The 56856-nt window shown below is 59.8% G+C and carries 55 protein-coding genes, 1 tRNA gene and 1 pseudogene (2 of these 57 cut by a window edge); 34 read left to right on the top strand and 23 right to left on the bottom strand.

Going from position 1 to position 56856, the window contains the following annotated elements; all coding sequences use genetic code 11:
• From LQ220_RS17760 to LQ220_RS17695, 14 genes are all read left to right on the top strand, one after another.
• On the top strand, window positions 1-576 hold the 3' portion of the coding sequence (locus tag LQ220_RS17760) for a type-F conjugative transfer system secretin TraK (RefSeq protein WP_230189488.1). It extends 150 nt beyond the left edge of the window; the window shows 576 of its 726 coding nt (coding positions 151-726); the start codon falls outside the window, past its left edge; it ends in the stop codon at window positions 574-576.
• On the top strand, window positions 573-1325 hold the full coding sequence (locus LQ220_RS17755; protein WP_230189466.1) for a hypothetical protein: 753 nt from the start codon (window positions 573-575) through the stop codon (window positions 1323-1325). The genes LQ220_RS17760 and LQ220_RS17755 overlap by 4 nt, the downstream gene beginning before the upstream one ends.
• On the top strand, window positions 1322-1939 hold the full coding sequence (locus LQ220_RS17750; protein WP_230189465.1) for a TraB/VirB10 family protein: 618 nt from the start codon (window positions 1322-1324) through the stop codon (window positions 1937-1939). Before LQ220_RS17755 ends, LQ220_RS17750 begins: the two co-directional genes overlap by 4 nt.
• Window positions 1940-1974: 35 nt before the next feature.
• Window positions 1975-2595, top strand: coding sequence for a TraV family lipoprotein (locus LQ220_RS17745; protein WP_230189464.1), 621 nt, complete (start codon window positions 1975-1977; stop codon window positions 2593-2595).
• Window positions 2592-5117 (top strand): TraC family protein, encoded by a 2526-nt coding sequence (locus tag LQ220_RS17740; RefSeq protein WP_230189463.1) that lies wholly within the window; start codon window positions 2592-2594, stop codon window positions 5115-5117. The genes LQ220_RS17745 and LQ220_RS17740 overlap by 4 nt, the downstream gene beginning before the upstream one ends.
• A complete protein-coding gene (locus tag LQ220_RS17735) occupies window positions 5114-5467 on the top strand; it encodes a hypothetical protein (RefSeq protein WP_230189462.1) in 354 nt (117 codons plus the stop codon). Before LQ220_RS17740 ends, LQ220_RS17735 begins: the two co-directional genes overlap by 4 nt.
• 44 nt (window positions 5468-5511) lie before the next feature.
• On the top strand, window positions 5512-5697 hold the full coding sequence (locus LQ220_RS17730; protein WP_230189461.1) for a hypothetical protein: 186 nt from the start codon (window positions 5512-5514) through the stop codon (window positions 5695-5697).
• Entirely contained in the window at window positions 5690-6313 is a 624-nt protein-coding gene (locus LQ220_RS17725) for a conjugal transfer protein TraW (protein WP_230189460.1), read from the top strand. The genes LQ220_RS17730 and LQ220_RS17725 overlap by 8 nt, the downstream gene beginning before the upstream one ends.
• A gap of 260 nt (window positions 6314-6573) precedes the next feature.
• Window positions 6574-7542: a TraU family protein gene (locus LQ220_RS17720; protein WP_230189459.1), complete on the top strand. Its 969-nt coding sequence runs from the start codon at window positions 6574-6576 to the stop codon at window positions 7540-7542.
• Between the two features lie 313 nt (window positions 7543-7855).
• Window positions 7856-9808, top strand: coding sequence for a hypothetical protein (locus LQ220_RS17715; protein WP_230189458.1), 1953 nt, complete (start codon window positions 7856-7858; stop codon window positions 9806-9808).
• A complete protein-coding gene (traN, locus tag LQ220_RS17710; RefSeq protein ID WP_230189457.1) occupies window positions 9805-10911 on the top strand; it encodes a conjugal transfer protein TraN in 1107 nt (368 codons plus the stop codon). Before LQ220_RS17715 ends, traN begins: the two co-directional genes overlap by 4 nt.
• Entirely contained in the window at window positions 10883-11773 is an 891-nt protein-coding gene (locus LQ220_RS17705; RefSeq protein ID WP_230189456.1) for a type-F conjugative transfer system pilin assembly protein TrbC, read from the top strand. Before traN ends, LQ220_RS17705 begins: the two co-directional genes overlap by 29 nt.
• 103 nt (window positions 11774-11876) lie before the next feature.
• Window positions 11877-12344 (top strand): peptidase, encoded by a 468-nt coding sequence (locus LQ220_RS17700; protein ID WP_354958080.1) that lies wholly within the window; start codon window positions 11877-11879, stop codon window positions 12342-12344.
• Window positions 12341-13228 (top strand): conjugal transfer protein TraF, encoded by an 888-nt coding sequence (locus LQ220_RS17695; RefSeq protein WP_230189454.1) that lies wholly within the window; start codon window positions 12341-12343, stop codon window positions 13226-13228. The genes LQ220_RS17700 and LQ220_RS17695 overlap by 4 nt, the downstream gene beginning before the upstream one ends.
• Window positions 13229-13271: 43 nt before the next feature.
• On the opposite strand, the gene LQ220_RS17690 is transcribed toward LQ220_RS17695, so the two are convergent.
• Complete coding sequence (locus LQ220_RS17690; RefSeq protein ID WP_230189487.1) at window positions 13272-13508, bottom strand: hypothetical protein; 237 nt, start codon at window positions 13506-13508, stop codon at window positions 13272-13274.
• Between LQ220_RS17690 and LQ220_RS17685 the strand changes: the two genes are divergently transcribed.
• Together LQ220_RS17685 and LQ220_RS17680 are read left to right on the top strand one after the other, a co-directional pair.
• Entirely contained in the window at window positions 13422-13601 is a 180-nt protein-coding gene (locus tag LQ220_RS17685; RefSeq protein ID WP_230189491.1) for a hypothetical protein, read from the top strand. The two genes, LQ220_RS17690 and LQ220_RS17685, sit on opposite strands and share 87 nt — an antisense overlap.
• Before the next feature lie 64 nt (window positions 13602-13665).
• A complete protein-coding gene (locus LQ220_RS17680) occupies window positions 13666-14202 on the top strand; it encodes a hypothetical protein (protein WP_230189453.1) in 537 nt (178 codons plus the stop codon).
• Between the two features lie 20 nt (window positions 14203-14222).
• Here LQ220_RS17680 and LQ220_RS17675 read toward each other — a convergent pair whose 3' ends face one another.
• Window positions 14223-15359, bottom strand: coding sequence for an ATP-binding protein (locus tag LQ220_RS17675; RefSeq protein WP_230189452.1), 1137 nt, complete (start codon window positions 15357-15359; stop codon window positions 14223-14225).
• A gap of 180 nt (window positions 15360-15539) precedes the next feature.
• On the opposite strand from LQ220_RS17675, the gene LQ220_RS17670 reads away from it, so the two are divergent.
• The 3 genes from LQ220_RS17670 (at window position 15540) to LQ220_RS17660 (ending at window position 21188) form a co-directional block, all read left to right on the top strand.
• A complete protein-coding gene (locus LQ220_RS17670; RefSeq protein WP_354958092.1) occupies window positions 15540-16919 on the top strand; it encodes a conjugal transfer protein TraH in 1380 nt (459 codons plus the stop codon).
• An 81-nt stretch (window positions 16920-17000) separates the two neighbouring features.
• Window positions 17001-20696 (top strand): conjugal transfer protein TraG N-terminal domain-containing protein, encoded by a 3696-nt coding sequence (locus LQ220_RS17665; RefSeq protein WP_230189486.1) that lies wholly within the window; start codon window positions 17001-17003, stop codon window positions 20694-20696.
• Between the two features lie 210 nt (window positions 20697-20906).
• Entirely contained in the window at window positions 20907-21188 is a 282-nt protein-coding gene (locus tag LQ220_RS17660) for a PilZ domain-containing protein (RefSeq protein ID WP_230189450.1), read from the top strand.
• Window positions 21189-21484: 296 nt separating this feature from the next.
• Here the strand turns inward: LQ220_RS17660 and LQ220_RS17655 are convergent, their stop codons facing one another.
• Together LQ220_RS17655 and LQ220_RS24940 are read right to left on the bottom strand one after the other, a co-directional pair.
• Window positions 21485-22573, bottom strand: a complete 1089-nt coding sequence (locus LQ220_RS17655) for an IS110 family transposase (RefSeq protein ID WP_230189449.1) — start codon at window positions 22571-22573, stop codon at window positions 21485-21487.
• An 814-nt stretch (window positions 22574-23387) separates the two neighbouring features.
• Window positions 23388-23516: a hypothetical protein gene (locus LQ220_RS24940; protein WP_290369059.1), complete on the bottom strand. Its 129-nt coding sequence runs from the start codon at window positions 23514-23516 to the stop codon at window positions 23388-23390.
• 350 nt (window positions 23517-23866) lie between these two features.
• Here LQ220_RS24940 and LQ220_RS17650 point away from each other — a divergent pair, with 350 nt between their 5' ends.
• Window positions 23867-24064, top strand: coding sequence for an AlpA family phage regulatory protein (locus tag LQ220_RS17650; RefSeq protein WP_230189448.1), 198 nt, complete (start codon window positions 23867-23869; stop codon window positions 24062-24064).
• Here the strand turns inward: LQ220_RS17650 and LQ220_RS17645 are convergent.
• Together LQ220_RS17645 and LQ220_RS17640 are read right to left on the bottom strand one after the other, a co-directional pair.
• Window positions 24049-25335, bottom strand: coding sequence for an integrase arm-type DNA-binding domain-containing protein (locus tag LQ220_RS17645; RefSeq protein WP_230189447.1), 1287 nt, complete (start codon window positions 25333-25335; stop codon window positions 24049-24051). The genes LQ220_RS17650 and LQ220_RS17645 overlap by 16 nt on opposite strands.
• Window positions 25336-25531: 196 nt before the next feature.
• A tRNA-Pro gene (locus LQ220_RS17640) sits at window positions 25532-25608 on the bottom strand.
• 417 nt (window positions 25609-26025) lie between these two features.
• Between LQ220_RS17640 and LQ220_RS17635 the strand changes: the two genes are divergently transcribed.
• Both LQ220_RS17635 and LQ220_RS17630 read left to right on the top strand, forming a co-directional pair.
• On the top strand, window positions 26026-27588 hold the full coding sequence (locus tag LQ220_RS17635; protein ID WP_230189446.1) for a DUF389 domain-containing protein: 1563 nt from the start codon (window positions 26026-26028) through the stop codon (window positions 27586-27588).
• Window positions 27585-29375: an SLC13 family permease gene (locus LQ220_RS17630; protein WP_230189445.1), complete on the top strand. Its 1791-nt coding sequence runs from the start codon at window positions 27585-27587 to the stop codon at window positions 29373-29375. The genes LQ220_RS17635 and LQ220_RS17630 overlap by 4 nt, the downstream gene beginning before the upstream one ends.
• An 81-nt stretch (window positions 29376-29456) precedes the next feature.
• Here LQ220_RS17630 and LQ220_RS17625 read toward each other — a convergent pair whose 3' ends face one another.
• From LQ220_RS17625 to LQ220_RS17605, 5 genes and pseudogenes are all read right to left on the bottom strand, one after another.
• Window positions 29457-29996, bottom strand: coding sequence for a hypothetical protein (locus LQ220_RS17625; RefSeq protein ID WP_230189490.1), 540 nt, complete (start codon window positions 29994-29996; stop codon window positions 29457-29459).
• Window positions 29997-30206: 210 nt separating this feature from the next.
• Window positions 30207-30509, bottom strand: a pseudogene (locus LQ220_RS17620) (glycosyltransferase); the annotation flags it as partial.
• Window positions 30510-30516: 7 nt separating this feature from the next.
• Window positions 30517-31917: a glycosyltransferase gene (locus LQ220_RS17615; RefSeq protein WP_230189444.1), complete on the bottom strand. Its 1401-nt coding sequence runs from the start codon at window positions 31915-31917 to the stop codon at window positions 30517-30519.
• Window positions 31918-32086: 169 nt separating this feature from the next.
• Complete coding sequence (locus tag LQ220_RS17610; protein ID WP_230189443.1) at window positions 32087-32782, bottom strand: DUF4163 domain-containing protein; 696 nt, start codon at window positions 32780-32782, stop codon at window positions 32087-32089.
• Window positions 32783-32918: 136 nt separating this feature from the next.
• Window positions 32919-33113, bottom strand: coding sequence for a hypothetical protein (locus tag LQ220_RS17605; RefSeq protein WP_230189442.1), 195 nt, complete (start codon window positions 33111-33113; stop codon window positions 32919-32921).
• Between the two features lie 143 nt (window positions 33114-33256).
• Here LQ220_RS17605 and LQ220_RS17600 point away from each other — a divergent pair, with 143 nt between their 5' ends.
• The 4 genes from LQ220_RS17600 (at window position 33257) to argC (ending at window position 36916) form a co-directional block, all read left to right on the top strand.
• On the top strand, window positions 33257-34654 hold the full coding sequence (locus LQ220_RS17600) for a leucyl aminopeptidase family protein (protein ID WP_230189441.1): 1398 nt from the start codon (window positions 33257-33259) through the stop codon (window positions 34652-34654).
• A 120-nt stretch (window positions 34655-34774) separates the two neighbouring features.
• Entirely contained in the window at window positions 34775-35125 is a 351-nt protein-coding gene (locus LQ220_RS17595) for a MarR family transcriptional regulator (protein ID WP_230189485.1), read from the top strand.
• Window positions 35085-35993: an NlpC/P60 family protein gene (locus LQ220_RS17590; protein ID WP_230189440.1), complete on the top strand. Its 909-nt coding sequence runs from the start codon at window positions 35085-35087 to the stop codon at window positions 35991-35993. The genes LQ220_RS17595 and LQ220_RS17590 overlap by 41 nt, the downstream gene beginning before the upstream one ends.
• On the top strand, window positions 35990-36916 hold the full coding sequence (argC, locus tag LQ220_RS17585; RefSeq protein WP_230189439.1) for an N-acetyl-gamma-glutamyl-phosphate reductase: 927 nt from the start codon (window positions 35990-35992) through the stop codon (window positions 36914-36916). Before LQ220_RS17590 ends, argC begins: the two co-directional genes overlap by 4 nt.
• Before the next feature lie 4 nt (window positions 36917-36920).
• Here argC and LQ220_RS17580 read toward each other — a convergent pair whose 3' ends face one another.
• Complete coding sequence (locus tag LQ220_RS17580) at window positions 36921-37130, bottom strand: hypothetical protein (RefSeq protein WP_230189438.1); 210 nt, start codon at window positions 37128-37130, stop codon at window positions 36921-36923.
• Between the two features lie 199 nt (window positions 37131-37329).
• Between LQ220_RS17580 and LQ220_RS17575 the strand changes: the two genes are divergently transcribed.
• Entirely contained in the window at window positions 37330-37506 is a 177-nt protein-coding gene (locus tag LQ220_RS17575; protein WP_230189437.1) for a hypothetical protein, read from the top strand.
• A gap of 58 nt (window positions 37507-37564) precedes the next feature.
• A complete protein-coding gene (locus LQ220_RS17570; protein ID WP_230189436.1) occupies window positions 37565-38884 on the top strand; it encodes a sorbosone dehydrogenase family protein in 1320 nt (439 codons plus the stop codon).
• On the opposite strand, the gene LQ220_RS17565 is transcribed toward LQ220_RS17570, so the two are convergent.
• On the bottom strand, window positions 38874-39707 hold the full coding sequence (locus tag LQ220_RS17565; protein WP_230189435.1) for an ATP-binding protein: 834 nt from the start codon (window positions 39705-39707) through the stop codon (window positions 38874-38876). The genes LQ220_RS17570 and LQ220_RS17565 overlap by 11 nt on opposite strands.
• Window positions 39708-39805: 98 nt before the next feature.
• Between LQ220_RS17565 and LQ220_RS17560 the strand changes: the two genes are divergently transcribed.
• Entirely contained in the window at window positions 39806-40771 is a 966-nt protein-coding gene (locus LQ220_RS17560) for an L-threonylcarbamoyladenylate synthase (protein ID WP_230189434.1), read from the top strand.
• A 32-nt stretch (window positions 40772-40803) separates the two neighbouring features.
• On the opposite strand, the gene LQ220_RS17555 is transcribed toward LQ220_RS17560, so the two are convergent.
• The 9 genes from LQ220_RS17555 to LQ220_RS17515 form a co-directional block, all read right to left on the bottom strand.
• Entirely contained in the window at window positions 40804-41028 is a 225-nt protein-coding gene (locus LQ220_RS17555; protein WP_230189484.1) for a hypothetical protein, read from the bottom strand.
• Between the two features lie 191 nt (window positions 41029-41219).
• Window positions 41220-42368, bottom strand: a complete 1149-nt coding sequence (locus tag LQ220_RS17550) for a glycosidase (RefSeq protein WP_230189433.1) — start codon at window positions 42366-42368, stop codon at window positions 41220-41222.
• A gap of 198 nt (window positions 42369-42566) precedes the next feature.
• The gene (locus LQ220_RS17545) at window positions 42567-43070 is read right to left on the bottom strand and encodes a DUF892 family protein (RefSeq protein ID WP_230189432.1); all 504 of its coding nucleotides are present in this window, start codon (window positions 43068-43070) and stop codon (window positions 42567-42569) included.
• 143 nt (window positions 43071-43213) lie between these two features.
• Window positions 43214-43747: a peptide-methionine (S)-S-oxide reductase MsrA gene (gene msrA / locus LQ220_RS17540; RefSeq protein WP_230189431.1), complete on the bottom strand. Its 534-nt coding sequence runs from the start codon at window positions 43745-43747 to the stop codon at window positions 43214-43216.
• Window positions 43748-43807: 60 nt separating this feature from the next.
• A complete protein-coding gene (locus LQ220_RS17535) occupies window positions 43808-45511 on the bottom strand; it encodes a long-chain fatty acid--CoA ligase (RefSeq protein WP_230189430.1) in 1704 nt (567 codons plus the stop codon).
• Window positions 45512-45665: 154 nt separating this feature from the next.
• Window positions 45666-46367 carry a DUF1013 domain-containing protein gene (locus LQ220_RS17530; RefSeq protein ID WP_230189483.1) on the bottom strand — a complete coding sequence of 234 codons (702 nt, stop codon included), beginning with the start codon at window positions 46365-46367 and terminating at the stop codon, window positions 45666-45668.
• Window positions 46368-46496: 129 nt separating this feature from the next.
• Window positions 46497-47543, bottom strand: a complete 1047-nt coding sequence (locus LQ220_RS17525) for a glycosyltransferase family 1 protein (RefSeq protein WP_230189429.1) — start codon at window positions 47541-47543, stop codon at window positions 46497-46499.
• Entirely contained in the window at window positions 47540-48427 is an 888-nt protein-coding gene (locus LQ220_RS17520) for a UDP-2,3-diacylglucosamine diphosphatase (protein WP_230189428.1), read from the bottom strand. The genes LQ220_RS17525 and LQ220_RS17520 overlap by 4 nt, the downstream gene beginning before the upstream one ends.
• A 94-nt stretch (window positions 48428-48521) precedes the next feature.
• The gene (locus LQ220_RS17515; protein ID WP_230189427.1) at window positions 48522-49553 is read right to left on the bottom strand and encodes an NAD(P)H-quinone oxidoreductase; all 1032 of its coding nucleotides are present in this window, start codon (window positions 49551-49553) and stop codon (window positions 48522-48524) included.
• A gap of 103 nt (window positions 49554-49656) precedes the next feature.
• Between LQ220_RS17515 and LQ220_RS17510 the strand changes: the two genes are divergently transcribed.
• From LQ220_RS17510 to LQ220_RS17490, 5 genes are all read left to right on the top strand, one after another.
• Entirely contained in the window at window positions 49657-49854 is a 198-nt protein-coding gene (locus tag LQ220_RS17510; RefSeq protein WP_230189426.1) for a DUF1192 domain-containing protein, read from the top strand.
• Window positions 49855-50021: 167 nt separating this feature from the next.
• A complete protein-coding gene (clpA, locus tag LQ220_RS17505; RefSeq protein ID WP_230189425.1) occupies window positions 50022-52337 on the top strand; it encodes an ATP-dependent Clp protease ATP-binding subunit ClpA in 2316 nt (771 codons plus the stop codon).
• Between the two features lie 294 nt (window positions 52338-52631).
• Window positions 52632-53897 carry a hypothetical protein gene (locus LQ220_RS17500; protein ID WP_230189424.1) on the top strand — a complete coding sequence of 422 codons (1266 nt, stop codon included), beginning with the start codon at window positions 52632-52634 and terminating at the stop codon, window positions 53895-53897.
• Between the two features lie 76 nt (window positions 53898-53973).
• Entirely contained in the window at window positions 53974-56022 is a 2049-nt protein-coding gene (locus LQ220_RS17495; protein WP_230189423.1) for a S9 family peptidase, read from the top strand.
• A 54-nt stretch (window positions 56023-56076) separates the two neighbouring features.
• Window positions 56077-56724 (top strand): glutathione S-transferase family protein, encoded by a 648-nt coding sequence (locus LQ220_RS17490; protein WP_230189422.1) that lies wholly within the window; start codon window positions 56077-56079, stop codon window positions 56722-56724.
• A 72-nt stretch (window positions 56725-56796) separates the two neighbouring features.
• On the opposite strand, the gene LQ220_RS17485 is transcribed toward LQ220_RS17490, so the two are convergent.
• A protein-coding gene (locus LQ220_RS17485) for a UrcA family protein (RefSeq protein WP_230189421.1) crosses the window boundary here: on the bottom strand, window positions 56797-56856 show its end. It continues 300 nt past the right edge of the window; 60 of the gene's 360 nt are visible here — the last part of the coding sequence; its start codon lies off the right edge, out of view; it ends in the stop codon at window positions 56797-56799.

Genomic DNA, 56856 nt, shown 5'->3' with positions numbered 1-56856 from the left:
GCGATCGCGGTGGAGCGCGCTGGCGCCGATGCCTGGATCAAGTTCCTCGTCAAGGAAACGGACGATGCAGGGCAAGTGACCCGCAGCTTCGTCACCGCTCCGTCGGAATTCTTCGTCGCCTGCAATGGCGCTATCTACCCGCTCTACGCCGAACCGTCCGATATCCCGGCCCAGACAGTGACGCTCGTACCGGGGACCAAGCACCACGCGCTGGCCAATAGCCAGTTGCTGGGTCCGCTCGTCGAGGAAGAGCGCGCAGTGTCGATCACCTTGTCGCTGCTTGCAGACCGTATCCCGGCGAGCTTTTCGGACGTCGCGCCGCGGAACGGCGCGTTTCTCCTGCCCGGCCTGGACGGTGCAGAGCTTATCGAGCGAAGGGCCGTACAGATCGAAGGCGCGGGCCTCTCGGCCTCGGAATATCTCATCCGGGCAGCACAACCGGTCCATCTCGATGAACGGCTGTTTCTCGACACAGCGCTTGGATCGACGATCTTTGCGGTCACCCTCGACCGGTTCGATCTCAAACCCAATGAGACCGCGCGCCTCATTGTCCTACGCCGGGGAGAACAGCCATGACCGATCGCAAAAAGGCGGCTATTGGCAAAAAGCCCGGCGACGTTCCCTCAATGTCTACGCCAGGCCCCGAAGATCGCGCCGGGCAGCAGGGATATTCACGTCGTTCCAGGGGCGAACCAGCACCTGGCGACGAGCCCTCCGAGCGCCGCGGCCCTGCCCTGCTGGATCTGCAGACACACTGGGCCGCGCTCAACGCAATCCAGAAACTGCGGTGCAAGCAGGCCGGCGTTGCGGTCGGTATCCTGATCCTGGGATACGGTCTCTATACGGCCAGCACCGGATCGAAGGCCCCTACCGATCTTCCGCCCAGCGCGTCCAAGATGGACATGGGCGCGGGCCTGCGTGGCGACAGCCTCGAGGTCAAGATGCGTGGGGACCTGAAGAAGATCCTCGACGGCCAAAAGCTCCTTGGTGACCGTGTCAGCGCCATTGAGGAAGGGAAGATCGGCCCGGTCGGTGAAGCTCTCCTGCCTGGGTCGGACAGCGACTTGCCGCCCGCGTTTCCCGGAAGCGACGTTCCTGCCTATCCGCCTGTTGCCGACCAGGGCGGCATCCCGGGCACAGGCGCCGAAGCCGTGCCACCGCCGCCCATGCCGCCGACAGCCCCGCCCGCGCCACCGCAGGAGAAGGTGATCGGCGCGATCGGCAGCGCTACGAGCGCGTCCCCCATTTCCACAGGCGACGCGCCGGGCGGTCCGAGTGCACCCAAAAAAAAGCCCGGACGATCTATTTACCGCCTGGTTTTATGAAGGCGCGGCTGCTGACCGGGATCGACGCGCTCGCGAGCCGGGATGCGACGAGCAATCCCGAGCCGCTGATCGCCCGGGTCCAGGCGCCCGCCGTGCTCCCCAATGACGTCAAGGCGAACCTGGCAGGCTGTTTCGTGATCGGCAACGCGACGGGCAGTCTCGCCAAGGAGCGGGTCGAGGTCCAATTGGTATCGCTGTCCTGCGTCGATTTCGATGAGCGTTCGGTCGTGGACCAACCGATCAAGGGCTTCTTCGTCGATACAGACGGCAAGAAAGGCCTCTCGGGCAAGGTCGTTACCCGCGCGGGCGCCGCGCTCGCCCGTTCGTTCATCGCCGGGACCATCAGCGGCTTTTCCCAGACGGTTGAATCAAGCCTGGGCGACGTCTCGACGTCAGCGCTCGGCAACGTTCGCAGCCTTGATCCAGGCGAAGCGGCACAGGCCGGCATCGCAGGCGGTCTTTCCAAGTCATCGGACAAGCTCACCGATTTCTACCTCGACCTTGCTCGCCAGGCCGGACCCATTGTGGAGGTCGGCGCCGCCAAGGACGTGGTGGTCGTGATCCAGGAGGGCGTCGCTCTCGACATCAAACCGAGCGCTGGCGCCAAATTCTGATGCCTGCCTGCCCACCTTTTTGGGAGATGACCCTCATGTCAGACCGACCCTGCCGAACAGCCTTCGCGCACTGCCTATGGCTCACGCCCATCCTTGTTGCCGTGCCGGGTTGCGCGAGCCTTGGATCCCTCATGTCACCCTATCCGGAGACTTTCTCCTGCAAAAATAGCGACCACGGACAGTGCATCCACCCAGACAAGGCCTATGCCGATGCCATCGCTGGCCGCGCGTCGCGATCGGACCCGGCCGTCACCCGTGACAAGGCGCTGCTGAAGCCGCCGCAGGTCAGCGTGCAGGACGGGGCGCATGCGGACTCCCTCACAACTCGGACGCAAGCCAAAACGGCAACCCCAAGCGCCTATCAAGGCTATCGGGACAGCGTCTATCGCGCGTTGCAGGGTCTTATAGAAGCGCCGGCAACACCGATGCTCAAACCCTCGCGCACGGTGCGCACGCTGATCATGCCCTATGCCGACCGGGCGCGGCCCGACCGGCTCTATATGCCGCGCTATGTCTATTCGCTGCTGGATCGGCCGCAATGGGTAATCGGCGACTATCTGGTCGATCCTGTTTCGGCTGCCGGCAAGGCGCCGATCCTCGACCAGGTCCGCGAAAAGCCGCTGGACGACGCGGCCGTTGAAGGCGCCCGGCCATGAAGGCCGCAGGCACACGTTCGGGGGGCGGCATGACATTTGCCGGTTTGCGGCGCAGCGTCTCGCGCGACGCCTATTCCGACTATCTGCCGATGGTCGCCTGGGACGAAGACGAAGAAGCCTTCCTCTGCATCGACGATGGCTGGGGCTATGCCTGGGAATTGGTCCCTTCCACCTATCTGTTCGCCCATGTCCACGGTGCACTCCAGGGCCTGCTCAATATTCATTTCCCGCCAGGCACCGTCGTCCAGATTCATGCCTTTGCCGATCCTTTGATCGACGATACGCTCGACGCTTTTCTCGACCTCAAGACGCGGGACGATCCGCTCATCCAGGCATCGGCGCAGCAGACCTACGCCTATCTGCGTGCAGGCCGTCATGGGCTCGACGCGTTGCACGGCATTCCGATCCGCGACTTCCGCAGCTTCCTGTCGGTCAAGACGCGGACGCAGATCGGCAGCGACATGCGGCGCCAGATCGAGGAGCAGCTGGCCAAGCTTGGCATTCGCCGTATGCCGCCGCAAGCGCTGGTCGCCTTCTATCGCCGGATATTCAATGGGGTGTTCACCCGCGCGCCCGGGGTGTTTGCGCAAGGCGGCGATGGCCATCCCGCCCGTCCTGTACGCAAGCAGATCATCGATGCGGGGCCAGACCTGCTTTTCGAAGGCCCTGAGGTCTTCCTTGGCAACCAGGTCGCGCGCTGCCTGACGCCAAAGTCGCCCGCGCGGCGGGTGACGGCCGAACGCGCCAACCGGTTGACCGGCGGTATGCGGGGTTCGTCCGAGGACAGCGACCAGATTGGCGGCCCCTTCCTCTACACCTTGAACATCCTGTTCGATCACAGCGCATTCGAGATCCACAAGCGCGCGCAGATCCTGTCGGCCCAGAAGGCAGCAGGGTCGTTCGCGGTCGAGGTCGGCAAGCAGATCGAGGAGATCGGTTGGGTTCTCGATGAAGCGGGCAACAGCAAATTCGTGTCGGTCATCCCAACGGTCTGGCTGTTCGGCCAGACGCGCGCCCAGGCCCGTGAGATGGCGGCGCGCGCCAAGCGCCTTTGGGAAAGCGAACCCCTGCCCTTCATGATGCAGGAGGAAAGCTATCTCAATCCTGTCCTGCTGGCGATGAGCCTGCCATTCGGTCTCTATCCCGAAGGCCGCACTATCAAATTGTTAGAGCGCGATCTTCGTATGCCCGTGAAGGCTGCAGTGCTGATGGCACCGATCCAGACCGACTTTCGCGGGGGCGGACGCCCTGCCCTTTTGTATACCGGGCGCAAGGGCCAGCTTGTCACGCTCGATCTCTTCGACGCGCGGATCAACAACTATAACTTCATTGTCTCGGCCGAGTCCGGCGCAGGCAAGAGCTTCCTGCTCAATAACCTGTGCCAGCAATATTACGCCAATGGCGCGCTCATCCGGATCATAGACATCGGCGGCAGCTACAGGAAGCTCTGCACGCTGTGCTCAGGCCGCTATATCGACATCGGGCAGGAGCATCTGGTCCTCAACCCGTTCGACATGGGGCTTGCCATCGACGGCGACGATCGCCAGTCGGCCATTGCCATGGCGGTGGCGATCGTCGCGGAAATGGCCAATGCCGCGACCCGCAAGGGGGTTTCAACATCACAGTGGAACCTTTTGAAATCGGCTGTTCAGTGGGCAATCGAGACGGGCCGGGCCGCTGACGGCATTGATGCGGTCCGGACATGGCTCGGTGCCTATCCGGCAAATATCGCAAGCGATCTCGACCGGGTCGATCATCTGGTCCCGGTGGCGCGCGAACTTGCTTTCAATCTGCGCGATTTTGCGCGCGACGGCGCCTATGGCCATTATTTCAACGGCCCGTCGACGCTCGACATCTCGAGCGACGAGTTCGTCGTGCTCGAACTCGAGCGCCTCAAGGCCATGCCCGATCTGTTCAACGTCATCGTCATGGTGGTGGTGAACGCGGTTACGCAGGAACTCTATCTTTCAGGCCGCGACCGACCTCGGTTTGTGCTGTGCGACGAGGCGGCGCAGTTCATGAGCAAGAGCGATGGGCAGGACCTGTCGCGGCTCGCCGAAGCCTTCGGGCAAGGCTACAGGCGTGCGCGCAAATATCAGGGCAGCTTCGGTATCGTCCTCCAGTCGATGAACGACCTCCTGCTCTTCGGCGGCACGGGCCAGGTGATCCTGGAGAATGCCGCGACCCGCTTCCTGCTGCAAGGGTCGACCTACGACAAAGCCGTCGAGAACAAGATTCTCGATTATTCCGGCTTCGTCCTCGATCTTCTAAAGTCGGTCCGGAACAACAAGCCCAATTATAGCGAGGTCTTCATCGACTCGCCTCTGGGTTTGGGCATCGCGCGGCTCGTCGTCGACCCCTTCTCCTACTGGATCAACACTTCCGCCCCGCAGGAGGTGGCGGCTTTCGAGCGGCTCCTGGCAGGTGGCGCCACACCGCTCGAGGCGGTGTGTTCGCTGGCCCGCGTCGATCCCGCGCAGCTTCTGGGCAGGCCCGCTTTGCCTGGAAAGGTACCGTCATGAAGCGCGATGCGGTGAATGGCGCCCAGTTCACGCTTGGGCTCGATCGACAAGCAATGCTCGACCAACAGGCCGCCCTCGAGCAGGAGATCGAAGCCCGGGTGGCCGAGCGGGCGAAAGCGGACGCTTGGGCTTGGCGGTTTCGTCTGATCACGGTCGAGACGATCATGATGGCGGCTCTGATCGTCGCGGCGGGCCTGTGCCTGGGCAAGCCGGTAGCGCAAATCATCCGTGCGGCGCTATTGGTCGGCGCCGCCTGCTTTGCCAGCGGCCTGCTACTGCTCGGGGCATCGGCCGGAGCAGGCTTGAGCTGGGCTGCCGTTGCAAAGCGCTGGCGGCGGTGGCGGTCATGACCGGCATATTGTCGTCTTCCCCGTCTACAGGTCCGGTGCGCCTCATGATCGGCGCGCTGCTTCAGTCGCTGTTGGCGTGCCTTCTGTTCCTGCGCGCGCCGGATCCCAGCGCAACGATGCTACGGGTCGCTGTCGCAATGATGATGATTGCCAGCATCGGGGCCTTTGTGCTGGCCCTCAAGGGCGAACGGCCGAAATACCCACTCCCCCGGAGGCAGCGCCATGCATAAGCGCTGCTGCATATCAATCCTGCTCAGCATCGCGTCGATGGCAGAGCCAGCGCAGGCGGCAACCGCGACGATCGGACGTACCTGGCCGATCGTAGAGCCCGACGCGCTCAGCGAGATCGAAGCGCGGGCAGCGCAGCAGCCCGCCGATATGGCGCGCAATTTCGGTCTGCGGAGCGGCTGGTCGGCCATGCAGGCGGCAGCGCTCGGCGTGGCGGCACAGGCACGCACGCGCTCCGTAGTTCCCTTCTATACGCTCGAGTTCGACATCACGCTGCCTGACGGGACGATGCTCTATCCCAAGGGATTTACATTCAATCCCTTGACCTATGTCTCACTGCCCCAACGTCTCGTCATTGTGCACCCGCGCGATCTTGGCTGGGCGCTCCGGATGGCCCGGCCTGCAGACTTCGTCCTGCTGACCGCTGGCGACGCGCTCGCTTTGGGCGAACGGGTCGGTCGTCCGCTCTTCATTCTTGAAGAACGCGTGAAGGACAGGCTCGGGCTGACGGTCGCGCCGGTCATAGTCTCGCAAGCGGGACAGCGGCTCGTCGTGCAGGAATATGGTCCGCGCGACCGAATTTCGAAGGCGGCTCACCGGCTGGAGATCGTCCGATGATAGCGATTGAAGGCCGCGCGCAGCGCACATGTTGCAGGCTTTGGATTATCCAGAGCTTCGAAAAACGCCGCGAAATCGCGGGGGTGCAGAAGCGTCCGCTCAATGGCGGGCGCACTGATTGCGCTTGCCTGGCCTTTAATCGCCGTCACGTCCCTGGACCTCGTCCCAATCTTCCTACACCCATCCAATTCATATCGGCATCTCTGCCACGTATACGCAGACGGCGTCCGATCGGGCAGCTCTCGCTGGTCGTTGGATTCTTGGTCGCCATTTCAGCTCCCGTACCCGCGCAAGCATCGAAATGCGAGGCTGGCACGATCTTCAATCCGGTCACGAAGGTGCGCTGGACCTGCATTTTCCCGATAACCATCGGCGGGGTGAAGGTCGGCAGTTTCGACACGCTCGACAAGGAACTCGATGCCCAGTCGGCGAGCAAGCCGCTGTGCGCCTGTCGCAAAGGCGTAAGCTTCTGGTTCGGCGTCAAGGTCAGCTTCTGGTCCCCCAACCGCATGATCGACGTTGTCACCGAGCCGGGCTGCATGATGGCGCTGGGCGCCGATCTTATGCCCACCGGCGGCAAGCTCCAGGGCAGCCAGAGTTCGCTCACCGATGGAACGAACACCACCAAGATGTTCGCGCAGGTGCATTACTATGTCGCGCCGGTCTGGAAGATGCTCGACATGTTCACCGACTTGCCCTGCATCGCGGACGATGGTTTCGATGTCGCACTGATGACCGAAGTGCTGCCGACATGGCAGTCGGGAACATTGGGCGCGATCATCCAGCCCGAGGGCATATTGTTCGGTAATCCCGCGGCGGGCCTGGCCTGCATGGCCGACAGTGCCGCCGCCGCGGCGGGCAAGGTCATCGATCCGCTCTTCTGGTGTATGGGAAGCTGGGGGTCGACCTATCCGATCGCAGGCGACATTCATTTTGGCGACAGCGTCGAGGCCTGGGCGGGCCTTGCCGCCCGGGGCACGTTCATGATGGGGCGCCTGGGCGCGCTTACTATCTCCTCGGCCGATGGCTGCGCGTTCAAACCGCAGCCGATCTGGACCAAGAGCCGCTACAAGCTCCAGATCATGGAGCCGGTCAAGGGCGGCAAATGCGTCAATGTCGGGCGCCCCGGTGCGCTCTGGTCGTCGGCCAAGCACGCCCCCGGCAAAGACAATGCTCAATTCATGCTTTTCGAAAAGGTGATCTGCTGCGCGGGAATCCCGGTGCCATGAGCAGATCGTCCACAAGATGCATCGCGCGCGACCGAAAGGTCCCGCGGTCTGCCCGCCACAGCCTCCAAGGCCGGCTGGGCGCGCGCGGTGCAGGAGCGGTGCCCACGTCCCCAGAAGGCGCCGCTCCACCTCTAACGGCGTCGACGTCCGATCCGGTTGTCACGTGCCTGCGCTTCGACACGGTGGCCCATGATCCACTGCCCCGCGCTACGGCGAGGCTCGTGACCTTCGAGGGCCAGGCCGTGTTTCGCCATTCGTGCGGCGATCTCTTTCGGTTCCGGTCGGCAAGCTGCACGCTCGCGGAGGAGCAGCCATGAGGCGCGGGGTTCGCCTTCTTCTGTGCGCCGGATCGCCTCTTGCCCTGCACGTGATAGCCTTTGCGCAGCAGGCCTCCCAAACGGTCGAGGCGCGCGCCCGGGCCGCAGCGGCGGCGTCACGGGCGCGAACGAGCGATAGCGATGCGCTGCTGTCCAATGTCGTGACGCCCGGCCTTGCCGGAAAGCCGATCGCGACGGTCGACGGGAAAACCCGCTTCGCGCCGTCACTCACGTGCACGAAAAGCGCCACGCTGCTCGAGCTCCTGGTCCAGCCCGGCCCCACCGGCGATTTACGCCAGGTGCGGATCGCGCGCGACCGCGACTTTGACGGCGCGTTCGACAGCCAGACCCTGCTTCCGGAGCCGATATCGGGGGTGTGCGCCAATGGCGTCATTGCCTGCGATCCCGGCACCTGGGAGGAATGCCGTGCCTTTGCATGGAGCGTGGACGAAAGCCAGAATATCGGCCTTGTGCAGACGACAATGCCCCAGCTTGCAGGCTGCTACTGCCTCAACAACAGCTGCGGAACGGATCTGGCCTGGGGCAATATGGCAGGCATCCTCAAGGATCTGGGGGGCGGCGTCGTTGGCGCTCTCACCGCCGCCGATCCCCGTATCGGGGTGGCGCAGGCACAGGTGGAAGGCCCGGTCATCCGCTATACAGGCGCGCAAACAACGGCGTGCGCCGCCAACCACGGCGTCGATCAGACACGATACAGGGCCGCCCCCGAGCTTCTGGGCGGCGACGCCGCGGCGGTGGCCGCTGCCAGTTCCATATTCCAGGCGGTCAAGGCGTCGCCGGGAGGTTTGGGAAAAGCCCAGCAGGTCTCCGCCTGCACCATAAGCCGCGAGATCGGCATGTCTTTGCCGGACGCGCAGGCGGTCATCACCCGCTCGTCCGGAGGGTACGCCACCACCGCGCCGACCCCGGATCGGCTGTCCTTCCTGATGGGATCGCCGAGCGACGATAGCCTAAAGGGCGGCAAGTGCGGACTGTTCGATTTCAGGATGACGATCGACGTGCACGATAACGACCGCCTCAAAGCGGTTCGGCTGGCCCGCTATTATGCAGATGACTGGGCGCAGGTCCGGGTAGACGGGCAACAGGTGGCATCCGGCCCCTCCCCCTGGACGGGCATGGGCCTGCCACCAGGCAAATGTGAAAAGAGCGGCCCGTTCCATGCTGCGCCAGCCATGGATCTTACGGCCTTCATGACGCCGGGACCGCATGAGATCTGGCTTCGCGTCGCGGTGGGCGACGAAGGTGAAGCCTTTGCCCAGATCGATGCAGACCTCGACCTTGCCTGTCGCGCGAGCGAGAGAGTGGTTGATCTATGTGCGGGCTATGCCGGTCATTCGCACTGTCGTCTCAAGGACGAGACAGTCGATGGCGTGGCGACTTTTCGGAGCGGCGTGGCTACAGGTCTTTCGCCCCTTCCGCAGACGCGCACCGTAGGCACGGGCGCCTGCACGACACAGATCGGCCGCGACTTCTTCCTGCGCGAGCGCCGCTACACTTGCACCATCGACACCGGCAGCACGGCGAATCCTGATTTGTCGCGCGGCGCTTATATCATCGACCGGTCCACCCCGTCCCTGCTGGCGGACAGGCCGCGCACGGCCTATGGAGGCTTCCAGAAGACCGCTCGCTCCTTCGCGCTACCCGATCGCGGTTCCGTCCCGACCTGCGAGCTAGTCTGCAAGACACGAGCGGCGCGCGTGAACAGCGACGCCGCGGCCGATGGCGTGGTCGGCGCGCTCCAGAACACTCCTCAGGGCTGGGACACCTATTACCATGCCTGCAACGCTCAGAATGTCTGCCCTGCGGGGCCGAGCGAGGAGATCGTGTCGGCCTGCGGCTGCCTGGACGACTTCCCCGAGGCCGTCGCCATGATGCAGACGGTCAGGCTCGCGGGCGCCGATCTTGTCTGCACGGCCACCGTGCCATGAGAGGCTCTGCATTCCTCTGTGCCGGACTTGCGTTGTTGCTCGCCACCTGTGGGCAAACCCAGCTTGCTACGGCCCAGACAGCGGCGACGCACCAATGGCTTTGCGCGGCGGATCGCAACGGCAATGGCGACGCTACTGATGAAGGCGAGATCGCCGCGTGCGGGACGGTGGATGGCGGCGAGCCTCTATGCCCAATCGACCAGGTCGCCTGTACGAAAGGTCCCGATCGACACTATGCCTGTCCCTTTGGGGGCCAGTACAGTTGCCTGTCGCCCGACGGCATCGCGCCGCCCAGCTGCTCGCCCCATGCCTGTATTGATACGCGCGCACATCCTATCGAGACCGAAATTCCAATCGACGATCCCGGCACGCTCAACGATGGCGCGGTCGATGCAGACGGCGATTGCCTCGGCACGATCGAGATATTCGGCGGACGGAAACTGCGCTGCAGGCCACCGGGCCTTAGTGTCACCTTCCAGAATTGCTGCAAGGACAAGGGCAAGATCGTCAAGGATGGCATGGGGTCGTCGTCGCGTGCGATCGGCACCAAGATCGCTGTCGCCAAGGGCGTGTTCACGGGCATGAAGGCCGCTTACACCGCCTTCCAGGCGGGCGCGACCGTGGGCCAGGCGGCGAGCGCGGGCGCCAACGCGCTTATCGTCGGGATCGACCCGACCTCGATCGCCATCAGTCTTGCCATCAACTTCATGATGGAGGTGCTGCTTCAGGGTTGCGACCAACAGGATATGGAGGCGGGCATGTTGCGAGGCTCGGGCATGTGCCACGAGGTCGGCAATTACTGCTCCGCGAAGATATTGGGGGTCTGTGTCCAGAAGGCAAAGAGCCACTGCTGCTTCAACAGCACGCTCGGCCGCATTATCCAGGAACAGGGGCGCCCACAGTTGAAGGCATTTGCAACGGGCTGGGGCGATATCAAATCGCCTGAATGCCGCGGCTTTACCCCGCAGGAATTCCAGGCGCTCGACTTCAGCCGCATGGATCTGTCCGAATATTATAGCGAGATCGAGGCTCGGTCGGCCGATCTCATCCAGTCCGACATGGAGGAGCGCGTCGATGCGTATCTCAAGGCCGTCCAGCCTTAACCTTGCAACGGCGCTGGCAATAACGGCCAGTGCCTCCGCCCTAGCCGCGCCGCGCGGCAAACCGTCCCGATCCGATCCCACGCCGATCGGTGCGCCATCAACCGGTGCGAAGGCGATGGAGGCTCTGGCCAAGGCGCGTGCCCGCCAGAGGGATACACCGTCGGCGGAAGCCCTTTCGCCCGTTCTGCCTGCGGCTTCGGCGGCGATGCGCAAACGAGCTTTCGAGGCTTTGCACACTCGAAAACCCGCCCCTGCTCTGGAAGACCGGGCGCGGGCGGCACGGCTTGGGGGGCAAGCGCAACTTGCAAGGGACCGCGAAGCGATGGGCAGGCGGCTGTCGCAAGCCCTGGGCCTGGAAGCGCCCTCCACACAGGCGATTGTCGATACGGTCGCGCCTGCATCTGCCCGATCCTGGGTGCCGGTACTGTTCGTGTCGTCCTCGATGCCAATCACGACGCTGCGCACCTATGCCGGGCAGCTCGAGCGCGCGCACGGGGTACTCGCTTTTCGCGGCATGCTGGGCGGCCTCAAAAAGGTCGGCCCGATGGCGCAGCTCTCGGCGCAGATATTGCGGCGCGATCCAGGCTGCGAAGGGCCCGCGTGCGCCATGCGCAATGTGCAGCTGATTATCGATCCGATCCTGTTTCGGCAGCATGGCGTCGCGCGGGTACCGGCGCTTGGGCTTCTGCCGGGCGATCCGACCCAGCCCTATTGCGAGCGAAAGGAAGAAGGCCCCGCATCCGCCCAAGCGGCGCATCTCGTCTATGGCGACGCGGCCCTTTCGGGACTGTTCGAAGCCTATGCCCGCCTCGGCGGAAAGGAGGAGGTGCGCGATGCTCAGACTCGCCTTGAACGCCGCTAGACGCGGCTGGCCCGCGATCCGGGACCTGCTTTGGCGCGCCGCTGAAGCTCTGGGTGAGACAGGGCCCGATCGCCCATCCATGCCCGGGCAGTTTTGGAAAGCGATGACCATGGTCTGCGCGATTGCGGTCCTTGTCTGGTGGGCTCTGCCACAGCTGGTCTGGGTGCGTAGCCCCTCGATCGATGCGCTTGCTGTCAGGCCATCGCCCGGAACCATCGTCCGGCATGATCTGGTGATGTTTCAACTGCGCCATCCCCTGGCAGGCCGGTTGCCGGTCAATGTCACCAAATATGCGCTTTGCCTGCCCGGTGACGATCTGGCCTCCTTCACGCTGCGGTCGGAGCGCTTCCCCGGACGGACAGAGGCCGCCTTTTTCTGCAACGGAATACTCCTGGGCGTCAGCAAAGCCTATGGACGTCAGGGACAGCGGCTCGATTATTTTCCCTGGAAAAGCGGCCCAATCCCTGAGGGCCAGGCCTATATCGGCTCCTCTTACAAGGACGGGTTTGACAGCCGTTATTTCGGTCTGGTGCCGATCGCAAAGCTGGTGCGGATGGAGCGGGTGCTATGACGCGTACCGTTTCCCTGTTCGCAGCGGCAGGCATTCTTGCCCTCACGCCAGCGGCCGCAACAAGCGGCGGGTCAGCCCCGCCGTCAACGACGGGCCGTCAGGGCTATTGGTGGTACGAGGCGCCGAAGACCAGAACACAAGCGGACGAGGCGGAGGATGCGCCGCTTGAGAAGCCCGTCATTCCGCCGATGGCCCAGCTTGCCAAATGGACGCCGCCCAGGATCCGCAAGCTCATCGAAGCCCAGCGTGATTATGCAGCGACTGTTCTTACGGTGGACGCGGTTTCGGATTTCTGGCGGTTGCAGGACTTTGCTCGCCGCAAGGCCAGAGCGTTTGCCGGGATCACCCAGATCGCGATGCTCACGCATCCGCAGCTCAACGCCAAATCCGCCAATCCCATGGTTGGCGACGCCCGCGCTGCTCTGGGCGCCCAGAGGGAGGCTGTCCGCCGGGCCTATTTGCGCGGCCAGGCGCGGCAATATGCTCTTGTCATGTTCAGCCGGGAGAGCTGCGGCTATTGCCGGGTGCAATGGCCGATCGTCCAGCGGTTCCAGGAGGATTATGGCTGGCAGGCGATCCGGCAGGATCTCGATGCCCATCCCGAGCTCGGTTCCCGGTTCGGGGTCGAGGTGACGCCGACAACAATGGTGATCCGGCGCGATAGCGCACAGCGCATGGTGATCGCGAGCGGGGTCGAGGCCTATCCCAACCTTTCGCAAATGGCCTATCAGGCGGTCCGGTTACTCAACGGGGATATCCAACCCGAGCAGTTCATGACGGGCGCAGGCGAGGAAGGCGGCTTCTTCGATGCGCTGTCTAACGGACCGGTTTCGCAATCGGGCGCAAGGACTATTGCGTCGGACGCTGAAGGGGCCGATCGATGAATGGGCGAGGGCTCGGGCGCGCTGCTTCGCCCCACGCATCTATCTACGCGTCAGCCTGGAATAGTGGCCGGCTGTCCCTGGGCCTGCGAGATGCGGACAGCATCGGCGTCAAAAGTGACGAATGTCTGTCCACCCAGCCAGTTATCCTCGTGCACAACGACGCCATCGGAGAAGTCGCCGCCAGCCTCGAGAAATGCGAGCCCGGCCTGGGGCGGACCGGCCTGATCTCGATCCGGCCATCGGTGAGCAGGACCACAGCGACCTTATCGCCCGGCTGGATGCCAGGATGCTGCAAAATCTCCTTTTTCAGGGTGATCTGGCCTTTGGCCGTTACGGTCAGGGCATTTATCGGCGCAGTCCTTCCCTGCGCTAAAGTAAGGCATTTTAACCTTACACTCGAGCTCTCTGTGGTCATTCTGGCTGTCACCATTTCGGGCATGGACGAGGTTGCAGCTGCAAACGGACCAGCCCGGGATGCCGCACGCCGAGCAGCCATCCATCCCGTTGCGAGCGTTTCCGATCTGCGCGCCTGGCTCGCGCGTGTGCCGGCAACAAAGGACTTCCCGCCCGACCTGGTCCCGACCCTGCGCGAAGGGTCGAGCCTGTTCGTTATCGAGATGAGTACGGCGCCTGGCTGCATACCCTGTGGCGACCTGTGGGTGCGGCTCGCCCGGTTTCGCTCCCGCTATGGATGGCAGGTCCGCACGATCACAGGCGAGCGCGCGCTGTTGCGATCGGGACGGCTGGGGCTTCCCTGGGTTGGTCACCCGGTTGCCTGGGTACGCCCGCTTGTTGACCAGAACCGCACAGTGCCCATAGCGATCGGCACCGATCTCGATGTCAATCTGGCACGCAATGTCTATCTGGCCGCCAAAATACTGACAGGCGTCAAGCCCGCCATAGGGGTGCGGGCAATGTCCAAATTCTCCGGCATAGTTGGAGCAAGCGGGCGAGCAGAGGCGCCGAGGCGATGAGCCAGGCAGGCGTTCTCCGATTATGCGCGTGCGCGCAGCATCTGTCCGGCCGTATCCAGCGACATCACCATGATATCGGCAGAAAGAGGGTAAGCCTCGCTGCCGGGATAAATGACCATCTGGCGTTGAGGCCTGAGATCCTGGCAGGCGTGATGAAAGCCGCGTTCGACCTTGGGCGAAAGACTGCGCTTTATCTCATAGACCCACAAATCTCCCCCTGGGAGCGTGATGAGAAGGTCGATCTCCGCGCCGGCGGCGGTGCGATAGAAATTGGCAAGACTGCCTTCAGGCGCCGCTGCGATCAGACTTTCTACAACGAAGCCCTCCCAACTGCCGCCAGCCACGGGATGCCCCAGGACCGCCTCTTCGTCGCCAAGACCAAGCAGGGCATGCACCAAACCGCTATCTTTTACATAGACGCGCGGCGATTTGACCAGCCGCTTGGCGGTGTTGCTATGCCATGGCTCAAGCCTGCGAACGAGCAGCAAATCGACGAGCAGGTCGAGATAGTTGGCGATGGTCTTGGAGTCGAGACCGAGCCCTCGTGCAAAGTCCGAAGCGTTCATCAGACCAGATTGCTGATGCGCCAGCATCGTCCAGAAGCGCCGCAATGTCTCAGCGGCTATTCTGGGGCCGAGCATCGGCACGTCCCGCTCGAGATAGGTGCGGATGAAATCCTGCCGCCAGCGCAGGCTCGCGCGGTCGCTGGTGCTCAGAAAACTGTCAGGAAAGCCGCCCCGCACCCAGAGCCTGTTCATCGCTTGCGCATCCACCTCAAGGGCATTGAGGGGACCCATTTCAAGATAGCTGACACGACCGGCCAGAGTTTCTCCCGACTGCGCGAGAAGATCGATCGACGCCGAACCCAGCAGCAGGAAGCGACCGGATGTAAGGCCTGCGCGTCTGCCGCTATCGATGAGCCCCCGAAGGATCTGGAAAAGCCCCGGCAGGCGATGGACTTCATCAAGGATCACCAGCTTGTCCTGATGTGCCGCGAGATAGAGTTCAGGCTCGCTCAATTTCGCACGATCGGCGTCGGATTCCAGATCCAGGTAGAGAGAGGATGTCGCCTTGCCGATCTCCAACGCCAGCGTGGTTTTACCCACCTGACGCGGTCCCAGCAGCGCCACTGCTGGCGACGCGGCAAGACGGTCCATCAAATCTGCTGCGATATGGCGCCTGATCATCCTTGCATTATTGGAACGAAATTCCAAATTTACAAGGATGAAATCCATACTCCTCGGGCCTGGCGGACCGATCGCACCCAGACATTCCATGCAAAGAGGTTTGCCGCCATGCCACGTCTGCGTACCTATGCCCTGACAGCCGGGATTGCCATGTTTACGTCATGCGGCGCCAGCTCACCTGCGCGGGCGCAAAATTGGGCGGAAAGCTGGTTCGACAATGTCACTTATACCAGCCCGGGGAGTTTCGAGGATCAGACCCGCGGCTATGTAACCGCCGGCGGCATGTCGGGACGGGTGGATGTTCATAACGACTATCTGATGAGTCTGACGCTCCCCAAGGTGAAGGCCGGGTGCGGCGGCATCGACATGTTTCTGGGCGGCATGTCGTTCCTCGACCCCGATTATCTCGTCCAGAAGCTTGAAACCATTCTCCAGGCCGCGCCTGCCGTCGCGTTCCAGTATCTGCTCGAAACGCTCGATGAAAAAATGGGAAACATCATCTCGAAGATGGAAGCTGCAACCAATTATCTCAATTCCATCCAGGTCAATGACTGCCGGCTTGCCAATCGCATGGTGCAGATCGCCAAGGGCGACGAGAATATGTCGGGCATCATCGAGGAGATGACAGGTTATCGTTCGGTCAAGCAGGGCTTTGCCAAAAGCTATCAGCAAAGTCGCGAGAAGATCGAAGCGAACGCCAACAACCCCACCGAGGACTTGAAGGACGCGCTCGCCAACTGCCCGGCGGAAGTGACCGACATCTTCCGCACCGGATCGCTCCTCTCGCATGCGGCCGCGAGGGTCGGCGCGAGCAGCTGGGCCAACGTCATGCGCGCCCGGGTAGGTGACGTCTACATGCGCTGGGATGCGACCGACAAGGTGCCGCTTTTCTCGGCGATCCCTGCCTGCCCGGCCCAGGACAGCGAGTCGCCGCAAGACTTCCTGACCGGCAAGGTCCAGAAGCGGACCCTCAACATTCCGGCGACCGCTAATGATTGTACGCAAGACGGGACCAAGGGCGCTCTGGCGCTGGCGCGCGAACGGCTCGAGGCGATTGCAGCCAAGATCCGGACGAAAGCCCCGTTATCGACCGAGGAGCGCCATTTCGTCGCCAACGTGCGGACGCTGCCGGTCTACCGTATGCTCGAATGGGGCGTGCGCCAGGGGGTGGTGGACTCGGTGATCGCCGACACTGACGAGTTGGTAGCGCTGACCCTTGCCTATCAGATGCTGAACGATCTCACCCGCACGATCGACTTCGCGCTCACCAATGCCGAGCGCGGCACGAACGCAGCAGGTGCTACCGATGGCGCCAGCCCCAATATCTGCCAGACCAGGATCCTCACCAAGGGGATCGAGCAGCTGCGCGACCTGCGCGAAGAGGTGCTGCGGCAACGTGCGCAGATGCGCCAATCCTATCTGGCGGCACTTAACCAGGCGAACCTTTCGGCCAGTTATGCAGGCCTCCTGCGCCAACGCGATCTGGATGCGCGAAACGCTGCCGGCGCCGCTGCCACCCGCAATCGCTAAACGGGAAGCCGTCAGATGCGCCTTGAGCTTCACGCTATCCACGGCCCTGCCATTGCCAGCCCTACTGCCGGGATCGGCGCAATGCTGAGCCTTCTCCTACCCTCCCCTGCCCTTGCCCTTGAGACCAGCTACCATAGCTATGACGGCTTTGCAGAAACGGTCGACGCCTTTCGGCTCGTGTCGATGATCTTTGCCGACCCTCGATACGAGACATTGGTACTGATCATGGCGGTCGCGGGCATCGCGCTGGGAGCCGTGCTCGCGAGCATCAGGGGCCAGGGCATGGGCCTCGTCGCCTTCGGCTTCCAGATCCTGATGGGCATAGGCCTCTTCGTAGGGTTTGTGGCCACCACCGGCACGGTCCATGTCTATGACCGGGTTCGCAACGCCTATCAGCCGGTCGGCGACGTTCCCAATCTCCTCGTCATCGTCGCGGGCACGACCAATCTTATCGAACGTGCGCTTGCCGAGACGATCGACGACATTACGCTCGACCCCAATGCCAAGCTGGAGTTTGGCGCAGGCGGCCATGCATTCAACCTCTTCTTCAACGCGGCAGCGCCGCGCGGTCCCATGACAGACACCTTCCTCGACGCTACGATGAAGGACTATCTGCGCCAATGTTATCCGGTCGCGCGCGTCTCGCCTGCCTATGGTGTCGATGACGATATACTGTTCCGCACGGCCACCGATCTGCCTGCGGCCTTTGCAGCGATGGCGGGTCCGGCCACTTATTCCACTGTCTACACGCCCACCGACAAGGGTGGCGTGACGATGAGCTGCGCAGATGCCTGGGACGATATTGCGACGCGCCTGGCTGAACCGACCCTGTTCGACGGCTATGTCCGCCAGGTCTGTATCCGCACCGGGTTCGACGTCGACAATGCCGGCCAGCTCGCACGCTGCCGCAGTCAGTTGGGCGAAATGGGCCAGATGATGATGGGGACCCCGCTTTCGCTTACAGCCTTCATGACCGACGTCATGCTGGGCGCAACCGTGGGCGACGTATTGTTCGAGGATTCGCCAGCATCGGCTGCCCGGGTCATGGCGAACCGGGCCGTGATCTCCAACGGCCTTGCGACCATGTCGGCGGCCAATGAATGGATGCCGACGATCCGCGCGACGATATTCGGGATCATGCTGTTCATGGTGCCGGTCGCGCTGCTTTTCGTGCTGACGCCGATTAACCTCAGGGTTCTCTCCTATGCGATGGGGCTCTTCGTGTTCGTGGCGCTCTGGGGCGTGATCGACGCGGGCATTTATCAACTGACCCTTGGTCGGGCGATGGACGTTTTGGCCGAGATGCGCGCCAACCATGTCGCGGCCAACGCCTGGATGCTCGCGCCTTCCTCGGCCATGAAGGCGCTGGCGATTTTCGGCACGTTCCGGACGGCGGCGGCGGGCCTTGCGGGTGCCTTCGTGTTCACGGTGTTCCGTTTCTCGGGCAATATGTTCAGTTCGCTCACCGGGGCATCGATGGGCGTCCATACACAGGCCGCAGGTGCTGCAGCGCCGATGGCGACCAGCGAAGGCTATGCCTCTGCGCTTGACGCGCAAGGGTCAGCGATGGGTACGGCGCATCGCAAGGCCGCCGCTTCGGGGTTCGGCGATTTCGGTGAGCGCGCATCGTTCGCCGCGTCGCGTTCGTTCGGCGAGGCTGGCACGATTATCGGCGAGGGCGGCCCGATGGCGCCCGGCCTGACGGCGCTTGGTTTGGGCGGTCTCGACGCGCAGCGGGAACTGGGCACCCTTGCCCCTGCCCTCGCCACGGGCGACCTCTCCAGCCCGGCGGCGGCGCGGGCGGTTCGCGCGAACGCCACGACGGCCGCTATCCATCAATTTGCCGAGAAGGACGCATTGCGCACCCTTGGCAATCGCTATTTCGGCGAGGGTCAGGCGGGAGAGCAGGCCTTTGCCACCTTTGCCCAGACGATGGTGCAGTGGAAAGCGTTCGGGGATGAGCGCGCCTATGGCATGATGCATCAGGCGGCGTCCCGCCATTATGCGCGCAGCGGATACAGCCAGTCCGACGCGCAGCTCAAGGCGTCCAGCATCATTGCCGAGGCATCGAGCGACCCGACCTTCGGCAAGATTGTCGCCAATGCCTATGACCAGGAGGCCATGATGCGCAACGACCTCACCGGGGCGCAGGTACAGGTGGGCGCCATGGAAGGCCGCCGCGACTTTGCGGGCAATGACGTATCGGGCATCGAACGGCACAATGTCGCCACCGAGCAGGCCCATCGCACCGGCACGAGCCAGGGTCAGCGCGACGCTTCGGCCATGCTCGGGCTGCCGTTGCAGGAAACCAGCCGCCGCATCGGCTTCATCAACGCGCTCTCGGGCGAAGCCCGCGCGTCTGCCGTGACCCAGCTCGCCCGCGCGACCGGTCGTAACGAAGCGCAGGTCGAAAAGGCCCTTGCCACCTATTCCGCAGCAAGTCAGCTTGGAACAGCCGATGGCGCGAGTGCGGAGGCGGCGCGCGAAGGCACCAGCGTTTACGGGCGGATCCGGGAAGCGGCCGGTTACGACTTTGCCGAGCGGTCGGGCAAGCTCGATGCCCAGCGCGAGGCCGGCCCCGATGGCACGCGCAGCGCAGCCCGGATCGGAGAGCAGCGGCGGCAGTCGGATAACTTTGGGTTCGCTGCGGGTGCCGCGGCTGCCGGGACGTCTGTGCGGCAGGCCGCGCATCTCGACAGTTTCATAAAAACTCTTGCCCAGTCGTCAGGCAACCAGGTCGAGAAGGCCGAGGGTGGCGCGGAGGGGATTGCCGACCGGGCGAGAAACGACCGTCTCACCCAAATCGTCGACGCCGAACGCCTCACCCGCATGCAGGGGCTACTCAAGGCCAATGGCATTGCGATGACCAAGCGGCAGATCGCAATGGACCAGAATGGCGATCTCAGCCTCAATCTCACCCCGCAAACGGCCGCTCAAATGTGGAAAGCCGGTCTCCTTAACGAGAGCCAGCTGGGTGCGGTAGCAAAAGGCGGCCATGCCCGTTTCAGCTTCGCCAACAACGACCTTCTGGTCTCGTCGAGCGCCGGGTTCGAGAAGAGCGCGCGCAGCGATACCAGCACGCGGTTTGAGGCTGGCAAGCAGGCGGGTCCCGACACGATCGAGCATTTCCTGGGGGGCGGCGCGGAAGGCCAGGCCATGATGGCAAACTGGCTGAAGGGGGGGTTCGAGATGGATCGCCATGGCAATTGGCGGCTTAAACCGCAGGTCGCCGACACGCTCCAGCGCGATGTGCAAGCCGTGATGGCGCAAACCGGGTGGACACGATCCTTAAGTCGTAGCGCCTCCCATACCATATCAAGCAATGTTACAGTCGGAGGCCAGTTTGGTGGCCGATCGGTGTCCTATGGGGGCCAGGAAAGCCGAAGAACAAGAGCGAAAAAAGGTTCAACGTCAGGGCATGCCGGTTTTCATGCGTCGGGAAATACGTCCGACACAGGCGCTGGCACGACCGACGCAGCGTCCTCCATCGACATCATCAATTTCGACGTCCGATCGTCGCTTGCTGAAGCGGAAAGAGCCGCAGCGCGGGCCAGCAGGCCGGAACAGGCTTTTGTCAGCGCGCTTGGCCGCCACATCCTGGGACAGGATGGGCTTCGTAACCGCTATCTGGAAGAGGCTGACGCAAATCGGGGCGTTTTCGACGGATCTGCACCGCTGACATCGCTAGAGCAGGCAGAGATATTGCGTAAGGGGCGTTTTACAGGAGGGGACAGCAAAAGCTCTGGTAGCGAAGCTCCATCCTTTAAGCCGCGCTGAAGCTTTGCCAGGTCCTGTTGGACGGATCGTTCGCTGGAGCAAACTGGTACCAGGTTCGGCGGCTAACGCCTGCTCCACAGGTCTGCGTTGTGGCGCCTGAATCAGCCGAAAGCTGACGACAAACACACATAAAGAGCGTTAGCCTCTGCTAACCATCAATTATACGGATCGATTGTCGTTGCATGCCGTTCAGGACGCGGAAGGGCACGGATGACGCGACCAGTAACCGCACGCACCGCGAAACGTCTCAAAGTCTTTGAGCCAGCGGTGTTGCATCATGCAGGTACGACAGCGAGAATCCATCTGCTGGATCTCTCGTACACTGGCGCGCGGCTGCATGGCGCGGCGCCGCTCCAGCCCGGCGCAATCGTGCATATCACGTGCAGGACCCTCCTTATTACTGCGCGAATCGCTTGGGTCCGTGGTCCCAAATATGGCGTGACCTTCCTCACCCCTCTGCGCTCGAGCGACATAGCCGCCCTGATCGCATAGGGGAGAACTCCACCGACTAATGCGCCGTGGACCGAAGTCGCGCGCAGTGAACGCGCGAGCAATCCCCCCGCAGACCGGCGGAGCGTCGCCAGACAGTGTCGAGGCTGTTATGAGCAACGCTAACGCCCCATGCCTGGCGCGCTGCGTACGGGCCATAGGCGCGCAGTTTTGGCAGACCACCGCCAAGATTGTGCGATCGCTGCGCGCATGGCAGCCCGGCCTATTCTACGCGCGCGACTTAGGGGCGCACGAGCCAGCCTGTATTATGTAATGCCTGCCGAACAGCCTAGGCTCGGTCAAACTTGGACAATAGGTCGGACGGGAATAAAAGACGTGTTGTTGCGCCATAATGTGAGCATCAGTATGGCTAGCTTTCGTGCCACGGCGACTTTTGCTTTGGAGGCGCCAATGTCGGACTTCTTACCCAAACCCCACGACCTTAGGTCATTTTCCTGCTTCGAGCGGTAGAGGAGAACGGTAGCTGCCGTAACAAGGTGACTTCGTGTCATCGTGCTTCCTACCTTCGTGATACGCGAAGGCGCCGTCCGGTCTCCACTTTGATGAACAGCCGGTGTTAACCCCAGATATGCGGCGACATCGCAGCACCGCCGAAATCGGAATGGATCTTCTACTGCGGTTAAGAAAGACACCGCAGTAAGTGCGCTTACGCCCGGAATGGCGACAAAGCGCTGGCATATGGTGGAACGTAACGCAAATTTGGTTATTTCTTCACTGAATTTATTCTCCTCATCTCGTAGATTGAGTGCGATCTGCAGAAGCGGCGAAATATGGTCTGAGATATCTTCGCCAAGGTCGTCCTTGATCGCCGCTATCGCTGAAAGGACGTGCTTTTCAAGAGAAGCCGATGTCCGTATCCGCTTTGGAAATCCTTGGCCACGAATGTGAAGTGAGGAGAGGATCAACTGTTCTGTCGCGATACGTTGGCGGACCAGGTGATGGCGCGCCACAAGCTTCGCGCGCATCATCATGCATTCGTTGCTTTTCAGATGTACTTCGTTGAGAAACGTTCTGCCCAGTCTTGCCAGATGGGCCAGCCCGCGAGCATCGTTCATATCTGTTTTTATCCGCCGCATCGTCAGGAAACGATGAACCTGGAGTGTGCCGAACAGGACAACTTCAAAACCAAGCTCCCTGAGCCCTTTAGCTACACGGACGCTGGTACCGCACGCCTCCATGGCGATCACCTCCACTCCGGAAGGAAAATGGAAGTTCAGCAGTGCAGCAACCTCCTTACTGTTTGTGTCGACGTTCGACTGAAAATGGATTGTCCCTGCATCGTCAACAGCGCACAGCGCAGATGTTTTTTGGCCAGTATCCATGCCAATCCAGACCTTCAGAGGCAACGCAGCCGTGTTCGTAACCATGTCTTGCTCCTGTAGTCTGGCGGGGCAATCCCTCAATTTTACCAGAGTCCTAACGGCTCTAATGCTCCTCACGGATTTTGCCCTGCCAGACGCAAGTGATCGGTCTATTTTATAAACCAAAGTCGCCGCTGCTTCTTTGGCCCTTTGACCATCTTGCAAACTCTACAACGCTTGAAGAGCGAGAGCCCCTAAACTGAACCCGCAATTAGGGACGAGTTGCATCGGTCCCCATAGACAATAGCGGGCAACGGGGGGAACGTTTGCGCGGCAGGGCGTAGATCGTTATCGCGAGGCAATGGCCGGTCCTCCTTCTTTGAATACAATCATGACTTTGGCAATTTCCAACCGGCCCGCACGCTGTCGGCCCGATCCCTTCACCCAATGGGCAAGAATGCCGGTCTTCTGCATCCCGGGTACCTGATGAGCCTGCCGCCGCCCGGGGCACAGGTTAAGTTATGCACGTGCATAATGACAGTCGTCGGCAACGAACGCTGTGGTTCCCGAAACGCATAAAGTTCGGCGAAAGCGCGCTGTACATGGACTCCGCCCTGTAAGACTATGCCTGTCAGTTCGTGGCGCTGGTCTTAGGACATTATCGGCAAATGCTATCCACCATAGCGCGCCCAGCTCCACACCGTTCCGGAGCTTATAATCGGACGGCGCAGATCGCGTTGGCCGGGAAGTGTGCACCACGCTCCTGTTCGCCCCCTCGGCCCTATCCCTTCGATGTGCAGTGCAGGTTGGGCGCAGAAACCAGAATGGGCTCTGTCGATGCTCGACCCCTGGGTCCATCCAGGAGCCGTGCCAGCTCGTCTCAGGCGGTTTGCCCGATGACGCGGGACAAGGATATCACGGCCTGGAAGAGAACCTTCAATACGGTTTCGAGATCGACCTTCACGCTCAATCTAACCCTATCCGCGATTGGCTCGCCCAATACGCCCATAGCAGAATCTCCTTTCCTACATGAGAACATATGTAGAACATGCAGGTCAGAAAAGGAGTCGGCAATGGTAACTATCGATGGATCGTTTCTGCTCGGAACGGCAGCCGTCATACAAAGTCTAGGGGTTCTATTGCGGATCTGGCGGCAGGCCCGCGACGGGGCCCCTGTGCCCCAACTTGAAGTAACGGACTATGATCGCCAAGAAGCAAAACTCCAAATCGCATCGCCCTGCATGTGTGGCAGATTTACTATGACAATCGTACCAAAGGCATGAAAGCGGTCTTGTCGAAGATCTCAATTCGGAGCACTATTGCTCTTGGCGGGCAGACCATCGTTGAGATCGGTTTGCTATGGTTGATCAAGACGACAGGTTCCTGAGGATTAAGGCGGTCATTGAAAAGACCGGCTGTCCCAAAGCGTCCATTTATCGAATGATCAAGGAAGGTACGTGTCCAAAACAGGAGCGGATCGGGCGGCGCGCCGTAGGGTGGCGCGCCTCGAGAATTGCCCGTTGGATGGAGGCGCCTACCGCTTACCAGGATTTCTGAAACCATTCGAGGCCCTGGGCTTTCGCTCTTAGCGGACCGGCCATTGTTGGCAGTGTCAGAGGGGCCGACGCTTCTGCGGCGTCCAGATACTGCGCCCACCACTCCATCATCTTGCGACGATGGCTAAGGTAGCGTGCCGCATTGTAGACGCCGCGCACCCCTCTTGGCATGTGCGCCAATTGCATCTCGATCCAATCGGGCATGAAAAGACCTGATTCATTGAGAACGGTGCTGGCCACCGCGCGAAAACCGTGAACCGTAGCTTTCCCGCGGAGTCCTGCCCGGTACATGATATCGAGCATGCGGTTCTCGCTGATCGTGTCCGATCGGGAGCCCGCTACCGGGAATAGATATTTGCCAAAGCGCTCGTTGCCTGCTGCGCCATAAACGTTAAGCTCCTTGATCTCGCGCAGAAGCTGGATCGCTTGCGGGGGCAAGGGAATGAGGTGCTCCGACCGCATCTTCATCCGCTCGGCGGGGATCCTCCAGACTGGGTCATCAGTGCCCAGACCTTCAAACTCGTCCCATTGTGCGAACCGCGTCTCCTGTGTTCTGACCATGGTGAGAATCGTCCACCGTAAGGCGAGATGGCTTAACCGCGATCCGCCATCCGCGTTGAGGCGTGCGAAGAATTCGGGCAAATCCTTTATCTCGACCTTTCCCCGATGCCGGGTGGGCGGTGCCTTGACCATCGCCGACGTCAGGTCGCGACACGGATCTGAATCGACCCTTCCGTCCGGGATACCGAAGCGAAAGATCTCACTGCAATGATTTTTGATCCGATGGGCCATATTGACCGACCCCCTTCCCTCGATGGATCGCAAGGCTTCGAGCACGGTTCGTGGGAGGATGGATCGGACGGGAAGCTGGCCAAGATAAGGGAAAAGATCGGATCGAATGCGCGTCTCGGTGATACGGGCATAGCGCGGCGTCCATGACGGCCTGCGCGCTTCAAGCCATTCAAGAGCGAGATCCTCAAACGTTATCTTGTCAGCTTTGGCCTGAAAGGCATCTTCCTTGCGCTTTTCGGCCGGATCGACACCAGTCTTAAGCAAGGCGCGCATCTCCTCGCACCACAGTCGCGCGCGGTGGAGACTGACGTCGGGATACTCTCCGCCATCGAGCGTCTTTTGCTTATGATTGAACCGATAGGCCAGGCGCCAACGCTTTCGTCCGCCAGGCAGGACCATGATATGCAAACCATGGGCATCCGATCTCTTGATCGGCTTTTCGACGGCGACAAGCGTTCGCAAAATTTCATCAGTCAGCATCGGGTTGAACACCTTGAATCCGTGTTCCGGATTCGAAGTTTGTCAACATAACCCACTTTTTTACCAACAAAACGCATGGAACGGCTCGACAAGAATGGATCCTGTGTGAGACGATTTTATACCAAGCAATGCGTTGAAAACAGAGTATTTTTTTCAGACGCTTTGAGACTTTGTTGGTCGATTTGGACCGAAAAGTTGGTCGGGGAGACAGGATTCGAACCTGCGACCCTCTGCTCCCAAAGCAGATGCGCTACCAGGCTGCGCTACTCCCCGACGTGACGATCGGCCCTGGTGGGTGCCCGATCGGATAATGGTGGGTCCGGCAAGCCGTCAAAAGTATAAACCCATGAAAATAAACAATATTTCTTATTTCCGTTGCTGTCTTACTCCAGTTTTCCCTTCAATGGCAAGCCCGCCCTTCGCGATTGCGAAAATCCTGTTGCTGAAAGCTGAGCCTATCGATCGACGCAAGCCCCAACTCAGCGTGCACCCTATGACACTTTCAAGCGGGCTGAATCGAGGATCAAAGTCGTGTCGAATGAGCGCCCCGCCACCTTGCGAAACCGAGCCGCGTCGGGCCAAGCAACTCTAATACCGCAAAAATCGTGCTATCGCTCGTCACGGGGCAGACACCACCGCCCAGCCCTCCTATCAGGTGGACGTTGTTGTAGGTTTGGTGACGAGGAATTGATGACAGGGGCATCCGATGTGGAGCGCGACACGGTTCGGGACAGATTGGATCGCCTGACGATTTATCGCTGGTGGCGCCGAAAGGTTGTGGCACCGGTCGATCACGAAACCGTAGTCGCAAGAATTATCGACGAAAGCGGCTGGTCGCCACGCTATGCTTTCATGACGATGATGTCGGCCGGCATTGCGGTGCTTGGCTTGTTGCTATCATCGCCAGCGGTGGTCATCGGCGCGATGCTGATTTCTCCCTTGATGAGCCCTATCTTGGGATTCGGCTTCAGCTTGGCGCTATTCGATTTCGCGGAAATGCGTAGATCGTTGAAAGCGTTGATTATCGGCACGGTCGCCGCCGTCGCATTTACCGCACTGATCGTCACATTATCGCCGCTTCAGGCTCCGACGTCTGAAATCGTGGCGCGAACGCGGCCCAACCTGTTCGATCTCGCAGTCGCGCTGTTCGCAGCGTTGGCCGGTAGCTTTGCCGTTATCCGCGGTCGAGGTGAGACAATTGTCGGCGTTGCCATCGCGACCGCACTGATGCCCCCGCTTGCCGTTGTGGGCTACGGCCTCGCCACGTGGAACTTGCCGGTACTGGGCGGCGCCTTTGCGCTGTTCGTCACGAACTTCATCACCATTGCGCTTTCGGCCACAGTAATGGCTCGTTATTACGGATTTGGGCACCATCTATCCAGTCGGCAAACCTGGGCGCAGACCATCGTGCTGTTGCTGGTATTCGTTGCGATGGCAGTGCCGCTGGCGCTATCGCTCGGCAGGATTGCGCGAGAGGCCTTGGCGGTGTCGCAGGTCCGTTCGCTGCTGAACGACCGATATGGTTCGGACGCACGAGTGACCCAGTTAGAAATCGATTTCGACCGTACCCCCATTGAGATTAGATCGGTCGTCATCGCGCCACGCGGGCGAACACAGAAAGGCGCAGCGCTTCAGCCCTCGATCGAGAAAATGCTGGGCCGCCCCGTCAGGCTGGATGTCGATCAGGTCATGCTCGATGCAGGCGCCGGTGCAATCGATGCCCAGCGCGAGGAGATGCGTCAGGCAGGAGAACAATCGAAAGCGGAAGCACAGCGGGCGACGGCGCTGGCGCGCATGGTTGCGCTCATTACAGGCGTTGCACCGGACGATATCGTTATTGATCGCGACCATCATCGCGCGACTGCAGCCGCTCTTGCCTTGCCCGGGGCCACCGTAGCAACGTATCGGATATTGGAGCAACGCGCCGCCGCAGAGGCGGATGGGTGGGACGTTGCAATTATCCCGCCCCAAGGCCCGCTTCCCGAAATCACATTTGCCGATAACGTCGATACTCTCGATGCTGCCGGTCGTGCTGCGGTGCTGACTTCCGCTTGGGCGGCCAAGCGCTGGAATGCGCCAGCACTGGCGGTGCCCGGCCTGCCCCGTGGCCCCGCTTCTGCTCAACCCGGTCTAGCGGAACGCCGGGGGCGAGCGATCGCCGCAATCCTGGCCGCCGAAGAAGTCGATTCGGCCCCTGCAGCTCCCGCTGGCCAGCGCTTCGTTCTGACGATATCGACAGGTAACCCATTATGATAGCAGCGCCATCCCCTCATGCTATCGGTGCAATCCTGCTGACCGGGGCAATGTTCTATGGCTTCGTGTCGGGCCGCGCGCGGGTCGAGATCATCTCGCTGCTCACGATCAGCGCTATCGCCCTGGGGCTGTATTCTTTCCCGCTGCCCGGCCACGTGCCAACCGATGGGCTGAAACTCGCATTCGAAGGATTCGGTCACTATGCGCTGGTCACGATCTGCGCGCTGATGGTGCTGGGTCGGGGACTGGTAACAACCGGAGCGCTTGAACCGGTGGCACGGCTGCTAACACGGGTCTGGCGTTTCAATCAGCAGGTCGGTTTGCTCGTTACACTTATGCTTGCGTTCGGCATGAGCATGATGGTCAACGATACACCGGTGTTGGTGTTGATGCTCCCGATTATGGCGGCGATTGCGGCCAATGGCGGAATGCCGGCCTCGCGAACGCTTATCCCTGTAAACAGCGCGGTCCTCATCGGTGGCATGTCCACCACTATCGGCACATCGACCAATTTGCTCGTCGTTTCCATTGCAAGCGACATGGGGCTGCCGCCGATGACGGTATTCCACTTTACGCCAATTGTCTTGATGGCGGCGCTGATCGCATTGCCGTTTATCTGGTTGGTCATGCCACGTTTATTGCCCGACAATTCGGTGGAGGCAGGTCATGATCCCCGCCGTTTCACTGCCTTGCTTCGGCTGGGCAACAATTCGGTTGCGCGCGGCCTCTCCCGTGATGAGTTGAACGCGCTGCTGCCTCCCGATGTTGAAATAATCGGCACCGTGGGCGGTGACGGGCGGATTATGGTGACGGCCACACATGCGGCGTTGGAAGAAACGATGCGGGTTCTGGGCGCGACAGCAGCACCGGCCTGGCTCATGGACCGTCTTCGCAACGGCTACGCGGCGACGGGTGAAGACCTGACAGTCATCGAACTTTCGATACCCAAGGACACCGGCCTTGTAGGCAAGAATGCAACTTCGGCAAACGTAGCAGAACTCTACAATGTGGCGATATTGGGTGTGCACCGCGCGCGTCGCTCGTGGCTCCCCCAGACTGCCGTCGAGAATAGTCGAGATACTGCATTTGCAGAAGGCGACATACTGTTAGTCGTCGGCACGCTGGCGAACATTCAGCGCATGTCGCTGGCTGAAAACATGCTGGTCCTCGACGGCGCGAAGGAATTGCCGCGGACCACCAAGGCGCCGCTGGCGCTGGCCATCATGGCGGCTGCCGTGATCCCGGCGAGTGTCGGCATCGTGCCGATTGCCATCTCGGCGCTAGGCGGAGCAATCGCGATGCTGGTTACGGGGTGCGTGCGCTTTGACCGTATTGGCCGCGCTTTGTCTGCGAAGGTGATCGTACTGGTCGCCGCCAGCATTGCGATTGGGCGTGTGGTGTTGGAAAGCGGGGCTGCGGCATGGCTCAGCGGATTGCTGGCAATCGGGTTACAATATCTCCCGGCAGCAGGCGTCTTGGCAGCCGTGATGCTATTTGTGACCGTGTTGACCAATTTTGCCTCGAACACGACCGCGGCAGCCGTCGGGACGCCAATCGCTTTTACCCTCGGTCAGCAACTCGGCATTCCCGTCGAACCGCTTGTTCTTGCCGTCCTGTTCGGGTGCAACCTTTGTTACGCCACGCCGGTCGCTTATCAAACCAACATGCTGATTATGTCGGCGGGCGATTACAAGTTCGGAGACTATACGCGAACGGGGCTACCCCTTGTCGCGCTAATGATCGTTACGCTCTCGGCGCTACTGGTTCTGCGCTACCGGCTGTTTTGACGAAACACTCATGGCGCCGTCGTGACGTAAAGGCACAGCGTACGGCCCTTCGCCTGACGCGGAAAGACGTCGCGGCTTTTGTCAGCCTTCTGCAGCCAGCCCCATCTGCGAATTGAAGAGGTCAAGATTATGCTGCGCAAGAAAGCTGCCTCGTCCGTGGACGCTGCCTTCCAGATCGGGACGCTCGCCGATGTCCAGGCATCGCTGCCACGACCACTGCGAAAGAGGCAGCCAATGATCCATTGCCCGATCGAGGTCGTTCATTGCCTTTTCCAGCGCGAGATTGCCGAACACGAAGAAAAAATCCGGAGACTCCTGCCACAGAGGCATCTGCGCGTCGGCGATATCAAGCGCTTGATCGACTTTCCCGCTTTTGCCTAAACAATGCAGGGCCCTGATGATTAATTCATGCCGCCAGTTGGCATCTTGCGGTGTCCGGGTCATCGACCGGGTATAGTAGTTACTGGCCTGCAAAAAATCGTCGCGAATTTCCGCCTCTTTGCCCAATTGATACAGGGTGTAGGGGTCGTCCGGGTTTTCCTTGAGGTCAAGCAGAAGGAGTTCACGATTGCGCTCCTGCTTGTTAGCCATCTGTGCAGTCAGATAGCCGTCATGTTCCAAATGCAACTCCAGCCGCCTGCGCGGAAGGGGCGATTGCACTTGTTCATGTATGCGCCCCTGAAAGCGCGCTCCGCGAGGTAACAAGCGTGTTATCCAGCTACGACTACTCGACGGTGCCACGTCGCTGTTGCCACCCCCCGGCATTTCAAACTGACTGTGGATGCAGACTGCGCCCAATTGGGGATTGCCTGCGCACCATTCGCGCAGCTTATCGCCCCCCGTCACGATCCACTCATCGGCGTCGATGACGAGATTCCAGTCTGCATCGGCGATATCCAGGACATGGTTTCGAGCAATGGAGAAATCGTCCGGCCATTCGATACGATGCACGTCCGCGCCACAGCTTTTTGCCAGATTCATCGTCTCGTCGGTAGAACCCGTGTCGAGGACGACTATTCGGTCGACCCATGGGCGCACGCTCTCCAGGCACCGGACTATGCAGCGCGCCTCATTCCGAACGATCAGGGTTGCAGCCAGTTGTGGGCCCGGCGCAGCGGTTGTGATGTTGGCCATTGTGCGATCAGCTTTTGGTGATCAGAGCCAGCAACGATATGCGGTTGAAGAACCACATATGTTCAATTTTCCAGTCGGTATACTTCGCAATCACGTTGGAGAATGTGTAGGGCGTATACCAACAGTTATGATCGGGATGTACAACCTCGACAAAGGTCTGCGTGCTTCCGATATAGTCAAAGTGACGATTGAAGCACTGATATGCGTCCGGGACCGATATGATATAGCAAGGCGCGTTTAGCGTATCGAGCTGCGCAAGAAACCCCTGAATATCCGGGACATGCTCCATCACTTCCGGCACAAGTACGATATCATACTCGTCGGTCAGCTCCGCCATGTCAGAGAACAGGCTGTCTCGTACATAGGGTGCCAAAGCCTCAAGGGCTTCGGCATGAATATCGAAGCCGTCAAGCTTGAGGCAATGGGGTTCCAATGCCAGATGGAGCGATGCTTTGGGATCGGTAATGGGCCAGTCGGCGCAGCCGATATGCAACACGCGCTTGCCTGCGCACATAGTTGCCAGCACATCGAGGCGGTTCACATTCGCAATGTCCGTACTCACCTGCACATGCTGCACGAAATAGGGCTCATGAAGCTGTTCGAGCGATGACTGTGCCGCCATATCGTCGGATTGATCGTTTGCAGGCTTGCGATCACAATCCACCGCCGCTTCCGGCCGGATAGAATAGTCTGTCTGCTCCGCGACATTGGGCAAGCCCTCATCGCAGTTCAATAGACTGATCTCATCATAAGCTGCGCGCGTGCTTCCCCACAATTGATGCGCATATACCGGGCCGTCGCCGTTATATTTCAGACCCGAGAAATGCTGCGGTATAAAGTAATGGCTCGGGTAGATTTTCAGATCGTGATATTCATATTTTCTGAAACTGTCCGTAAGCCGTTGGGGCCCGACCGTTTTCCAGGCCATGTCATTTACGACGGATGCTTCGTTCTGGATGTCCAGAATGATCTGCCCAACAAACGGGTTTTGCGCCTCTGCGCCGAAATAGCCTGCCGCGATTAACCCAGGACGGGCAATTTCACTTTCCCAGCATGCAAAGGCACGGCAATCCAGCAGGTCTTCGTCCAGCGCGCGGACGCATATGCTATCGGCATCCAGTACGACCCCGCCTTCATTATACAAGATTTCCCAGCGCATCATGTCGGCAACGCCATTAAGCTCTCGCCCCCACATTTCTTTAATATGCGGCGCGTTTACCCATTCATTTTCGGTCAGATCGCAATTTCCCCAGATCCTGATCGTCCAGTCTGGATGGTGTCGCTCCCAAGTGGCTATGCAGTTGTCGGGTCGCTTGCTGTCATCGCCTACCCATATGAAGTGCAGAATTTTGGGAATTCTGTTGCTGACCTCTAGCGGCATTGCCGGGGCCTGGGCTGCTGAAATCATATGCATCATCGCCTGCGCATTTGCGTGATCTGTCCAGACACAAACTTAGGCAGTTGATCTGGGCATCACCGGTGGGACTGCGCACCTGCTATAATATTACTCCTAACAACGAATTAACCATAGTCACAGGCCTTCGGATCGGCGTGCGTAATCGAACCGACACTCGTCACTATCCTTTGGCAAATGCGTCGCGCCACTCGGGTTTGATCGTCGAGAGCAAGGCTCTGTCGACCGGTAGCGCAATTTCGTAGCTTCCCTCGGCATATGGGCCGGCTTCATAAGGCCCGATAACGATCAGCAACTGGTCGACAGTCTTGCCATCTTTCGAAATGGGGACAATCGTCTGTCTCAACGGATCGACGCAACGATCGAATTCACTGTCGGCCGATACAACCGGGGCGCCACGCTTCTCAGCCCGCGCATCATTGAGCCTCTTGCAGAACGCGGGGGTAATGACAGTCGCGAACGCATTGCGCGAGATGGTCATATCATCGATGCTGACTTCGCGCTTTGCGACCTTATCCCACAAGAGGGTCTTATACCCTGTCATGCCGTGCGCACCGCCGGTATAGAAATAGCTCTCTGCAAGCAGCCCTAATAGCCTAGGAGTTGCGGCTTTCGCGGTCCATTGCGTTTGGTAGCTATGCGTATGGAAGGGAAAGCCGCTTTCCTTCGCGCTGGCCTGATCGCTCTTAGCCGCCTTGAGCGCAGACGCCTTGTTGGTTTTCATGTCATCAGTGAGGCTTGCGACGATATCAGGGACGCCCGCGGCCGCAGCCGGATAGCTGTACTTGAATTCGAGAACGTCAGTACTGTCGTCCACTGCAAACGCCTTGGCCATCGGCACCTTGGGCGCTGGGGGCACGATGGTGCTCGTGGATGCCGTCTCTTCGTTCTTCGGTTCAGGCTGGTCGGGGGTTGAAGGCGTACAGGCACAAACCCCCAACGCGACTGTTGAAAGAATGGCAGCGCGCAACATAAGGAGATTAGGCATAGCGGACTTAATGCGCGTGAGTGGCCAGCCGTTCCGCGATTGCCTGCCGAACATATTCGCCCTGCAAGACGATGCTGGCATCTGGCCAGCCTTCGCCCACCAGCGCCTGCTCGATTTCGCGCACGATCGTGAAGCGCCCGGTCTCCGCCAGGGCATAAGCGCGGGCGCGAACGGCATGATCTTTCTTGTTTCCTGCAAACATCCTTACTCTCCTGCTTTTTTGGTTGTTACCCAGCATCATATGCCTATTCGCCGTCGCTTCAATGGTTCTTCGCGATGGACAGGACACAGGACGCGGCGAAAAGCTGCCTTTCGTGCCTGCCACCTTTGCCCTACATCGGTGCAATGACCGATTTTAGCGAACTGCTCAAAGCCGACAGCGGACAGCCCGCGCGTTCCATACAACTGGTTGACGGCAACAGCTTTACCGAATGGCTCAAAGCACAGCCGGAACGAGCCCGGACCGCGGTATCGGCGCAGAAGTTTAGCGGCAAAGGCTATGAATATGCGATATTGCCTGGGGATCGGGCAGACGAATGGTCCGTGGTATCGGGCGTGGCGAATGTCGATAGCCTGTCGAGCTGGTGCCTTGCCAAACTTGCCGAGGTCTTGCCTGCTGGCACATATCGACTGAGCGAACGCCGTCCCGGTCCGGCCATGCTGGGTTGGCTGACCGCGCAATATGGCTTCGAACGATATCGCCGCGATGACACCCCAATAGGCGCGCGTGTCCTGTTGACCGACGATGTACGGCGGATCGAGCCGGCAATCCTTCTTGCCGAAGCCGTCGCTATGGTTCGCGACATGGTAAACACGCCCGCCGCCGACATGGGACCGCCGCATCTAGAGGAAGCCGCCGGTGCCATCGCATCGGCTTATGGCGCGCGGATGGACGTGACCCAGGGGGATGCACTCGCAACAGGCTATCCCATGATCCATGCCGTAGGGCGCGCAGCGGACCGCGCCTTCGCGCCACGCTTGATCGAACTGACATGGGGCGATCCCAAACACCCCAAAATCGCCATCGTCGGCAAGGGCGTCTGTTTCGACAGCGGCGGTCTGGACATCAAGCCATCCGCGGGGATGCGCATCATGAAGAAGGATATGGGCGGCGCGGCGCATGCTCTGGCGCTGGCGAAGCTGGTTATGGCCAGCCGTTTGCCCGTACATCTCCATGTCCTTGTCCCGGCCGTGGAAAATGCCATCAGCGGCAACGCGTTTCGGCCGGGTGATGTGTTGGCGACGCGCAAGGGGCTGACCGTCGAAATCGGCAATACGGATGCCGAAGGGCGGCTGGTGCTGGGCGACGCACTGACGAAGGCGGTCGAGGATAGCCCCGAGTTGATACTGGACTTTGCAACGCTCACCGGCGCTGCGCGCGTTGCATTGGGTCCGGACTTGCCGGCCCTTTTTTCCAACGACGAACCAATGGCGCAAGCGCTGATCCAGGCGGGGACCGATGCCGACGACCCGCTGTGGCGTTTGCCATTATGGGGCGCCTATGGCGACATGTTGAAATCCGACATTGCAGACGTCAACAATGCGGGGGAAGGCGGCTTTGCCGGGTCGATCACGGCGGCGCTCTTTTTACAGAAGTTCGTAGCCGATACGATAGCCTGGGCGCATTTCGACACCTTCGCATGGCGCCCTTCTGCAAAGCCGGGGCGTCCCAAGGGTGGCGATGCTCTGGGACTGCGCGCGGCATTCGCGATGTTGCAATCGCGTTATGGCCGAGAGGCGTAATAGGAATTTGATGGCCCCGCCGCCCGTTACGCAACCGGACCTGATGTTGTGCGTTACGGTGCCATGGAAGTTCAGGCAGCCCCCAACGACAACGCCCGTGCGCAGCGCAGCACGACCCCGATGCTCGACAAGTGGATGCAGACGCTCGTCGACTATGTCCGCTCGGGCGAACCGGACCTTACGAACCGTCAGATGGCGTTGATGATGAAGGTATATGTCGAGCCGGGACCACACACGGTTCGCGGTTTGGCAGAGGCGTTGAATGTATCGAAACCCGTAATTACACGCGCTCTTAACAAGCTGTCTGCTCTAAGCTATCTGCGCCGCGAACGCGACGTGGCCGACCGACGGAATATCTTCGTCGCGCGGACATCCAAAGGGGCAGATTTTCTTGACGGATTCAACGGTTTCATCGCAGGAACGAACCGCGATGAACGACACCGAAGCAAAAGCGCCGAGCGCGCAGCCTGACCGCACGCGATTCAAGCTTCAGGGCCGTTCAGCAGTTTTAGACAAGCGTGTTCACGCCATTCGCAGCGACCTTGCCGATATGTCGTTGGCGGGTGTTCTGTTCTCTGCACATTATGCGCGCGCGGTCGAAATGAGTTGCGTATGGCCCGGAGCGCCCGTGCAATCCGCCAAATCGGTCGGAGCCGAATGCGTTACGCAACTGCTGCGCGGCGAAATTTTCCATGTCCTGGATGTCACAGCCGACTGGGCCTGGGGTTTCTGCGAGCATGACGGCTATGTCGGCTATGTGCGACGCGAAGCGCTGGACGTACGGGAAACCGCGACGCATCGTATATCCACATCGCTGGCTCCGGTATTTTCCGATCCTGATATAAAGTCGCGGATCGTGGATTATTGGCCGCGTGGGTCGGTGTTTCCGGCAACTGTCGAAGGCGCGTTTCTGTGCTGTGCCGAAGGGTTCGTACATCAACGTCATGCTACCGATGCGAAAATTCGGGAGAATGACTGGGTTGCGGTTGCCGAACACTATCTGGGCCAGCCCTATATCTGGGGCGGGCGTGGGCATCAGGGCGTGGATTGCTCTGGCCTCGTCCAGATCGCCTTGGCTCAGTGCGGCAAGTCTGTGCCGCGCGATACGGACTTGCAGCGCGAAAGCATAGGCACGGTATTATCCAACGACGAAACGCTCCAGCGGGGCGACTTCATTTTCTTCCCCGGCCATGTCGGGATGATGATGGATGAAAGCCGATTGCTGCATGCCAATGCCTATTGGATGACAACCGTCATAGAACCACTGGCGGATGTCGTCGCACGGTTGGCACCGGATCATGATCAACCGATACTTACGCGGCGGAGAATAAGCCGATGAGCACAAATGTCTTCATCGACGGTGCGGCGGGAACGACTGGCCTGGAAATCCGGGAAAGGCTGGCGGATCGCACCGAGCTTTCGCTGATCACCTTGTCCGATGCCGAGCGCAAGGATGCCAACGCACGCAAGCGGGCCTTGAACGATGCCGACATCGTAATCCTGTGCCTGCCGGACGATGCCGCGCGTGAGGCCGTTTCGCTGATCGACAATGATCGGACGAAGGTTATCGATGCGTCCACTGCGCACCGTGTTGCGCCCGGCTGGGTCTATGGCTTCCCCGAAATATCAGGGCATGACATCGTTTCGACATCGAAACGAATTAGCAATCCCGGCTGCTACTCGACGGGATTCATTGCCCTTGTCGCCCCACTGGTGCGCGCAGGACTGATCCCCGCCGACTGGCCGCTCGCATGTAACGCAGTGTCGGGTTATTCCGGTGGCGGCAAAGCCATGATCGCGGATTATGAAAGCACTTTGCACGTATCGACTTATTCATCTTACGCCCTTGGCCTTAGTCACAAGCATGTGCCGGAAATGCAGGCGCATTGTGGGCTGACGATCTCACCGATCTTCGCGCCTGCGGTAGTTCCGTTGCATCGGGGGATGATCGTGGACATACCATTACCGATAGGAGCGATGCCGGGCGCGCCCTCTCCCGCCGCGATGCGCGCTGCCTTGCACGACCATTATGCGGGATCGCCTATCGTCCGCCTGGTAGAAGACTATGGCGCATCGACCCTGACCGTCGAACGCTGCGCGAACAGCGACCGGCTCGACCTTTTCGTCTTCGCCAATGAAGCGGGAACACAGGTGCGACTGGTCGCCGCGCTCGATAATCTTGGAAAGGGTGCAGCAGGTGCAGCGGTGCAGAACCTCAACATACTTGCGGGCCTTGAGCAGACCGCAGGCCTGAAGCTCTGACGCTTTAGTGCAGCGTACCTAACGGCAGTTCGATCGACAGCAACAGGATCAGCCGCTCGATTTGGCGCCAGCGGCAAAAGTGAATGTGGTTGCCCAGATCGCGGCTGTGATCGGCGCGGATCACGGCTTCATATGCAGCATCGTCGCCATACATGGCCATGAGTTCCGCGGCATCATCGACACTCGCGCGATCAGACAAATAGGGTAGCAGCATGAATGCCCTCATGTGACGCCGGGTGAACCCCGGACGGTTGTTGCTGGCTCCGATGTTCACACATCATGCCAGAACTGCGGGATGGGCGGTTGCTGCGGGCTTCGATAGTCAACGAGACGTTATCTACATGCCATATCGGGACAGATGCACCGTTCCGGGACATCTGGCGTCCCGTAGTGAAGCATGGCAAGGAGGCTTCATGACGACACCTGTACGAAAGAACCCGACCGGCGCCGGCGCCATCATCGCATTTCTGGCTATTGGAGGCGTTATCGGTGGCGGGCTGTTGGGACAACCGACCATCGGCTTGTTGGTGGGCGTCGGCACCGGCATTTTGATCGCAGTGCTGTTATGGCTGCGCGAACGCGGTCAATAGCACGGGATTTCTGCTGACGACGCTTGCGGGAGGAAGCGTGCCGACCTAGATCATTCCCATGAAAAAATACCTGGCTCTGCTCCTCGTCATTCTTGCCGTCGCGGCAGGCGGAATCTTCTATATGGCGCGGGGCGACACGGCCCAGTTGAAGCCGGGAGAAGACATTGGCCGCACGCCCAACTTCACCCTTGCGCGCCGGGAAATCATCCCAACCGTCAACATTGCCGATGTGGTGGGATGGAAGGCCGGGGAAAAGCCTGATGCTGCCAAGGGGCTGACCGTCGAACGCTTTACCGAAGGCCTCGTCCACCCCCGTTCCATGATGCGCCTACCCAATGGCGACATACTGGTTGCAGAGACCAATGGCCCCAAGGGTGAAACGACCGGCCTCAAAGACATGATCATGGGGTGGTTGATGGCGAAAGCAGGCGCAGGAGTCGCCTCGCCTAACCGTATCACGTTGCTGCGCGACGCCGATGGCGACGGCAAGGCCGAAGTGAAGACAGCCTTCCTGACAGGCCTTAATTCGCCTTACGGCATGGCCTTGGCGGGCGACACTTTGTACGTCGCCAACACCGATGCCCTGATGGCCTTCCCCTACAAGACCGGCGAAACGAGGATCACCGCCAAGGGCCGCAAGGTGATGAACCTGCCATCGTTGGCGCCCAATATGCATTGGACGAAGAACCTGCTCGCCAGCCCCGATGGCACCTTGCTGTACATTGCGGTTGGATCGAACAGCAACATAGGCGAAAATGGTCTCGACAAGGAAGAAAACCGCGCTGCCATTTATGAACTGAACCTCAAGACCGGCGATAAGCGTATATATGCAAGCGGCTTGCGCAATCCTGTCGGCATGGCTTGGGAACCGTCGAGCAAGGAGCTGTGGGCCGTCGTTAATGAACGCGACATGCTTGGTAGCGATCTCGTCCCCGATTATCTCACCCGCGTCGAATTTGGCGGATTCTATGGATGGCCCTGGATATATTGGGGCGGCTACGAAGATCGCCGCGTTCAGCCCGAGCGACCGGAGCTGCGCGAATACACCCACCGTCCAGACTACGCGCTGGGCAACCATGTCGCGCCTTTGGGGCTGACCTTCGCCAACGGCGCAGCGCTTGGAGCCCCCTTCGACCGCGGAGCCTTCGTCGGTTTGCATGGCAGTTGGAACCGCAAACCCGCCGCAGGGTACAAGGTGATGTTCGTACCGTTCACCGCTGATGGTCAGGCAACCGGGAAACCTGTCGACCTGCTGACCGGCTTCCTCGACAAGGATGGTGACGCCCGTGGCCGCCCCGTCGATGTTCTGATCGATCAAAAGGGCGCGGTTCTGGTCAGCGACGATGTAGGTGGCATAATCTGGCGGGTCAGGAAGTAAGCGACTTCCCTGCCCGCCCCGCCAGTTCGACAACATATTGCCATGCGACCCGGCCCGACCTGCTACCGCGCTGGGTCGCCCATTGGATAGCATCCAGCGGTTCGAAACTGAGATCGAAGCGCCGCGCATAGCCCGACACGATGGCCAGATAGGCATCCTGATCGAGATTGTGAAACCCGAGGCTAAGGCCGAAGCGATCCGATAGGGCCATCTTGTCATCGACGACATCGCGCACATTGATAGGATCGTCTTGCTCGTTCAGATAGCGCGGCAAGATGTGCCGCCGGTTTGACGTAACGTAGAGGCGAACGTTGGCAGGACGCGCCGTGGCGCCACCCTCCAGTAACGATCGCAACGACCGGGCATCGCCGCCATCGTCGTCAAAGCCCAGATCATCGAGAAACAGGATGAAGGGCCGTGTCGATCCACGCAGCAAGGCAAATAATGCCGGCAGGCTCGCCAGACTGTCGGTGGCGCACTGGACGAGAGCAATGTCCTGCCCCGCCCCCTGTAACCGCGCTACGCAGGCTGCGACAGTTGCTGACTTACCCGTGCCACGCGCGCCCCATAGCAATGCATCGTGCGCGGGATATCCCGCTGCATGGCGACGGCTGTTTTCAAGCAAAGCGGACTTTTGCGCATCGATGCCGGACAGCAAATCGAATGCGACCGGTGCAAAGGCATCCACCGGCCGGATCGCTATCCCATCCCAGTGGTAGGCAGGCGCAACATTCAGATCAACCGGAGTGACGGACGCAGGCGATACGTTACGGACCAATGCTTCAAGAGCGTCGGCAATGCGGCTAAGGGCGGGATCTGTCATACATGGCGCTCTATCGGCGAGAAGGATGTGCAGCAAGCGTAACGGTTTTGACGCTTTGCGCTTCTAAGCGAGCGTGAGCAAAGCTATAGCGCGGGACAGTGACCATTTCCCAACCCTATTTTACCACGCGCATATGCCGATATGACACCGCTGCGCTGCGTGAGGCAGCAACGCTGATCCGCGCTGGGGAACCTGTCGCGGTGCCGACAGAGACTGTGTATGGCCTTGCAGCAGATGCCACCGACGATCTGGCCGTTGCAGCGATTTTTGCAGCGAAGGGGCGACCGGGCTTTAACCCGCTGATTGTCCATGTGGCGGATCGGGGCATGGCCGAGCGGATCGCCACGTTAAATCGCACTGCGGACATGTTGGCAAAGGCGTTCTGGCCCGGGCCGCTAACGATGGTCCTTCCGCTGCGCGCAGACAGCAACATCGCACCGCGCGTTACGGCGGGTCTTGCGACCATTGCACTGCGCATGCCCGCCCATCCAGCGATGCTCAGCCTTATCCGCGAAAGTGGCAAACCCCTCGCCGCACCGTCGGCCAATGCCAGCGGATCTATAAGCCCAACGCGCGCAGAGCATGTATTGGCGAGCCTGGGCGGCAGGGTTCGTATGATACTGGATGCAGGACCAACCAGCGAAGGGCTGGAATCGACCATTGTCGCGCCAGAAGAGCAGCGCATTCGCATGCTGCGCCCCGGGTCGGTCACGCCCGAGATGCTGGAAAAAGCGAGCGGCCTACCTGTCGTCGTTGCGCAACAGTATGTTCCGATGGAAGCTGTTGAAGCGCCGGGGCAACTAGAGAGCCATTATGCCCCCAGCAAACCCTTACGCCTCAATGCGGCAAACGCGGAACGGGATGAATATATGATCGGCTTCGGCCTGATCGCATGCCACTATAATCTTAGTCCGGAAGCCGATCTTCGGGAGGCAGCCTCCAACTTGTTCGCGGCCCTACATCTGGCTGACGCCAGCACTGCTACACGCATCGCCATCGCTTCCATCCCCTCAGACGGGATCGGCATGGCAATCAACGATAGACTACGACGGGCCGCCGCTTAATTTCAGGGACAATCGGCGACACGCCGCAGCGTTCAATTGCAATCGTCGTAACCCGCTTCCTTGCAGGCACGACGCCGCTCCTTGTCGCGCTTCTTCATTTCCTTGCCTTCGCGCTCTTCCTTCTTGCGCATTTCACGGCCGTAGTTGCGATCCGATTCGTCCTGACTGGTCGTCGCCCAGTCCGCTGCTTGCGCCCCGGCCCTGACCGGCAAAGTCACAATGTCGACCGCCGTCCGGGCAATACAGCCAGGCAGCATCAGCAGTGCCACTGCAGCAGCTAACGACAAAGGCCGGAGGCGATCTACCTGTCGAAACATTTGATTCACTCCCCGAAACCGTCAACAAAACAAGGCTATGGCAGATAAAGACTGCTGCAGCCTCGCCATGCCATGAACCGGGCAAGCGACGCTATAGGTAAATCGCGATAGCTCTATCAACGCCTAGAGCATCAAGTGGGCGGTGCAATTGCAAATACCGAACACGGGATATGCGTAATACGACACGCAAGGTCGCCTTCACCTGACGCCACAACATAAACATCGCCATGTTTGGCGATTCCCGTCGTGAACACGACGTCGTGCAAGTACATTTGATGCTCGATGGGGTGAGTAATCGCCGGATTTGCCTCAAGCAACGGCGTATTTTCCGTGTGCAATACGATGCTTGGATCGTCCCGATCCAGAATTGACCAGTAGGTTCGATAGATGCCAACGACGTCTTTCGGCTCGACACCATGCCATAATGACAGCCAGCCAGCCTCGGTCAGAATTGGGGGCGTTCCCCCGCCCATTCGCTCCGTTGCTCGTGTAGTTGCATGTGGCCGCAATCCAGGCTTGCGGTACGGTTTCCAGAAATGGGTATCGGGAGAGAGCGCAAGGTTTATCGAAGGGCCAGCGCGCCAACCGCTGCCAGGCGGATAAGCAAAGTACAGGTCGCCCAGAGGCCGAGTCTGCGCCCAATAATGATTGTCGATGAGGTCTTCGAAAATCAGCATGTCCTTGTTCTGATGATCGAGGACAATGTCCTCAAAAGTCCAGTCGAGGCCGTTGGTCGAGCTGTAGAGCGTAGTCGCGTGACGTTCCGGACTGACGGAACAGGTCGTCATCAGCCATCGTTCGCCGACCTTGCTTATCCGTGCATCCTCCAGCCCATAGCATTGAAAGTCGAACGCGGGTGCAATTGCCTTGTCATAGTGAATCTCGATGCGTTCGCGACCGTCAGGGCTAAGCTCCACAGGTAACAGCCACGACAATGACGTCAGCGCCATTGTCTTCCAACTATTGCCGCAAAGCATGAATTTGCGCGGGTCGGTCGTATCGGCCTGTTCGAGGGGCCAAGCATCGACAGCAAAGCGGCCCCGTGCATCGTCCTTGATGGCTTCCCATCGAATGGTGTGAACATGCCCGTCGACCACCGGATGTCGCAATGCCTCCGCTATGCGAACCATCATTAGCAGGTTGCCATTTGGGAGACGTGTCAGTCCCGGATTGAAAGCGCCCAGCACATGAGTCTCGACGGATAGATGCCCGGCAAGCGGTGAGCGCAAGAGGTCAATGTCATCGGGAACGAGAACAAGCTGATCAAATGGGAAAGCCATTCCTACGCCGAAATTTGTGGAGCGGAGTTTTTCGAGTCGGCCGGCAGCATCCTGATATTCCTCTGCGACAAAGTTTATAGGGCAGTATTGAGCCTGCTTTGCCACGGATTCTGTGTCGCGGATATGGGCGCGCACCGAACCTTTCCCACGCCATATCGATGTGCCATCCGTGAGAGATATCCCACGGATGGCAACAGATCAGGCGTCTTCAGCCTGTATGTTGACGGTCGATTCTGCCAGCTTCGTCATATATTCGTCGCCGCCGTAGATATCCTTGGTCGCATTGCGCAGTTTCTTGTTATCGTCTTTCAGCCCGAGAGCCTTGGCATAAGCAGCCGCCGTGCCGAACCCAGCGATGCCATAATGCGTCATGCGCTGATATTGTGCGATGATGAGGACGTCGAGCACCGGCCCTTTATCAGGACCTTCTTCAAGCACATGTTTCGTTGCTTCGGCCACAAGGCCTTCCATGCCTTTGCAATGGTCCTTCGACACCTTCTCATTCTGTCCTGCAATCAGCTCTTTCAGGATTGCTGTGTGGCCGGCGATCCCTTCCTGCGATTCAGTAAGCATCTCTTTGAGCGATGCATCGCTTGCTTTCGTGGCGAACTTCTTGATGACTCTCAACATCTGGTCGTTAGCGGACCATAGATCCTTCAGTTCATCGACATACACATCATTAAGATTTTCCGGGGTCGACACAGGCGCTCTCCTTCTTGCCAAACGAAATGTCCAACATGGTTGAGGAGCGTATGAAAGCGGATGCAGTTCCTGTTAAACCGGCCAGCCTGATGTAAGTTAGTATGTTTTCGTGGCGACCGGCGGATACCTTGACGGCCTGATGATCACGCCTCCAGTCGTTGGGAGAATTTGCTTTGCAATTTCTTCAGCTTCGGCGGGATCACAGCCATACAATAAGGGTTCTGAGTGCCGACGCGATCCCAATATTGCTGATGATAATCTTCGGCGGGATACCATTCTGTCAAAGGCTCGATCGTTGTGACGATAGGATCGCGATGATCGGGTTGCGCGCGCACTATCGCCTGCTCCGCGGCAACCTTCTGCCCGGCGTTGTGGGGAAAGATAGCGGAGCGATATTGCGTGCCCACGTCATTGCCCTGGCGGTTCAAAGTCGTTGGATCATGCGTCACGAAATGAATGTCGAGCAGATCTGCAAAACTGATAACCTCAGGATCGAACGCGATCCGAATCGCCTCGGCATGGCCGGTGCGACCGCTGCATACCTGCTCATAAGTTGGATCGGGAACGGTGCCACCTATGTAACCGCTCGTGACCGAGGAAACCCCCTTCAGCCGTGTATATACCGCTTCCGTGCACCAGAAGCAGCCTCCAGCCAGCGTTGCAATTTCTTCAGCCATATAATGTTCTCCGTTGCGTCCTAGATAGGAGGACAACAGCGCAGGACAAGCGCAGCGCGACTAGGCGGATACTTTAGTGGCCGCTCGCGCACGCTCCTCGACAACGAGTTCCTTGCGCGACAATTTTCCGACCAGTGTCTTGGGTAAGGCTGTACGGATTTCCACAGCGGCGACGCGTTCATGCTTCCCCAATTGCGGGTTCAGCCAAAGTTTCAGGCTTTCTTCGTCAACTGCCACTCGGGCGTCGTCGCCATCTTGCAACGTCACGAAAGCCTTGGGCATTTCGCCACGATAGCTATCCGGAATACCGATGACCAATGCCTCCTTGACTGCCGGGTGGTGATACAGGATTGCCTCGATCTGGCTGGGGAACACCTTGAACCCACCGACGGAAATCATGTCCTTCAATCGATCGACGACACGAATATAGCCATCCTCATCGATTTCCCCCACATCGCCAGTACGCAGAAATTCGCCGACGAATGCGTCGCCATCGGCATCGGGCCGCTGCCAATAGCCTTTCATGACCTGCGGGCCGGAAAACACGATTTCGCCCGGTTCGCCCGGCGGCGGCGGGCGTGTCGGGTCTTCCTTGTCCACTAGCTTGACTAGTGTACCCGGCAAAGGTTGACCGATAGTGCCAGTCTTGTTCAATCCCTCATAAGGATTGGTTGAAACGACACCGCTGCTTTCGGTAAGCCCATAGCCCTCGACCACCTTGGCACCCGTCACCGCTTCGAACCGCTGCTTAACCTCCAGCGGCAAGGGTGCGCCCCCAGAAATACACACACGCAGCGATGAGTAATCAATGTTACCGACGGCCGGATGATCAAGAAGCGCCTGATACATGGTCGGCACACCCGGCAGGGACGTTGCCTTGGTTCTGCCGATTGCAGCCAGCACCTGCACGGCTTCGAAACGCGGCAGCATCACAATCTCTCCACCGTTCAGTACGGTGCGATTGAGGACACAAGTATTGGCGAAAACGTGAAAGAAGGGGAGGACGCCGATGATCCGATCCGCCTGATCGCGACAAGGATCGACGGCTTCCACCTGACGCGCATTGGCACTCAAATTCTGGTGGGTCAGCATCGCACCCTTGGGCTGGCCAGTAGTGCCTCCGGCATACTGCAACAACGCAATGTCGTTGACCGGATCGATCGGCGCAACGGCACAAGCGCCTTTGTTGGCGATGAGCTTGGAAAAGGCGATGACACGCGGATCGTTCGGGCGCTCGACGCTATCGGCCTTCTTGAACAATCGATAGAAAAGGGATTTCGTGGTCGGCAACGCTCCCGCGATTGAGCCGACGACCAGTTTCTCCAAACTGCTGCTTTCGAGAACCTTCAGTGCCGTGGGCAATAAAGCCTTGGCCGACAGCGTGAAGAGAATTTTTGTCCCGCTGTCCTCCACCTGATGCGACAACTCCGCCGCAGTGTAGAGGGGAGAGAAATTGACAACCGTGGCCCCGGCCATCAGCGCGCCATAGTAGGCGGCGACATAATGCGGTACATTGGGCAGATAGAGACCGATCCGGTCCCCCTTTTGCACGCCCATAGCCTGTAGTCCGCAGGCGACGCGCCGCACTCCGTCGAGGCATTCTGCGTAGCTATACTTGCGCCCCATGAAATCGATGAGATGCGCCTGCGGATGGGCAGTGGCACTGTCGATGAACATGTCCGTCAACGACAATGGCGGGAACGACTGATCCCACCGTGTCGGATGATTATAATGGCTGTTCCAGATGATGTTTTCGCTCTCCATTTACATAGGTGTAAGTGGAGATAATCAGGCTGGCAATCCGGTAAAATCCCGACAATTGCTACAAAGAGCGGGACGCATAAAAAAGGGTGCGATGCCGTAACGGCATCGCACCCCGCTAATTTTATTCACTGGCATTGCTGCCGTTAGTGGCGATTCAGACTTCGCCCTTGTTGCTACTGAACGGGTCGATGATCGTTGCTGCTTCGTTGATGAATTCCGCGGCAGCATGCTCGGCGGATTCGGCATGCAGCGCTTCTTCGGCACGACGTACGTTGTCGTCGCGTTCGCGGCGCAACTCTTCGATCAGGGCGGCGCGGTCGCCATCCAGACGGAGGTCGGTGGGCGCTTCGATACCTGCTTTCTTCGCGGCCTTCGTCACCAGTGCGTCCAGTTCCCGCTGCGAGCAGAGACCCAGCGTCACCGGATCCTTCGGCGTGATGTTGGCAATGTTCCAATGGCTGCGTTCACGGATCGCCTGAATGGTGGTGCGCGTAGTGCCGATCAGGTTGCCAATGGCACCATCGGAGATTTCCGGGTGGTTGCGGATGATCCAGGCGATACCGTCCGGCTTGTCCTGACGCTTCGACACCGGCGTATAGCGCGGACCCTTGGTGCGACGGACGGGTTCCGGCCCCTTCTGAATGATCAGGCGATAATCGGGATTGGCTTCACCCTTGTGGATTGCGTCCATCGTCAATTCATGGGCGCGCACGGGATCGCGGCCGGTATATTTGGTGGCGGCCGTGTCATCTGCAATCGCTTGGATTTCCAATATGTGCAGGCCACAGAATTCAGCAATCTGCTCAAAGCTGAGGGCAGTATTGTCGACCAGCCAACTGGCGGTCGCATGGGGCATGAGCGGCTGGGACACGTAAGCTCTCCGAAACTACAAACAATAAGGGCCGCCCCTCGCGGGACGGCCTGTCGTAGCGGAGATGTAATCCAATCTAATGCAGACAGCAAGGAAAAGCATTGGAATGTGGACTCAGGCTGCGTCGGCGAGCGCTCCCGGTTCCACCGGATGTAGCCCCGCAAGAAACTGACTGGCGCTCACTCTCCATGTGAAGCAACGGCCATAGGCCGCGCAGGCATCCCGGTCGCGGGTCAATGCTTGGGCGATGGCATCCTCCAGCGTTTCGGAAAGACCCCCGGTTTCCGGCGTCACGATATCGACCGGACCAGTGACGGGATATGCCGCAACGGGGGTCCCGCAGGCCAGCGCCTCAATCATGACGAGGCCGAAGGTGTCGGTGCGGCTAGGGAAGACAAACACATCGGCACCTGAATAAGTACCCGTGAGGTCGGGTCCAGATAACGCCCCCAGGAACAGCGCATCGGGAAATTGCTGCTCCAGCGCGGCGCGGGCCGGGCCGTCGCCCACGACTACCTTAGTGCCAGGATGGCCGTTTTGGAGAAAGGCTTCCAGATTTTTCTCAATGGCGACGCGCCCCACATAGAGCTGGATCGGTCGCGGTAGGTTAGCAAAGGCAGGATGCGGCTGTACGTCGGGGCCAAATCCGGTCTGGTCGACCCCCCTGCCCCATGGCCGAACCTGCGCTATGCCATGGGCGCGCAATTGCTCACGGACGGAGCGCGTGGACACGAGTACTGACTGTGCAGGCCCGTGGAACCAGCGGATATAGCGCCAGAACCATGACGCCGGCAGTCCGGTTCGCTTGGCGACATAATCGGGAAAATGGGTGTGATAGGCCGTGGTGAACGGTACCCGATTACGCAGGCACCAATGGCGCGCCGCCAAGCACAGCGGACCTTCCGTTGCCAGATGCACGGCATCGGCCTGAAAATCCGCAATCACCCGCCCGATGGTCCGTGCACGTGCCAGCGCCAGCCGGATTTCCGGATAGGTAGGGCACGGAATGGACCCATATTGATCGGGCGAGATAATCTGCACCTGATGCCCCATCGCCCGTAACTCTGCGCTGACCGATTGCAGCGTGCGGACGACACCGTTGACCTGCGGCGTCCATGCATCGGTGACGATGACGATGCGTTGGGGGCCGCTGGCCTTCATGCCGCCATAAGTTCCTGAGCACGCGCAGCTTCGGCAGCCTTTGCCGCTTCACGCGCAGCAATCTCATCCGCCCAGTGGAGGACTTCCATATGGCCGTCCATATGTTCGACCAGAGCCGTGCAGCCTTCCACCCAATCGCCGTCATTATAATATTCAATGCCAGCGATTTCGCGGATTTCGGCATTGTGGATATGCCCGCAAACGACGCCATGGACGCCGCGCGTACCGGCCTCATGCGCCACCACTTCCTCGAACTTGGAGATGAATTCGACGGCATTCTTAACCTTGTGCTTGGCCATCTTTGACAGCGACCAATAGGGCAGATCGAACCAGTTACGCACCTTGTTGACCCAGAGGTTGAGGCTCATCAGTGCGTGATAAGCTGCGTCGCCCACAAAGGCGAGCCAGCGATGCGCAAGCATGATGGTGTCGAACTCATCGCCATGCAAAACCAGAAGTTTCCGACCGTCCGCCGTCTCATGGATCGCCTTGCGCCGAATTTCGACGCCGCCGAAATTGAGGCCGGTGAACTGGCGGAACATTTCATCATGATTGCCGGGGATATAAACGACGCGAGTGCCGCGTTTTGCGCGCTTCATGATGCGCCAGACGATATCGTTATGCGCGGCGGGCCAGTAGAACCGCTTTTTCAGCCGCCAACCATCGATGATGTCGCCGACAAGATACATCGTCTCGCTGTCGACATTGTCGAGAAAGTCGATCAGCAGCTTCGCGTTACAACCGCGGGTGCCAAGATGAATATCGGAAATCCAGACCGTGCGATATTTACGACGTCCTTCGACATCGCTTTCCGGCACTAGAAGATCTACGTGATCCAGATCGTCAACGTCGGCCAGAAACGGCAGGCGGGTAATCTTATCCATGTGCACTCCCAAGGATAACGTCCTCGGGAATGAATCATTAGCTTCACTCTGTTACATTTTAAGTTGAAATATGACGGAAATACTACTTGCAGGTCTAAACCGAACTGCTGACGACAAGCACGATTTTACCCACATGGTCGCCCGCTTCCATCCGCGCGTGAGCGGCGGAGGCCAGTTCCAAGGGGAAGGTGCGATCCATGGCCGGACGTAGCTTGCCGCGCTCGACGAAGGGCCAGACCGTACGGACCAACTCATCGGCTACCAGTCCCTTGAAGGCCACGGAGCGCGCACGCAGCGTGGAACCAGTAAGCGTCAACCGGTTCTGCATGATCTGCGGGATGAAGATTTCAGCCTTCGGTCCCCCGAGAACAGCGATCGAAACATGACGGCCGTCCGGCGCGAGACAGGCAAGATTGCGCGGCACGTAATCGCCGCCCACCATATCGAGTACAGCCTGCACCCCGGCACCGTCCGTAATCCGATTTACTTCGGCGACATAGTCAGCATCGCGATAATTGATGGCATGGGTCGCGCCCCAATCCAGCGCGGCCTTGCACTTGTCATCCGATCCGCATGTGACGATGATGTCGATGTCGAACAGATTGCACAGGCGGATCGCCATAGTCGCAATGCCGCTCGTCCCCCCGTGTACCAGCACTGTATCGCCAGCGACGACATAGGCGCGCTCGAACAGATTGGTCCAAACGGTAAAAAGCGTCTCCGGCAAAGCCGCCGCTTCGATCATGTCGTAGCCTTCGGGAACCGCTAGGCACTGCACGGTCGGCGCGACAGCATATTCGGCATATCCACCCCCCGCGATCAGCGCGCACACAGCCTGTCCCACCATCGCGGCATCGCCTTCCGATCCGGCAGAAACGATGATGCCGGATATTTCAAGGCCCGGAATGTCGGATGCGCCAGGCGGCGGAGGATATTTGCCCATACGTTGCAACACATCAGGTCGATTGACGCCGGCCGCCGCAACCCGGATCAGCACTTCGCCTTCGCCGGGAACAGGAACCGGGCGCCGTTCGGGCACCAGCGCATCGGGACCGCCGGACTGCGGAATCCCGATAGCTGTCATTTCCTTGGGAATTTGATTTATGCCCGCCATCGTGGTTGCCATACTTGTGCTATTCCCCGGCGAATTGCTGCACCGCAAAATAAAACGCGATGAGCGGCCCAGCACTCTTATTGACAGACAATGAATTCGGGTCAACATTCACTAGATGGACATGGACGAATATCAGCCCAAAAAGGCCGATGATATTCTGGCCGCGCTGACGCGGCAGGATCTCGACCCATTTTCGGTGGCCGAACTGGATGCACGCATTGAGACGCTGCGACTGGAAATAGCGCGGACGCTGAAGCGACGCGACTATGCCGTTAACCATAAGGCAAGCGCCGAGGCGTTATTCAAAAAATGATCGCAAATCGGCCTGGCCGCCTTCTTAGGCACTATAGTGAAGTTACGCAGCCAGCCTTTATGCAAGACAATGATTGCGCGGAGGAAATCGTATCCCTTGATCGGGGTACGATGGATGCCGACATAGGGTCAGACACGCCCGTCCTTTGGGCACAGGAGTAACGTCAAATGCCTTCCTTCGCCGCTGCGCTCGAAACCACGCTGCACAATGCGCTCACCCATGCGTCCGAACGTCGCCATGAATATGCGACGCTGGAACATTTGTTGCTGGCGCTGATAGACGATGAACATGCGTCCAAGGTCATGCAGGCTTGCGGCGTGGACATCGGCGAACTGGGCGATGCAGTGACCCAGTATCTCGATACCGAACTCGACAGCCTGAAGGTGGAAGGCGCTACCGACCCCTCCCCTACCAGCGGTTTTCAGCGGGTGGTTCAACGCGCGATCCTGCATGTGCAGTCGTCCGGCAAGGACGAAGTTACCGGTGCCAATGTCCTGGTGGCGTTGTTCTCTGAGCGTGAGAGTTATGCCGTCTACTTCCTGCAGCAGCAGGACATGAGCCGCCTAGATGCGGTCAGCTTCCTTAGTCATGGTGTCGGCAAAGGCAACGCCGCGCCTGAACCGCGAGAGGTCAAAGGCGCCGTGGAAGACGACAAGAAGCAGGACAGCAAGGGCAAGAAAGAAAGCGCCCTCGACCAGTTTACGGTGAATCTGAACGAAAAGGCGATGAACGGAAAGGTCGATCCATTGATCGGCCGTGGTCCGGAAGTCGACCGTACCGTCCAGATTCTCTGTCGCCGGTCCAAGAATAATCCGCTCTATGTAGGCGATCCTGGTGTCGGCAAAACCGCGATTGCGGAAGGTCTGGCGCGGAAAATCGTTGAGAAGGACGTACCCGAGGTTCTGCTCGAAGCGGTTATCTATTCTCTCGACATGGGAGCGTTGCTGGCTGGCACCCGCTATCGCGGCGACTTTGAGGAACGCCTGAAAGCGGTTGTCAACGAGTTGGAAAAGATGCCGCACGCGGTGCTGTTCATCGACGAAATCCACACCGTCATCGGTGCTGGCGCGACTAGCGGCGGGGCGATGGATGCGTCGAACCTGTTGAAGCCTGCGCTCTCGGGCGGCACGATCCGTTGCATCGGATCGACCACCTATAAGGAATTCCGCAACCACTTCGAAAAGGACCGCGCCTTGCTGCGCCGGTTCCAGAAGATCGACGTGAATGAGCCGACCGTCGAGGATACGATCAAGATCCTCGCCGGTCTGCGCAGCGCGTTCGAGGAGCATCACCACGTCAAGTATACGCCTGACGCGATCAAGGCCGCTGTCGAGTTGTCGGCGCGCTATATCAACGACCGCAAATTGCCGGACAAGGCGATCGACGTGATCGATGAAGTGGGCGCCATGCAGATGCTGGTGATTCCGTCGAAGCGGAAGAAGACGATCACGCCCAAGGAGATCGAGCAAGTCATCGCTACGATGGCACGCATCCCGCCCAAGACGGTGTCTTCGGATGACAAGAGTGTGCTGGAAACGCTTTCGACCGACTTGAAGCGCGTCGTCTTCGGTCAGGACAAGGCCATCGAAGTGCTGTCATCGGCGATCAAGCTGAGCCGTGCGGGCTTGCGCGATCCGGACAAGCCAATCGGCAACTATCTGTTCTCCGGCCCCACGGGCGTCGGCAAGACCGAAGTCGCTCGGCAGCTTGCCACTTTGCTCGGTATTCCGCTCCAGCGTTTCGACATGTCGGAATATATGGAACGGCATTCGGTCAGTCGCCTGATCGGTGCGCCTCCGGGCTATGTCGGTTACGATCAGGGCGGGTTGCTGACGGACGCTATCGACCAGCAGCCGCATTGTGTGCTGCTGCTCGACGAAATCGAAAAGGCGCATCCGGACCTGTTCAACATCTTGTTGCAGGTCATGGATAACGGTCGCCTGACCGACCATCACGGCAAGACGGTGGATTTCCGCAACGTCATCCTCATCATGACCACCAACGCCGGTGCGTCGGATATGGAGAAGGAAGGCATCGGCTTTGGCACCCTGACGCGCGACGATGTTGGCGAGGAGGCCGTGAAGAAGCTGTTCACGCCGGAATTCCGCAACCGTCTGGATGCCATCGTACCGTTCGCCTATCTGCCGACCGAAGTCGTTGCCCGCGTGGTCGACAAGTTCGTTCTGCAACTCGAACTGCAACTGGCCGACCGAGACGTGCACATCACGCTGGACGACGATGCGAAGGAATGGTTGACCAAGCGCGGCTATGACAAGCTGTACGGCGCGCGCCCCATGGGCCGCCTGATGCAGGAAAAGATCAAGCAGCCGCTTGCCGAAGAATTACTGTTCGGCAAACTGGTCCACGGCGGCGAGGTGCATGTCCGGTTGAAGGACGACGCTCTGGCCTTCGAAATCACCGCGGCGGCCCCCAAAAAGGGCAAGAAGGGTGGCAAGCCAAAAGCAACTGTGAAGGCGAAATAAGCCCACACATATCGGATGAGAAAAGGGCGGCCTGCGGGTCGCCCTTTTTCGTTGGAGCTAATGCAGCATTCAACCCATCCGTTCTCCTGAACGTGCTTGAGGATCGGTTTATTCTCTCGGCGCAGCGCCTGAGGCATAACGGATCCCAAAACACGTTCAGGATTTCGAAGCAGTAAACTCCCCCGTGATCCGCATCACAACGCAAATTCCCTGATATGTTCATGACGCATCCATGCTATGTGACCGGCACAAGAAAAGCGGTCGCATTGTAGTCGTTTCCAACAGGGGAATGTGATGATGCCTATTCTCTCGCGCCGAATCTTAAACCGTACAGGCCGTCTTTCGACAGCCGCCGCTCTGGTCGCCCTCCTCGCCACTCCGGGGGTTACGCAACAGGGTGTCGCACCAATCGCGCGCTACACGATCGATGCCAGCACGACGTCGGGTATCGCTGCCATGGGTAGCGGGATGGGTGCGGGTCTTTCGATGGTGTTCGGCGGCGGCGGGAACAAGATGATCCACACGCTCGACCTGCGGCTTGGGTCCACTCGTGCGGCAACACCGGGTGCCCCCAAGGCCGACCATTTTATGCCGACGGGCGCAAAGCTCGGCAAGTCGGTGCCGCTCTATACACCCACACCCGGCACCGCCACGCCCCGCGAAGACGGCAAGCAAATGCCCAAAGACTTCCAGAAGCCTAAAGGCCGCTTGCTCATTTTCTGGGGGTGCGGCCCACACGCACCCAAGAACCAGCCGGTCGTTATCGACTTCGCCAAGGTCGCCGCCGGACAAGTGCCGCCGGGTTTGTTTACGTCGGGCGTGAACATTCCGGCCGACTGGGCGATAAGTCTGGCCAACAGCAAGACCTATGGCGAATGGCCCAATGGCAAGGATCGCAAGACGGTGTCAGCCGATAGCTCCCTGATCGGCGAGCATCGCATCGCGGGCAATTATTCGCCGGAGATCAAGTTCAGCCTCGCGCAGGATTTCCTCCCCGCCATCACCGGCAAAGCCTCCGACATGGCCGGCGGCGCGACGATGCTCAACTGGAACAGCGTAGCCAATGCGACGGGCTATTACGCTTGGACGATGGGCTTCAATCCCGGACCGGACGGACAGGCCAACGACATGGTGTGGTGGTCGTCCTCCACCACGCAGAATTTCGGCGGCGCGCTGTGGGATTGGATTGCACCCGCGACGGTGAATCGCCTGATTGCGCAAAAGGTCGTCCTGCCGCCCAGCCAGACAAGTTGTATCATGCCTGCCGAAGTGAAACAGGCAGCCAGCCAGTTCATGATGGGTAATCTTTATGCCTATGGGCCGGAAGCCAATTTCGCCTATCCACCCCGCCCGGACAATCCAAAGGCCGCGTGGAAGCCGGAATGGACGGCGCGCGTCCGCTATCGATCCAACAGCATGTGGTTTATCAATGGCCCCAATATGGGTGGCATGATGCGCGGAGAAGACAGCAGCACGGCGGGCCAATCCGAAAAGCCGAAGAAGAAATGCCGGGGCGGTCTGGGCGGGATGCTGGCCGGTGCCGCAGGCGTAGGCTGCTGAGGCTGTCACCCCCCCTTGCGCGGACATGAAAAAGCATCATGGTGTCGCCCTCCCCATTTCTGGTGAAGGCGATACCATGATCCGCAAATCTTTGATTTCCCTGCTGCTTCTCACTGCGTCAATGCCTGTGATGGCCGCGCCCGAAGACGTACCAAGCCCTGTGCTACAAGGTCGCGACCTCTTCGCGCTAGAAGTCGCGACAGATCCGCAGATTAGCCCGGATGGCAAGACCATCGCTTATGTGCGCAAGTCTGGCGATATAATGACCGATCGCGCTCGCAGCAGCATATGGCTGATCGATGTCGGGACGGGCAAGCAGACTCCCATCGCAGCCGGGTCGTCCGGCAATGCGAGCCAGCCCCGCTGGTCGCCAGGTGGCCAGCGCATCGCCTATATTGCCAGCGAACCGGGCGAGAAGCCGCAACTGTTCGTGCACTGGATGACAAACCATGCCACCGCCCGCGTGACGGGCTTGCCGGACGCGCCGCAAGACATTGCCTGGTCCCCCGATGGCAAGCAGATCGCGTATACAATGAACGTGCCGGGCGAAGGCTTGAAGCTGGGCAAGGCGCCCGAAAAGCCGGAAGGTGCGCAATGGGCACCGCCGCTCGAAATCATCGACCGTGTGGATTATCGCAACGACGGCGGAGGGTATGTTACGCCGGGATACAGTCATATCTTCGTCGTGCCCGCCGATGGCGGCGCACCGCGTCAGCTCAGTTTCGGCGACTATAATGACGGCGGCCCGCTCGCGTGGACGCCCGACGGCGCTAGCATCCTGTTCACATCGGTGCGCAAACCCGATTGGCAGCAGCAGGTGTTCGATAGCGAAATCTATGCGCTCGACACCGCCTCTGGCGCAATCACGCCGCTTACGACGCGCGTCGGACCTGATAACAGCCCAGTCATTTCCCCGGAGGGGCGACAAGTTGCTTATCTTGGATTCGACGACAAACGCCTCGCCTATCAAAACACGCGCCTGTCTATCATGAACCGCGACGGCAGCGGAGCGCGGACGATCACCGCCAATCTCGACCGCAGCATCGACAAGATCGAATGGTCTGCCGACGGCAAAAGCCTCTATGCGCTCTACGATCAGGAAGGTGTCAACCGCGTCGCGCGGGTCACTCTGGACGGACGTGTAACACAAATCGCTACAAGCCTCGCGGGCGCGGGATTGGATCGTCCCTACAGCGGTGGCGACTTTTCCGTTTCAAAGGGTGGCATAGTGGCCTTCACCAGCGGCACCTATTATCGCCCCGCAGATATTTCCGTCGCGCAGGGTGGCAAGGTGCGACAATTGACTCGGCTGAACGATAATCTGCTGGCCACCAAATCGCTGGGGCAGGTTCGGGAACTGGGCGTGAAAGCTTCAGATGGCCGTACGGTTCCCGCATGGTTCGTCACGCCGCCGGGCTATCAGCCGGGAACGCGGGTTCCGATGATTCTTGAAATTCACGGTGGGCCGGCGTCGGCCTATGGCCCGTCCTTCTCGACCGATGACCAGCTTTATGCGGCATCGGGCTATGCGGTGCTATACACCAACCCGCGCGGATCGACGTCCTACGGTGAAGAATTTGCACAGTTGATCCACCACAAATATCCCGGTGACGATTATGGCGACCTGATGGCGGCGGTCGATGCGGCGATTGCATTGGGCGTGGTCGATCCCGACAATCTGTTCGTTACCGGCGGATCGGGCGGCGGCGTGCTGACCAGCTGGATCGTCGGCAAAACCGATCGGTTCAAGGCGGCGGCGACGCAAAAGCCGGTAATCAACTGGATCAGCGAGGCGCTGACGATGGACAATACGCTGTTCACTTCCCGTTACTGGTTCGAAAAGAAGCCTTGGGAAGATCCCATGTCCTACTGGTCACGCTCGCCGCTCAGCCTCATCGGCAATGTGAAGACGCCGACATTGGTTGTCGTGGGTAGCGAAGATTACAGGACGCCGGTCAGCGAATCGGAACAATATTATGCAGCGCTCCAAATTCAGGGTGTGCCAACGGCTCTGGTGAAAGTACCGGGGGCCAGCCACGGCGGCTTCACCGCACGACCCTCCCAGTCGGCGGCAAAGGCAGCGGCTATACTCGCCTGGTTCGATAAATATCGCAGCAAACCCTGATTGGCACGAACATTTGTTCGTGATATGTTCCGATTATTTATGGGAGATAAGCCGATGACCGAAACGATTACATTCTACACCAACCCGATGTCGCGCGGGCAAATCGCGCGGTGGATGCTGGAAGAGGTAGCTGCGCCTTACGAGCAAGTGCTGCTCGATTACGGAACGACCATGAAGGCGCCAGATTATCTTGCGATCAATCCAATGGGCAAGGTTCCGACCATCGTCCACAATGGCAAAGTCATAACGGAATGTGCGGCCATCTGCGCCTATCTGGCTGAAGCATTTCCGGACGCTGGTTTGGCCCCCAAAGCCGATGAGCGCGCGGACTATTATCGCTGGTTGTTCTTTGCTGCCGGCCCGATCGAAGCAGCCGTCACCAATCGGGCAATGCAGTGGGAAACGCCTGCAGATAAGTCGATGATGATGGGCTACGGTACGTTCGACCAGGCAATGGACGGGTTGGAATATGCCTTATCGGGCAAGCAGTGGATATGTGGCGATCGATTCACCGCTGCCGACGTCTATGTAGGATCGCAAATCGGTTGGGGATTGGCCTTCAATTCAATTCCTACACGGCCGGTCTTCGCTGAATATGCCGAGCGTATCGCGCAGCGTCCCGCTTATCTGAAGGCAAAGGCAATTGACGGTGCCCTCATTGCGGAGGCTCAGGCGAATAGCGAAACACCATCGCCATCCTGAGCCAGGACACCGATATGCAAAAGCCCCCGGCACAATCCGCGCCGGGGGCTTTCGTCATCGCGGCGCTCACGTTCAGTTACCGACGACGACCCTTGCGCTAACGGGCGTCGCGTCAGCATAGCGCGCCTTCGT

This window comes from Sphingobium sp. CECT 9361 (assembly GCF_918741285.1).
In the GTDB taxonomy this organism is placed as follows: domain Bacteria; phylum Pseudomonadota; class Alphaproteobacteria; order Sphingomonadales; family Sphingomonadaceae; genus Sphingobium.
This window is presented reverse-complemented; position numbering and strand designations above follow the sequence as displayed.

Excerpts from the sequence above, each read along its gene's own strand:
- LQ220_RS17670 (WP_354958092.1), top strand. The coding sequence starts at position 15,540 with ATGTTTACGTCATGCGGCGCCAGCTCACCTGCGCGGGCGCAAAATTGG.
- LQ220_RS17555 (WP_230189484.1), bottom strand. The coding sequence starts at position 41,028 with ATGCTGCCTGGCTGTATTGCCCGGACGGCGGTCGACATTGTGACTTTG.
- LQ220_RS17705 (WP_230189456.1), top strand. The coding sequence starts at position 10,883 with ATGCGTATCTCAAGGCCGTCCAGCCTTAACCTTGCAACGGCGCTGGCA.
- LQ220_RS17685 (WP_230189491.1), top strand. The coding sequence starts at position 13,422 with ATGCGAGCCCGGCCTGGGGCGGACCGGCCTGATCTCGATCCGGCCATC.
- LQ220_RS17570 (WP_230189436.1), top strand. The coding sequence starts at position 37,565 with ATGAAAAAATACCTGGCTCTGCTCCTCGTCATTCTTGCCGTCGCGGCA.
- LQ220_RS17645 (WP_230189447.1), bottom strand. The coding sequence starts at position 25,335 with ATGCTGACTGATGAAATTTTGCGAACGCTTGTCGCCGTCGAAAAGCCG.
- LQ220_RS17590 (WP_230189440.1), top strand. The coding sequence starts at position 35,085 with ATGAACGACACCGAAGCAAAAGCGCCGAGCGCGCAGCCTGACCGCACG.
- LQ220_RS17565 (WP_230189435.1), bottom strand. The coding sequence starts at position 39,707 with ATGACAGATCCCGCCCTTAGCCGCATTGCCGACGCTCTTGAAGCATTG.
- LQ220_RS17535 (WP_230189430.1), bottom strand. The coding sequence starts at position 45,511 with ATGGAGAGCGAAAACATCATCTGGAACAGCCATTATAATCATCCGACA.
- LQ220_RS17735 (WP_230189462.1), top strand. The coding sequence starts at position 5,114 with ATGAAGCGCGATGCGGTGAATGGCGCCCAGTTCACGCTTGGGCTCGAT.
- LQ220_RS17580 (WP_230189438.1), bottom strand. The coding sequence starts at position 37,130 with ATGCTGCTACCCTATTTGTCTGATCGCGCGAGTGTCGATGATGCCGCG.
- LQ220_RS17715 (WP_230189458.1), top strand. The coding sequence starts at position 7,856 with ATGAGGCGCGGGGTTCGCCTTCTTCTGTGCGCCGGATCGCCTCTTGCC.
- clpA (WP_230189425.1), top strand. The coding sequence starts at position 50,022 with ATGCCTTCCTTCGCCGCTGCGCTCGAAACCACGCTGCACAATGCGCTC.
- LQ220_RS17635 (WP_230189446.1), top strand. The coding sequence starts at position 26,026 with ATGACAGGGGCATCCGATGTGGAGCGCGACACGGTTCGGGACAGATTG.
- LQ220_RS17730 (WP_230189461.1), top strand. The coding sequence starts at position 5,512 with ATGATCGGCGCGCTGCTTCAGTCGCTGTTGGCGTGCCTTCTGTTCCTG.
- LQ220_RS17605 (WP_230189442.1), bottom strand. The coding sequence starts at position 33,113 with ATGTTTGCAGGAAACAAGAAAGATCATGCCGTTCGCGCCCGCGCTTAT.
- LQ220_RS17750 (WP_230189465.1), top strand. The coding sequence starts at position 1,322 with ATGAAGGCGCGGCTGCTGACCGGGATCGACGCGCTCGCGAGCCGGGAT.
- LQ220_RS17700 (WP_354958080.1), top strand. The coding sequence starts at position 11,877 with ATGACCATGGTCTGCGCGATTGCGGTCCTTGTCTGGTGGGCTCTGCCA.
- LQ220_RS17510 (WP_230189426.1), top strand. The coding sequence starts at position 49,657 with ATGGACATGGACGAATATCAGCCCAAAAAGGCCGATGATATTCTGGCC.
- LQ220_RS24940 (WP_290369059.1), bottom strand. The coding sequence starts at position 23,516 with ATGGGCGTATTGGGCGAGCCAATCGCGGATAGGGTTAGATTGAGCGTG.
- LQ220_RS17500 (WP_230189424.1), top strand. The coding sequence starts at position 52,632 with ATGATGCCTATTCTCTCGCGCCGAATCTTAAACCGTACAGGCCGTCTT.
- msrA (WP_230189431.1), bottom strand. The coding sequence starts at position 43,747 with ATGGCTGAAGAAATTGCAACGCTGGCTGGAGGCTGCTTCTGGTGCACG.
- LQ220_RS17495 (WP_230189423.1), top strand. The coding sequence starts at position 53,974 with ATGATCCGCAAATCTTTGATTTCCCTGCTGCTTCTCACTGCGTCAATG.
- LQ220_RS17615 (WP_230189444.1), bottom strand. The coding sequence starts at position 31,917 with ATGATTTCAGCAGCCCAGGCCCCGGCAATGCCGCTAGAGGTCAGCAAC.
- LQ220_RS17660 (WP_230189450.1), top strand. The coding sequence starts at position 20,907 with ATGACGCGACCAGTAACCGCACGCACCGCGAAACGTCTCAAAGTCTTT.
- LQ220_RS17740 (WP_230189463.1), top strand. The coding sequence starts at position 2,592 with ATGAAGGCCGCAGGCACACGTTCGGGGGGCGGCATGACATTTGCCGGT.
- LQ220_RS17745 (WP_230189464.1), top strand. The coding sequence starts at position 1,975 with ATGTCAGACCGACCCTGCCGAACAGCCTTCGCGCACTGCCTATGGCTC.
- argC (WP_230189439.1), top strand. The coding sequence starts at position 35,990 with ATGAGCACAAATGTCTTCATCGACGGTGCGGCGGGAACGACTGGCCTG.
- traN (WP_230189457.1), top strand. The coding sequence starts at position 9,805 with ATGAGAGGCTCTGCATTCCTCTGTGCCGGACTTGCGTTGTTGCTCGCC.
- LQ220_RS17680 (WP_230189453.1), top strand. The coding sequence starts at position 13,666 with ATGGACGAGGTTGCAGCTGCAAACGGACCAGCCCGGGATGCCGCACGC.
- LQ220_RS17530 (WP_230189483.1), bottom strand. The coding sequence starts at position 46,367 with ATGCCCCATGCGACCGCCAGTTGGCTGGTCGACAATACTGCCCTCAGC.
- LQ220_RS17520 (WP_230189428.1), bottom strand. The coding sequence starts at position 48,427 with ATGGATAAGATTACCCGCCTGCCGTTTCTGGCCGACGTTGACGATCTG.
- LQ220_RS17665 (WP_230189486.1), top strand. The coding sequence starts at position 17,001 with ATGCTGAGCCTTCTCCTACCCTCCCCTGCCCTTGCCCTTGAGACCAGC.
- LQ220_RS17525 (WP_230189429.1), bottom strand. The coding sequence starts at position 47,543 with ATGAAGGCCAGCGGCCCCCAACGCATCGTCATCGTCACCGATGCATGG.
- LQ220_RS17675 (WP_230189452.1), bottom strand. The coding sequence starts at position 15,359 with ATGGACCGTCTTGCCGCGTCGCCAGCAGTGGCGCTGCTGGGACCGCGT.
- LQ220_RS17600 (WP_230189441.1), top strand. The coding sequence starts at position 33,257 with ATGACCGATTTTAGCGAACTGCTCAAAGCCGACAGCGGACAGCCCGCG.
- LQ220_RS17515 (WP_230189427.1), bottom strand. The coding sequence starts at position 49,553 with ATGGCAACCACGATGGCGGGCATAAATCAAATTCCCAAGGAAATGACA.
- LQ220_RS17655 (WP_230189449.1), bottom strand. The coding sequence starts at position 22,573 with ATGGTTACGAACACGGCTGCGTTGCCTCTGAAGGTCTGGATTGGCATG.
- LQ220_RS17490 (WP_230189422.1), top strand. The coding sequence starts at position 56,077 with ATGACCGAAACGATTACATTCTACACCAACCCGATGTCGCGCGGGCAA.
- LQ220_RS17650 (WP_230189448.1), top strand. The coding sequence starts at position 23,867 with ATGGTTGATCAAGACGACAGGTTCCTGAGGATTAAGGCGGTCATTGAA.
- LQ220_RS17695 (WP_230189454.1), top strand. The coding sequence starts at position 12,341 with ATGACGCGTACCGTTTCCCTGTTCGCAGCGGCAGGCATTCTTGCCCTC.
- LQ220_RS17630 (WP_230189445.1), top strand. The coding sequence starts at position 27,585 with ATGATAGCAGCGCCATCCCCTCATGCTATCGGTGCAATCCTGCTGACC.
- LQ220_RS17725 (WP_230189460.1), top strand. The coding sequence starts at position 5,690 with ATGCATAAGCGCTGCTGCATATCAATCCTGCTCAGCATCGCGTCGATG.
- LQ220_RS17595 (WP_230189485.1), top strand. The coding sequence starts at position 34,775 with ATGCTCGACAAGTGGATGCAGACGCTCGTCGACTATGTCCGCTCGGGC.
- LQ220_RS17550 (WP_230189433.1), bottom strand. The coding sequence starts at position 42,368 with ATGGCTTTCCCATTTGATCAGCTTGTTCTCGTTCCCGATGACATTGAC.
- LQ220_RS17575 (WP_230189437.1), top strand. The coding sequence starts at position 37,330 with ATGACGACACCTGTACGAAAGAACCCGACCGGCGCCGGCGCCATCATC.
- LQ220_RS17755 (WP_230189466.1), top strand. The coding sequence starts at position 573 with ATGACCGATCGCAAAAAGGCGGCTATTGGCAAAAAGCCCGGCGACGTT.